We start from the raw sequence: 43,353 nt of genomic DNA on the forward strand, positions 1-43,353 counted from the left end.
GGTGAGATGAAAGGCGCGGCTATGAAGGTGGGCCAGATTGCTTCCCAGACCCAGGATTTCCTGCCCCGAGAGTTTTCTGATGCGCTCCAAAAGCTGCAGAAAGAAGCGCCTCCCATGCCGTTCGAAATCATTCTTGAACAGATAGAGATGGAACTGGGAAAGCCGGTAGGCGAGCTGTTCGAGTATCTGCAGGAGACCCCCTATGCCGCTGCATCGATCGGCCAGGTGCACCGCGCCCGGTTACACGACGGCACCGATGTCATCGTAAAGGTGCAGTATCCGGGTGTGGATGAATCGTGCGATTCCGACCTGAAACAGCTACGCCTGGCTCTGAAGCTGGGCGGCCTCCTGAAAATGCCGAAAGAGTCGGTAGATCAGCTGTTCACGGAGATTCGGGAGCGCCTTCAGGAAGAGCTGGATTACGAGAATGAAGCCCGCAATATTGACCTGTTCCGGGAGTTTCACAAGAAAGATTCCTGGGTCGTTATTCCTTCCGTGATCCTCAGCCACTCGACCCGTCATGTGCTGACGCTGGGGCTGGAGGAAGGCGATCACGTTAACGAGGTTACGCCGGAGCGCTACGATCAGGCCACGATCAATCTGATTGGTCATCGTATGTTTACCACCATGGCAGATCAGCTATTCCGGTTCCAATGCATCCATGGCGACCCGCACGCGGGGAACTTTGCGTATCGGCCCGATGGCAGCATCGTTATGTATGACTTTGGCTGTGTTAAAAAACTGAAGCCGGAGATTGTTGAGGCGTATCGCAATGCCATCATCGCGGCGCTGGATCAGGATTATAAAGCTCTTGATGCGTACTTGATTGATCTGGGCGCCCGAGTGGGGAGCCAACCTGCTATTGATGAGGCGTATTACGCTATGTGGCGGGATATTCTTGTGGTGCCGTTCAATTCCGAGCAACCCTATGACTTTGGCGAGTCCAGTATTCACAAGCATGTGGCAGCCAAGACGAGCACGGTGTTCAAGTATCTGGATTCGTTCAAGCCGCCGGTTGAGAGTATTTTTATCGACCGGATGATTGCGGGGCATTACTGGATGCTGAAGCGGCTGGGGGTTCAGGCGGCGTTTGGCGAGGAGCTTCGTGGGTATCTTGGCGGGCCTGACTGATTTTCTGGCTTTAGTGGTAACGGCATCGACAGGGTGTAGCGTTCAAAACACGCTGTGAATACGTCCCTGTGCGCTTGGCTCCGCCATTCATGGCTACGCACAGTTTTGAGCGCTACACCCTGTCGGTGCCTATCTTGCTAAGGCGTTTTTTAGCACACTTTGTACGTTTGCATCAGTCGAAGATCTTGCCGGGGTTGATGATGCCGTTGGGGTCAAATACCTGTTTGATGCCTCTCAGATAGGCAATTTCTGCTTCGCTGCGGGTGTAATGCAAGTAGGGCTTTTTGGTCATGCCTACGCCGTGTTCGGCGGAGACGCTGCCCTGGTACTTTTCGACGATTTCAAACACCCACTTGTTGACCTGCTGGCACTTTTCGAAGAAGTCTTCCTTTGCCATGTCTTCCGGTTTGAGGATGTTGAGGTGCAGGTTGCCATCGCCAATGTGGCCGAACCAGATGATTTCAAAATCCGGGTACTGTGCAGTCACCAACTCGTCAATTTCCTGCAGAAATCCCGGCACTTTAGAAACCACAACGGAAATGTCGTTCTTGTATGGGGTGCGGGGGGCGATGGATTCCGAGATGCGCTCGCGCAGCTGCCACAGGTTCCGGGCCTGAGTTTCGCTCTGGCTGATCACGCCGTCCAGCACCCAGCCGTTTTCCATGCACTGCTCGAACAGGCCCATGGCGTCGTCCATTACCTGATCAGACGTCGATTCAAACTCCAACAAGGCATAATACGGCGCTTCGGTTTCAAACGGCGCCGGCACCTGTCCGTGGGCCAGGACATGCCCCATAGCCTGGTGCGAGAAGAATTCGTAGGCGGTCAGGTCCAGGCCACTCTGGAAGGTTTTGAGCACGTCCATGGTGTTGCCAAGATCGTTCAGCCCGAGCACCAGTACCGTCAGGTTATCTGGCTGGCGCGTGAGCTTCATGGTGACTTCGGTAATAAAGCCCAGGGTTCCTTCGGCGCCGATAAACAGATGGCGCAGGTCGTAGCCGGTGTTGTTTTTCGCAAGGTCTTTATTCAGATCAAGAATGTCGCCCTTGCCGGTTACCACTTTGAGGCCGGCGACCCAGTCGCGGCTCATGCCGTAGCGGATCACCTTGATACCGCCCGCGTTGGTGGAGAGATTACCCCCAAGCTGGCTGGAGCCGGCGGAGGCAAAATCGACCGGGTAGTAAAGGTTGTTCTCTTCGGCAAAACTCTGCAGTTGCTGGGTCACAACGCCGGCCTGGCAGTGAACCAATCGGTCACTGGCGCTGAAATCCAGAATCTGGTTCATGTTGTCGAATGCAACAACCACCTCGCCGTTAGCGGCCACAGCGCCCGCACTCAGGCCCGTTCGGCCACCGGAGGGCACCAGTGCCACACGGTTTTCGTTGGCAAACTTCACCAGTGCCTGAACCTGCTCAGTGGTTTTCGGGAGCACGATGGCCAGTGGGTTTGGCTCATAAATTCGCGTCCAATCCTTGCCGTAAGTGTCGAGATCCGCTGGGTCCGTCAGCACCTTTGCGGGCGCGTCGCCGGCGGCTACAAGCTCTTTCAGGGCAACAATGATCTGTTCAGAGTTCATGAAGTCATCAGTCTCGTCAGGGTCGGGCGGTGGCTCTGGATTAAAAGTTCCAGGTTCGCTTGATTCAGGCGAACCGGGACACTGTGAAAAGTTGCTTTTATGGTATCATACTGCCCCTGTTCTGCGAGCCAGCCCCAACGACCACTGGCCGCAGGTCACTTCATGCGACGAAAGGTTCGGAAGCAAAGCCCATGTCAACGACGTCTCTCGAAAAGAGCAAAATCCGCATTCTACTGCTGGAAGGCGTGCATCAGACCGCACTGGATACTCTGAATGCTGCAGGCTACACCAACATTGAGTCCCTCAGTCACTCGCTGTCCGAGGAAGACCTTATAGAGAAGATTGCCGATGCGCATTTTATAGGCCTTCGCTCTCGCACTCAGTTGACTGCCAAGGTGTTCGAGGCTGCCAAAAAGCTGGTTGCAGTGGGCTGTTTCTGCATTGGCACTAATCAGGTTGATCTGCACGCAGCGACACGTCGCGGCATCGCGGTGTTCAATGCGCCTTTTTCTAACACCCGCAGTGTTGCGGAACTGGTTTTGGCGCAGGCTATCCTGCTACTGCGCGGCGTTCCGGAAAAAAATGCCAGTGCCCACCGTGGCGATTGGCAGAAATCGGCCAAAAACAGCTACGAGATTCGCGGCAAAAAGCTGGGCATCATCGGTTACGGCAACATAGGCACCCAGTTCAGCGTTCTGGCCGAAAGCCTGGGCATGGACGTGTACTTCTACGACGTAGTGTCCAAGCTGCCGATCGGCAATGCAACCCAGGTAGGAACCCTGCAGGAACTGCTCAACATTGCCGATGTTGTGAGTTTGCACGTTCCCGAAACACCGGCCACCAAGTACATGTTCAAGGCCGAGCAGTTGGCCCAGATGAAGCCTGATTCTATCCTGATGAATGCATCACGAGGCTCCGTCGTGGATATCGAGGCACTTGCAGAATCCCTGAGAAGCGGCAAGCTGCTGGGCGCTGCGATTGACGTTTTCCCGGTCGAGCCCAAGTCCAATAACGAAGAATTCGTTTCTCCACTGCGTGAGTTCGACAACGTTATTCTGACGCCACACGTAGGCGGCTCCACCATCGAAGCCCAAGAAAACATCGGGCGCGAAGTAGCTGAGAAGCTCGCTATGTATAGCGACAACGGCACCTCGGTGTCGTCGGTGAACTTTCCGGAAGTGGCTCTGCCCTCACACCCGAACCAGCACCGTTTGCTGCACATTCATGAGAACGTGCCGGGCGTGATGTCGGAAATAAACCAGGTGTTCTCCGAGAACGGCATCAACGTTTGCGGCCAATATCTGCAAACCAAACAAGACATTGGCTACGTGGTGATTGATGTAGACAAGGCCTACGGCGAACTTGCTCTGGAGAAACTGCTCCAGGTAAAAGGCACCATTCGCGGTCGGGTGCTGTTCTAGGCGGCGCTCGGTATAAACGCCGGTCAGAGAAAGCAAAAAAGCTCCGCCACCAAAAGGTCGCGGAGCTTTTTTTGCCCGGCCAGGCCGGACCGGAGTAGTCGCGTTACTGCATAGGAACCAGCGTCAGCTCGACGCGACGGTTCTGTTCACGCCCTGCGGCGTTATCGTTGGACGCGATAGGTTTACGCTCACCGTAACCCGTCGCGCGAGTGCGCCTGGACTCGATACCCTGATTCAGGAGGAAGTCCCGCACGGAGCCCGCGCGACGCTCACTGAGCAACTGGTTGTAGCTGTCTGAACCCGAGCTGTCGGTATGACCGTCGATCTGAATGATTGTTTTGTTGAACTCTTTCAGCACCAGAACAACCGATTCCAGCGTGTTTGTGAACCCGCCCCGGATGGCGGTCTGATTCAACTCAAAGGTGATGTTGCCCGGCATGATGAGTTCAATCTGATCACCGTTGCGAACAACACGAACGCCGCTGCCTTCCAGCCTCTGCCGCAACATGGCTTCTTGCCTGTCCATGTAATAGCCAATGCCGCCGCCAACGGCCGCACCACTCGCTGCACCAATCAGCGCGCCCTTGCCACGGTCACTTTTACTGGAGGTTGCAGCGCCAACGGCTGCGCCACCAATCGCACCAATGATACTGCCTTTGGTGGCATCTGAAGTTTTCTGCTCGCCTGTGTATGGGTCATACGTCATACAACCGGCGAGGCCCATGGTCGTTACTGCTAGTGCAAGCATTGTTTTCTTCACAGCATTCTCCTGTGGCTGGGTTTATTACTGGTTTTGTTGCAGGGGTCTTTCGAGCCCTTTAGCGCTCTCGTTGTGGCGTCGAGAATGGTCAAGACTCATCTGGAGTGATCAATAGTCGTCAGGGTCATCTGCCAATGAATGATCAAAGGTATCTATAATGGTGTTGAACACAGTTGCCTGCAGATCCTTGGCTTCGTTCACCAAGTGATGGCGGCCGTCGGCAATCCTCACTTCCTCTACCGATGCAAACTTGTTGCGGATAATTCTCAGATTGTGTTGCCAATCTACTGTCTGGTCTTTTTCGCCCTGAACCACCGTAACGGGGAAGTTGACCGGTCGCGCAGATTCAATGTGTGGAATCCAGGTACGCAACGCGCCCACCCAGTCAACGTGAACGGCTCTTGCCTGCAGTGGATCATTTTCTCGCAGGAAGCGCAAAAAACGAGTATTGCCACTGTTCGCTGAAAACGCACGCTGCCACCGTGAAATAAACGGCTTTACCATCGTGTGGAGCATTTTTGCGCCGAGCCAGCCTGCAGGCCGTACCAACGGTGCCAACAACACAACATTACGGAACTCCGATGTTTCCACGGAGTGGTGGTTCGAGAGCAGGTAGTCAATCAGTATGGCGCCCCCCGTACTCTGGCCCACCGCAAACCATGGCCCACGGGTTTTCTCACGAGCACAAGCCATAACATCTGACAACACCGCCTGATATTCCAGGAAATTGCCGATAGCCGCCGGTGTCCCGCTGGAGAGCCCGTGGCCAGGTTGATCATACGTCAACACGTCGAAACCCGCGCTGAGACAACGCTCAATCAATTGGCTGTATAAACCCACATGATCAAAGTAACCGTGCAGGATAAACACAGTGCCACGCCCGGGACGGGATTCCGGCAATCGGAAATAATGCACCATAATCTGGTGCCGATCCGCCGTTATATAGCCCTGATGATAGGCAATACCCGGGTGTTCCACCCAGAGATCAAGGCCATAAAATCGGCAATATGCCACCATCTCTTCGCTCAGATCTTCCCGTCCTTCCGGGTCGAACGGCTCAAGCCTTTCAAGCAGGGATTCACGATTCCAGTCCGGTATTTCTATGGTATCTGTTTTCCAGTACACGTAGAGTTAAACGCCTGTCGTGGATAGATAATACGAATTACGATGCACAATCCTAACCCATAGCGGGGGCATAACACAGATGTTGCAACATCTTCTTGAAACCGGGCTGCGACAAACCATGAATTGCCTGGTCAAGCCGGCTCTTCACCCAACCGTCCCAATTGCCGTTCAACGCACGCTTACACGCCAGGCCTACCGGAGCTCCGTGGCGCCCCGTGGCTGTCGCTTCCAGGCCGACACACTGGCGGGCATACCGGTAATCAGAAGCTCTTTTGGCCAGGCCACGCGCGGCGCCGTGCTGTATTTGCACGGCGGTGGTTACATCATCGGCTCTGCGGCTACCCACAAAGGGCTTGCCGGGCACCTTGCCAAAGCCTGCGGTTGCATGGTGGTGACGCCGGATTACCGCCTTGCACCGGAGCATCCTTTCCCGGCCGCACTGGACGACGCAGAGGCCGCCTGGCGGGCGTTGATTGAGGAAGGATTTGCACCCGGGCACATTGCCATCGCCGGTGATTCGGCCGGCGGTGGATTGGCTATTGCGTTGGCCATGCGCTTGCGTGATATGCAACACCCCCTGCCCGCGTCCCTTACGGTTTTTTCGCCCTGGGTAGACCTGACCCAGGAAACGCTTTACTCGCCTGAATGCGAACCGGTTCTGCAAGCGCGCTGGACAGCAAACGCTGCGAAACTCTACGCTGGCGAGGAATCTCTGCGTAACCCCCTGCTTTCACCGGTTTTTGGAAATCTTGAAGGCTTGCCTCCCCTGTTGATCCAGGTCGGAAGCCAGGAAATTCTGCTTAACGATGCCGAGCGACTCGCCCGTGCGGCCAGCACAGCCGGGGTGAACACCCAGCTTGAGGTGTTCAACAGCCTTTGGCACGTTTTTCAGGTACACAGCAGCCAGTTGGACAGAGCCGCCGCCGCAGTGCACACGGCGGGCGCGCACATCAGAGGGCATCTGGCAGACTGATTTCACCGAGTAAAAGCGCCTCTTTGCGTTGCCTTGGCCACTGTTTGATGTGCCATTCCAACTTTGACGCCCGGCTGCGATCTCCCGCCACTGCGCTGAACACCAATTCCAGCGGGCACTTGCCCCTCAGGCTCCGGGCTCCTTTGGGCGCGCCCGCCTGATGTTCGGCAAAGCGCCGGGAAACATCCGTGCTAATGCCGGTATAGAGCGCACCACCGGCGGTACGAACCATATAGATAAACCAGTCACTGGCCATCTTTCAGCCCCTGTTCCCTTACCTTCACCTTTTTCTGTTGTACCCAAAGGCCCACCATGATCAGCACCAGGCCGATGTAAGTCGATGGGAGAATCTGCTCACCCAGAATGAAGTAAATGAAAACAAGCGACAGAAACGGCGAGATGAAGATGAGATTGCTCACTCTGGAGGTGTTTTCTGCCTTTTTCATGGCGTAAGACCAGAGCACAAAGGCAATGCCCATCTCAAATGTGCCTACGTAGACAGCTGCGATCAGCGAGCCGGTCACCGGCAAAACCAGGCCTTCGGTCCACCAGCAGATCAGCGCAATTACCGGGAGGCCAAACAGAAAGTTCAGGAACAATCCCACTACCGGGTCCCGAGTGTCACGTGTCGCAAGAATCCAGTAAGAGGCCCACACAAGCGTACTGCCGATTGCCAGGGAAACACCCAGCGGATCGGAGAAATTCAGCGTGGTCACGTTGCCGCGCGTGGCAATAACCACTACCCCCGCGTAGCACACCAGCCCCGCAAGGACATCGAGCCTGCGCAGACGATGCCCCAAAAAAGGCACCGACAGATACGCAAGAACCAGCGCCCAGGTATAGTTCAACGGCTGGGCCTCTTGGGCAGGAAGCCGGTCAAAAGCGCCAAATAAGAGAAAGTAATACAGGCAGGGGTTAATCAGGCCCATGCCAAACGACTGCACGTATTGTTTTTTTCTCAGTGAGAACACCAGATGCCAGCGCTTTTGCAACACAAGGATGACACCCATAACCAGCACCGATGAGGCGCAGGCAACCAGCAGCATTTGCACAGGCGCCAAATCCGCAAGCGCCAGCTTGAAGGCCGTCGCAACGGTAGACCACAGCAGAACGGTACCCAGCCCGTACAACATGGCTGTTTTCTGATCCTTCATTACAACTCTCCCTGCGGGTCTGGTAACCGAGTGCTTTGCGGGTTTTGATTGCCTCCAGCATCTACAGCTTCACTGGCCGACTCGTTTGCGGCCAGCCACCGGTACAAGGTGCGCCGGTTAATGCCCAAAATTTGCGCCGCTCGGCGTTTATTGCTGTTGACCGCCTGCATCACTTTGCGTACGTAATCCTGCTGCAGATTTTCCAGCGTCGGCCATTCAGAGATGTTGTCACCGAGGGGTTTGGCTTGTGGGTTTACCGCAACGCCCTGGCGCTTGCGAACCCGTTCCGGCAGATGATCTGGCTGAACGGTGTCGCCCTCGCAGAAGGTAACGGCCCTCTCGATGGCGCTGGCAAGCTCACGAACATTCCCCGGAAACGGATAGTCCATCAACGTGCGGGAGCTTACGTCACTAAGCTTCAGGAATCCGCGCTGATGCCTCCGCGCCGCCTCTCGTAAAAAATGCATGGCGAGCAGATCAACGTCGTCACCCCGCTCCCGCAGCGCCGGAACCCGCAGGCTAAGGGTTTCCAGCCGATAGTAGAGATCTTCCCGAAAGCTACCCTCGCGAACGGCTTTGAGCAAATCCATATGGGTGGCGGCAAGAATTCGTACGTTCACAGGTTCTTCCTGATCCGATCCAACGGGCTTGACCATGCCTTCTTGCAACACCCGCAGCAGCTTCGCCTGCAAGCCCTGGGGCATCTCCCCGATTTCATCCAGTAGCAAAGTGCCTCCGTCGGCTTCGGCGAACAGGCCTTTGCGGGCCTGACGGGCGCCCGTGAACGAACCTGCTTCATGACCAAAGAATTCGCTCTCCATGAGCTCCCCCGGAATGCCCGCGCAGTTAACCGCCACGAAGGGCCCGGAGCCCCGCTCGCTGGCCCGGTGAATCGCTCTGGCGACCAACTCTTTCCCGGTGCCGCTTTCGCCACAAATCAATACCGCAGCTTCACTGCGGGCAATCTGGCGAATGTCAGACCGAAGCCGAACCATGCTCTCATGTTCACCAATCAGACCAAGAGATTCATCCGCGCCCTTGTGCGCGAGATACTGCTGCAGTTGGCGGCTGAGATCGGCTTGGGTCAGCAATCGGCGTATTTTCAGGCGTAGATGATCGGTAGACAGCGGCTTGGTCAGAAAATCATCCGCGCCAGCTTTCAATGCCTCGACGGCCTGATCGACGGTTCCAAACGCGGTAATAACAATAAAAGGCAGGCTGTGTCCGTCAGCCTGAGCCGCTTTGAGAAGCTCAAGCCCGTCCCCGTCCGGCAAGCGGAGATCTGAAACAACCAGATCTGGCGTTTGTTCGACAAGCAGTCGACAGCCTTCGCTTACCGTAGCTGCGCAGGTTACCCGATAACCCTCCAGCTCAAGTTCTTCACTTAACAACTGGCTCAAACTGGCGTCGTCCTCCAGCAGCAGGATCGTGGCTTTGAATTCGTTCATGCTGAGGTCTCCACTGGCCAGAACAGGCTCATTTTGCACCCACCCGATTCGTTGGTTCCGATTTCAATCCGGCCGCCGTGCTCTTTGAGTACGCTGCTGACCACCGCCAGCCCCAGCCCTGTGCCCTCCCCGGCGGGGCGGGTACTGTAAAAGGGCTCAAGCACAGCTTCCCGGTGTTCTGGCACTATGCCTGGGCCATCGTCATCTACCCGTACTTCCCATTCCGTCGCGTCACGATGCAGCGACAAAATCACCTCCGAGACAGCCGCCTGGCAGGCGTTGCGAACCACGTTCAGGCAGGCCATCCATAATACTGAGCAGCCGGCTAACGTGGCGGCCCACGGTGCCGTAGTGACCAAGCACCACCACGAGAATGATTGTGATCGCCAGCGCCGACCAGATAGACACGGCCCACATACGGCTCGATGCGAGCAACTCATGGAAATCACTGCGTTTGCGGGTTATCTGCAACAGGCCGTGAATCCGGCCATCATCGGCCACCAGGGGCGTAAAGTGCGAGAATACGGATTGCCCGTCCACCCATCGAAAAGCACCCCCAAGTTCGCCGCTGTTGATGACCTGTTCGGCGCTGGCACTATTACCCACATCGGTATCCGCGAGACCCAGGCTGGCTATACGGGTTCCGTTCTTGTCAAACACCGATGCGCCGGACACCCGGCCAATCCGGAAAATCGATTTCAGGGAATCCCCCATCACCAGCCCGTCGTTTTCCTGCATTGCCCGCGACAGTGGCCCACTGGCAGCGCGCGCTACCAGTTCCAGATCTTCTTGCAAGCGATCATTCAAAGCCCTTTCTACTGCCCCAAACCCCAGATAAATGGCCAGCCCGCTCATAACCAGCAAAGGCACAACAATGCTCAATACGAGGGATAACTGTATCGACCCGATTAACCGCCCGGCATTTCTGAAAGAAGGCTTCATTTTGTCTCCATCGACATAATTGCCACAACCTTTTGCCACATGTGGCATTTCGCCACAACCTCCATTACTTCAGATTAACGATTAATATTGTCCAAATTATTGATTGTTATAGATAAATATATAATTCAAACAAGTGGCACGGCGCTTGACTAGTATCTGGTGATCGCAAATAACACAGGAGAAGTTGATTATGAATATGAATAAACTACTCGTATCCGTTACTGCATCCATTGCCCTGCTTGCGACTGCACCCGCCATGGCAGAGCAGAACCAGCAAAGCCCGGCATCCACCGGGGATTCAGGCAGCTACTCAAATCCGGCTGCGGCAGGTACTCAAAAAACCAACTACACCGATGCTGAACTGAAAAAATTCATCGAGGCGCAAGGGGGCATTACCGGTGTACGGGAAGAGTACATCGAGAAAATTGAGAGCGCAGATTCCCAGGAAAAAGCCCAGAAACTGCAGATGAAAGCCAACGATGAGATGGTCTCCGTCATCGAAGACTCAGGCATGGATATCCCAACGTATAACGCCATTGCCACCGCGTACAGCAGCGAGCCGAAGGTACGTAATCGCATTGAAGCCTTGATGTAAGCACTGGCTGAGCCAGACGCGTTTCACGTCAGGAAAGCCCCGCACGGGGCTTTTTTCGTTCGACAGTCAAGTTTCGTTCGATCGTCAACCGCGCTCGTGGATCAATCAACCGCAACCGGCACTGACACAAACTTTACGCCCTGGCGTGCCAGCTCCGCTGAGCCGCGCGCTGTGAGTTCGGAAATAAACTGAAACTGTTCCCTGGGATTAAACGGGTAAGCCTTGAGCCGGTAATGCATTCCCCAGGGTTTGTTGAAAACGATCACCGATACCGGGTGCCAGGTTTTTGTACGGGGGCTCGTGAAGGCTATATCACGGAGTAGGTCCCTCACCTTGCCGACATCATGATTTGCCTCCAGATGGAAATCTGCCACACACATGAGGTTATCGGTGCCGTCATTGCCGTTGGCAATCAGGGAGTTCCACAATTTATTGTGGGGGATGATCACCACCGTGTCGTCGGGCGTGACAATCTCGGCAGCACGGGTATTGATGGCTCGCACTTCACCGTACTGTCCATCCACTTCAATCCAGTCGCCTGGCCGGTAGGGCATCTCGTAAAGCGTAACGATCCCGGCAATCAGACTGTTGGCGTAATCTTTGAAAGCAAAACCAAGTGCCAGCGCCAGAGCGCCAAAAATGGCCACCATATTCTGGAATGACGGTTCCACCAGAATCGGAACGACGATCATCACAGTGGCCAGAATGATCACGAGGCGAAGTAGGGGTACAGAAGCCAGCAGGTACAAACGTGGCCTACCGCCCAGCTTGTGCGCAATGCGGGGAAGCACCTTCTGAATGGCTACCGTCACCAACGAAGCGATCACAATAACGAGCAATGCCTTCAACATCGCCTGCCCGGTTATAGAGGCAAAGGCATCCTTGATTCCAAGATCATCTATCATAATGGCTCCTAGAATTGATCAACCGGGAATCCCCAGCTTTGCAAGTGGCGCCTGGCAGTAGGGTAACCGATGGCTGTTACTCGCCAGCATTGGCATGCCTGATCGAACGCCACCAGTTCAGCGCGCTTCAAGCGGGACAACACCATGCTCAGTTCGTGGGCAGACACACCGGTAACCGATTCCAGCGAAGGCGCATCAAGACCGTTATGCAACAGCAGCCCGTGCAGCACAAAGCCGGTGACGCTTTCCTTGCTCTGAGGCATTAATGGCAGGCTGAGCCGATTCAAAGGTACCACCCAACAGTCTGCATTCAGGTTCTGCGCTTGTGACTTTTGATCTGCATCGTCCAGCCTGGCGTCCTCATCCGGGCGGGCCCGCAACGATCTCTGCCAGATGGCCAAAGCCACGCCTGGATTGCCACGAGAGGTTGCAGACAGGTCTCGCAAAAACGTACTGTATTTGCGTTTGTTGCTCTCTTTATGTTCGTTACTGTCTTTACCTGACGGAACCTCTTCAGGTTCGACGAGCGGCAGCACATACAGGCCATTATCGGTCATCTTCGCGGTGATGGATGATTTGCTGCCGCCGGCCGCCAAGTGCGAAAACCAGACCCCTAGCCGCTCGGAGTTCATTGGCGCCGTCGTCCAGGGTGACATATGCGCATTCTCGATATAATGTCCCCAATATTGCCAGCACCAACTTGAGCTTCCCACAATACCGGCACCTGCGTCGCCATTCGCGATGCGGCGGAACAACTCCTTGACCAAAGCCAAACCGGAAAGGCACCGAAGCCAGAAATCTGCAAGTTCCGGGATCACCCAGGGGCGTGATAAATCCTGATTGTCCCACCATTCACGGGCGGCCTGATCATCAAGCAACAACGTGTCTGGCGGTGAAATTACCCGCAACGCATCAACACTGTTTTCGCGGTTGTCAGACCGGAAAGGTTCTGAAAAGTGGGCAAGGGCCTGCTGCAAACCGGAAAACGGCGGTGCCACAAGGCAAATAACCTCCCGGCTGAGCGAACCCTCCGAACGCGCGCATTCAAGGGCACACGCAATAGCCAGAGCCTGATGTGAGTAATCAGGTTCTGGCGCCAGCCGTCTTTGCTGTGCGGTGGATAACTCCGGCAGTTGATCCATGTTTTCAAAGGATTCTTCTGCCTGGGACACGCCCGCTTGCAACTGCATCAGAGCGTGGCGTATCGCATCCTTGAGTGAACGCCGCACCGATGTCTCCGGCAGCGTCCACTGATCAGCGGGCATAAGCCCTCCAGGAAGACAGGGGTCAATCGTGTTCTCGTTGGCGTTATCCTTCAAAAAAACTCCTGCATGCCAAAACGGTGAGCCGGTTTATTCAGGTATCAGCCAGTTGTGTTCGTGTGAAAAACCCAGCGCCTGATCTCCGGCAATATCGTCAATCATGGCAGAAAAACGGTCATCAAACCCCCACGGCGGATTAACAACCAACAACCCCGAACCCGTCATGCCCCGCTCCGGAGGCGTTTTCAGATGAATTTCACTGCACCACACTTTACGCAACGGGCTCTCTTTTACAGCCTGTTTCAGCGCAGCATGCAAGCCGGTGGTAAGAATCGGAAACCAGACAAGATAAACCCCATGGCGGCACTTCTGCCAGGCTTTGAGCAGCGTCTTCGCAACATCAGCGTACTCGGATTTGACCTCATAAGAGGGATCGATCAGCACCATCAATCTGGGATGCACGGGGGGCAGTTGTTTCAACAATCCCTTCAGGCCATCTTCGTGCAGCACCCGCACTCTGCGACCTGTTGCCCAGTTGGCAAGCTGGCCACTTTCAGAGGGATGCAGCTCAAACGCCGTTAACGAATCGCCCCGGCGCAGAGATCGGCGAAACCAGGCCGGAGAGCCCGGATAAACACCCAACCGTTCCTTATCGACATTGAAACTCGACAACCCTTGCGTAATCGGTTGCCAGTCTTCCGAACGTAAACCACTCCGACAAGCCCAGAGCTTTTGCACTCCTGCATCTGCTTCTGCCGTTTTCCGGGCCCGTTCGCTGTCAAGATCGTAGATCGCACTGCCCGCGTGCGTGTCAAAGCAGGCGATAGCCGAGGCTTTCGCCTGCATCATGGACAAAACCAGCGTTAATGCTCCGTGCTTCTGAATATCCGCGAAATTGCCAGCGTGGAAGGCGTGAAGATAACTCAGCATAAATAAGCTCCTGTAAACAGTGGCTATTAGGCCCGAGCGCACGCCGTTCGTGCAAGGCCCTCCAAGGCTGGGGCCTCCTAAGCTGGGCCCTCCAAGGAAAGCCCCCGCACTCAAGGCAAACCCACCCTTGCGCTGTTGTGCCTATGGCAACATAGTTGTGAACGATAATGCATCCGATTACCATAACGGTTCCTCGACCCTCGGAGTTCTCAATGAAAACACTGTTTCGCCCGGCCCCGTTGGCACTCATTATTGCCGCTGCACTAAGCGCCAGCTGCGCTAATGCCGCCCTGTCGGATTCGACCGCCGCCCAATCTGCCACCAAGGCCTCGGTTGTAGAGCATTACGCTGATCTCGCCCACGCCGGTTATGAGGATGCGTTGATTACTGCCAGGGCCCTGGACAAGGCGACCGATAGGTTGATTGCCAACCCGACAGAAGCAAACATGAAAGCGGCCAAGGAAGCATGGCTTGCCGCTCGTGTGCCCTATCAACAAACAGAAGCGTTCCGTTTTGGTAACGCCATCGTCGACGACTGGGAAGGCCAACTGAACGCCTGGCCCCTGGATGAGGGCCTGATCGACTATGTAGAAGCCGACGATTACCAGTATGAACTGGGCAACGCAGGGGCGACGGCAAATATTATTGACAGCAAAAACATCAACATCGGCGGCGAAACCCTTGATGTACAAAACCTGACGCCTGAGCTTCTTGCCGGCCTGAATGAGATTGGGGGCTCGGAAGCCAACGTTGCCACCGGCTACCATGCCGTTGAGTTTTTACTTTGGGGCCAGGACTTGCACGGTTTTGAGCTTGGTAACGGCGACCGCCCGGTGTCCGACTATGCCACTGGTGCTGATTGCACCAACGGCCATTGCGATAGGCGCGGGGACTATATGGATGCCGTAACCGACCTTCTTGTTTCAGACCTGAAATGGATGGTTGCCCAATGGGCACCTGGTGCTTCTGATAACTATCGCAGCCAGCTCATGAACGCCGACGCCGGCGAAGGTGTGCAGAAGATGCTGTTTGGAATGGGCACTCTGTCGCTGGGCGAACTGGCGGGGCAGCGTATGAAGGTGGCTCTGGAAGCCAACTCCTACGAAGACGAGCACGATTGCTTCAGCGACAACACCCATAACTCCCACTACTACAATGGCCTGGGCATCCAGAACGTATACACCGGCAACTATCGCCGAATAAACGGCGACCTGGTATCCGGCCCGTCCCTCTCTGACCTGGTAGAACAGAGCAACCCGGAACTGAACGCCCGCCTGAGTTCTCAGCTGAGCGCCTCCATGAAAGCGCTGAGCGCGTTGAAAGCCATGGCCGAGTCAAGTCAGAACCCCATGCCGTTTGACATGATGATTGCACCAGGCAACGCCAAAGGCGCCAGCATTGTAAACAGAGCGATCATGGCCCTGGTTGAACAAACCGGTTCCATTGAGCAGGCAACCCGCCAACTGGGCCTTGAAACCCTGTCGCCGGACGAAGCCGGGGATTCTTTCTGACATGCCGCGAGAAGCAATGACCCGAACACAACGAATGATGGCACTGCTGCCGCTGCTGTTCTGCATCGGCCTGCCGGTTTACGCCGGCACGCACGCAGGTTTTCCGCTGCAGAATACGCCCAAAACCGGCGGCGACGGCACGGTAGACCAGTTCGACACCAATGCTTACTCCCTGCCCCAGGGCAATCTTTCCATGACCAAGAGTCTGGATTTCAGCGTGGGTAACAGTTTTTTTCGCAACCCCTGGGTTGAGGCGCCCGCCAGCACCACTGCGCGGGATGGACTGGGGCCTTTGTTCAATACCAACTCGTGTCAGGGCTGCCATATAAAAGATGGTCGCGGTCATCCGCCCGGAAGCAATGAGCGGCCAGTATCGCTGTTTTTGCGCCTGTCCGTTCCTGCAGACCCGGATATTGACGCAGAGATTCTGCGCACTCACGGCATCAAACCGGCACCGGTTTACGGCAGCCAGCTACAAACGGCTGCCCTGCCCGCCGCCAAGCCTGAAGCCGACTTGGTGCTGACCTGGAATACGGTAACCAGAACGCTGTCTGACGGCACACGGGTGGAACTGCGCGAACCCGAATACCGGATCGAGAATCCGAACTACGGGCCTCTGCCAGACGATCTTTTGATGTCTCCCAGAATCGCACCACCCATGATTGGCATGGGATTGCTGGAAGCCATCCCGATTGCGCAGATCGAGGCAATGAGTGATCCGCAGGATGCAAACGGTGATGGCATTTCCGGAAGACTTAACCAGGTATGGGATCTTGCAACCGAGCAGACCGTGCCCGGTCGTTTCGGCTGGAAAGCCGGCGAACCCGGTGTGCGCCAGCAAAGCATGAACGCGTTTGCCGGAGACATGGGCCTGACCTCCAGCCTGAGACCCACAACTGACTGCACACCGGAACAGGCCTGCGATCGCTTTCCCGACGGTGACCATCCAGAGGTGAGTGACAAAATCGCAAACTTTGTTACCTTTTACGCCAAGAGCCTGGCCGTGCCAGCGCGACGGAATATGGAAACACCCTCTGTTCAGCAAGGCGCGCGACTGTTTAACGAAACCGGGTGCGCAAGATGCCATACGCCCCGGCACACGACCGGAACAGACGCCGACCGCCCGGATTTGAGCAACCAGACGATCTGGCCTTACACCGATATGTTGCTGCACGACATGGGACCGGCCCTCGCCGATGGGCGCAGGGAATTTCTTGCAGACGGCAACGAGTGGCGCACACCGCCCCTTTGGGGCGTTGGCCTGGCGCAAACAGTCAATACGCAAGCGGGCTTTTTACACGATGGTCGGGCGCGAACTCTGGAGGAAGCCATACTCTGGCACGGCGGCGAGGCCGAGCCGGCCAGCGCACGTTTCAGCCAGTTCAGCGTGAATCAACGGCAGGCTTTGCTCGACTTCCTCAAATCACTCTAACGGAACCCGACATGAAGCAACTGACAATCTCTGTGTGCCTTGCCTCAACGCTGGCAGCGGCCCCGTTGATGGCCGCTGACGCCAATAACCCGGAGGCCCAACCCGCCGATTACCGGGCACAGTGGCACAGCGATATTCTCACGGGTTATCAAAACCTGGAGGCGCGAAGCCAGACTCTGGCCGCTCAGGCTGAAACCTATTGCAAAACACCCTCATCCGAGGGGTTTGAGCAAACACAACGCGCCTGGCGTGATGCGTTTCTCGCCTGGCAGCGGGTTAGGTTTGTGAATTTCGGACCGGTAAAACGGGGCAATCTCGATTGGCAATTTCAGTTCTGGCCAGACTCCAAGAACCTCGTAGCTCGCAAAGCTAAGTTTCTGCTCAAAGGTAATACTGCAATCACTCCCGAAACAATCACTGAGTCCGGGGTGGCGGTTCAGGGCTTTCCCATGGCGGAGTATTTGCTGTACGACCAGGACTTCAACAAAAGTGACAAGGCCCTTCCGGCGGAACACGCCTGTCAGTTGCTGATCAGGGTAACCGATCATATCGCCAACAACGGCGAAACCGTGGCGAACGCCTGGGGCGATTTTCAAAAAAACTACGTAGAAAACGATCAGTACACAGACCTCACGATTCGCGCGGCCATGGCCGGCATTGAACTTCTTGAAGAACGCCGGCTCGCGCAACCCATGGGCCTTCGGGGCACCGGCAAACGCTCTGTCTATAGTGCCGACGCCTGGCGCAGCGGCGCCAGCCTGATCGCCGCAGATGCGACGATACAAGGCTTACAGCAACAATTTATGCCCGCCTTTTCCAGACTCCTCAAGGATCACGAGCAGGCCGACCTTGCAAGGCGAATTGCCGAGCAGCTTGACGAAGCGCACGCCAAATTCCCCGAGCTCGACCGCCCAATGGGGCCTTTGTTGACGAACGACGAGGAGTTCCGGGCAATGCAAAGCCTCTATGTGCATGTTTCGCAGGCAAATGTTCTGCTGAGCGATCAGGCAGCCGCGGCGCTTGGCATCGTGCGAGGCTTCAATTCCACCGACGGAGATTGAGGACAACTCTGCCATGCCTGAACTGACCCGTAGACGCCTAATGAAAGCTGCCCTTGCGGGTAGCGCAGCGATCACATTTTCCGGCTGCAGTGTATTACCCGGCAGGGCCAACCCTCACGGCCCGCAGCATTACACGGGCGCCATCGGCCTGCCAGACGGCCGTTTTGCGGTGGGTGCTGTCGCCCCGGACGGCAGCCTGCTCTGGCAATCTCCCGTAAGCACCCGCTGCCACAGTGGCTGCAACCGCCCGAAAACAGCCGAGGTGGTGTTCTTTGAACGCCGGCCCGGCTGGGCATTCTATGTGCTCAACAGCAAAACCGGCGTGCGGTTGCATCGCATTGAAGCCGCTGAAGGTGAGCATTTCGTGGGCCATGGCATATTTTCGCCAGATGGTCGTTTTCTGTATGCCCCGGCTAACCGCTACGAACCCGGAGAGGGCATCGTGGCGGTGTATGACAGCCAACGGAGCTATCAACGGGTGAATACGTTTGAACTAAACGGTATAGGCGCGCACCAGATCATCCTGCATCCTGACGGCCAAACGCTGATTGTCGGGCTGGGCGGCATTCTGACTCACCCGGACTACGGCCGAATCAAGCTCAATCTCGACACGATGGAGCCGGCATTGGTTCTGATGGACCGCCACTCAGGCCAGATTCTCGGCCGGTTCCGCCCATCCCGCCACCAACTCAGTACCCGGCATGTGGATGTTGCGCCAGACGGCAGCATTTACGCAGCGTATCAATATCAAGGGCCGGCGCATCATTTGCCGCCACTGGTTGCACGCTATCGCAACGGTCATTACGAAGAAATTGATCTGGGCGTTTCAGTGCATCAGGAACTGGGTAATTATATTGCCAGCATTGTCGCGCACCCGGAGAACGACCTGGTTGCGATCGCATCGCCCGTCGGCGGCACCGCACTGATATTCAACAGCCGCACGGGCGAGGTGGCTGAAAAAGCCTCCATAGAGGACTGCGCAGGAGTGGAAGCTCTGGCCGGTGGAGACTTCATGGTTTCCTCCGGCCGTGGTAAGTTGATCAGAATGGGCAAGGGCCGACCCGCCATTGAGATTGCCACTCTGCCGGTAAGCTGGGACCATCATCTTGTCTGAGCAAAAATACTTTCAAACGACACCACCTCTTTAAAAGACGGCGCCAACGTGTTGACCAAACTGGGTGACCTTCTTACCAGCCCCAAAACGGTGTTGGCATGGCGGCATGTGTCTGGTTTCTTGAGGGCTGTGCTGCCGGGGCTGGCATTATCGCGGCGTTGATCGTGTTTTCTCTGGCGCGGCAGGCTCTCAGGCCTTGCGGCCACTCTTGGCGGCACAGCAACGGTTATCCTGACCGTTTTGTTGTTCCGGGAACAAAACGACCCATCTCTCGCATTTTATAGCGTGTTTCTCCTGTTGGCCGCCGGGCTCTGGATTATTGCCGGCTTCCTGCTCGCGAGCGTGGAGGAATACAAAGCTGAAACCGGTGGTGGTGGCAACGCCATGTCAGAAGCCTTCAAAAACTTGTCATTACTGCGTGACGACGCTCTGTTTCGTCACTTTGTTATCACCCGTGCGCTACTGTTGTGCTCGGCCTTGGCGTTTTTTGCGCTGAGCATTGCCCATGCAGGCGTATGACCGGGCCGGAAAACCTGTCTGGTGGACATGGCGGGGGGCATTTCTGTCGCCGAGCGGATACGTCAGCCCGGGTGTGTTGCGGGCTCGTCTACTCGTCAATGCTTATCCGGACGGTATCCAAGCCGGAAGCCGCCCCAATGCCGGCCGTTTACGTAAATCGGCACAGAGAGATCGTGCATAACCTCGCCTGTGTCGCGGCGATAGGTTTGTAGCAGCATGTTCTCTTTATGACTGCCACAGCGAATACCCGTGCGATCGTTAAACAGGCGCTTGCTTCGGCTACGGACAAGATCAACCTTGGGATCGCCAGTAAAGGCATGGGCGAATTCACGGTTATGGGTGGGTATATACCCGTCCGGTGCGGCAACAATCGCAAACACCAGGGCCGGGTGCGAGCTCTTTACCTGTTCCTGCACCTCAGGCAAAACCTTGTCGGTAAACGAGTCAAAGCTGCTTGAGTACTTGGCAGGTTGAGTGCCCTGGATGGGCGTTCTGGTTTTATCAAACAATTGACCTTCTGTTTGCTTGCCATCGCGGATAGCCTGGGCAAAGACCTGGCCGATCTGCTCTGCGCCCGCCCGTGCCTGGTCGTAGAAGAACCTGTGGTAACTGGAACCACTGTTCAGCGCAAACGCTGCGTTGGCTACTTCCGCAAGCTCCATCAACATGGCGGCCTGTTCAGCCAGCGAAACTACGCTGTTGTCACTCTCGGAAATCTGGTCCCTAACGGTTTGAATAGCCGTCAGTACATGGGACAAACTGAGTTCGTTGTTCTGGTCAATCTCTGCGATGCGCGCAACCTGCCGCTGCACTTGATCTGACTGATCGCGTATCCGATCGAGCCGCTCACCGACGGTTTCCACCGAGGCAAGCCCCTCCTCGACGCTGCGAGCAAGGTCGCCAATACGGGTGACAATCAACGCCGTATCCGACCGGATCTCCTGCAGGGTTTCAGCCACCTCGCTCGTGGCCTGGGCGGTGCGACCCGCCAACTGACGGACTTCGTCGGCAACCACCGCAAAGCCGCGCCCCTGATCCCCGGCCCGGGCGGCCTCAATGGCCGCATTAAGAGCCAGCAGGTTGGTCTGCTCTGCAATACCCTGAATCGTGGTGGTTACGCCCTGAATCTTGTTGGATTTTTCATTGAGTTCCTGAATCAGGCGCAGGTTTTCGCCAGACTGCTGGTGCACAACCCGTATGCTGTCAATCGCCGACGTGATGGCCTGTCGCCCCTCGGTACTGGCCTGACTGTTCTGCATGGCCATGGTGGCCGCATCAGTCGCTTGTTGAGAAGACTCCCTTACGGTTTCAGTGATTTGGCCCGCGTAGTCTGCCATTTGCGCGGTTTCCTGAACCTGAAGATCAAGGCGCAGCTTGAGCTGATCCGCCGCATGGGAGACCTGGGCAGCGGATATGGCATTTTTATCGGCACTGCCCGCCAGCGTTTTTATCAGTTCCCGGCCAGAACGGGCATCCTCGAGTAACGGCCCACACCGGGTCCGCAGAGGATGGTTATCAGCGAGCGTTCCGTCATTCAACCCTGCCAGCCCGCGATTTACCGGCTCCAGCACCTTCACAATCAGCAATGCAGCCGCAGCAACAAGGCCGATAACCAGCCCGACTACCAGCGATGCCGGATGCAGACTCAAAAAAGGCGCTACCAAAAAGCTGACGACCGCGAGAACAACCGCGATCACACTCCCCCAAAATACCGTTGCACGATCAAGCAACCCCATAAAAACCTCGTCGTTGTTATTATTTCTGATGGGTGCACAGTTATATGATTATTTTTGAGTCTAAAAACTTGAAGTGGGTTAAGAACCCATACTTTAGCTGACTTAAACAGGTTATCGACCAAACAGCGAACTTCTTAAATAAAAATCGCCAAACCGCCTACGCCGACTGATCCGTGTTTTCATTACGGGGGCCTATGTACTCCATAATTCAGATCCTCGGGATGGGTGCGTGCCGAGCGGATGTCCTGGGTTCAGGAAATTAAAGCGGAAGGAATTCAACCATGGTGCAATTTCAGGATCAAAAAAACCCGTCAGAGCGGGTTTTTTGGGGTCAGGTGGCCGCGTTACCAGCCACCTGCTGAAGACACGACCAAGTTTACTTGGTTACTTCATCATAACCTTCTTCCATTGAATCGCCCGCTTCCTCGGCCGCATCATCCATTTCATCTCCGACGTTTTCGGCACCTTCTTTCATTTCGCCCATCACGCCTTTGTCTTGCCCTGTGGCCTCTTCATAGGTTTCTTCCATCGAGTTACCAGCATCGTCCGCCATTTCTTTAACGTTGTCTGCGGCTTTCCCGAAATCAGCTCCTTCATCGTCATCGGAGCTACAAGCTGCAAGGCCCAGAGTCAAAGACATAAGCAGTGCGCTGAGAGTGAGCTTGTTCATAACATATCCCTCTGTCGGTAAACGTTTATAACCGTGTATAGGGTAAGGCCAGGCAAGGCAGCACACAATTACTTGCTGATTACCCTTTGTTTAACCCGGTTACGCGGCTAGAAATAAGTTGTTGCATTGCCAGATTGTCCGACATAAATTAGATCCAGCGCACCGCGATGGAGAAACACCATGAATGCCAAAACCCATGACAGTCTGAATTCACACACGCCAACCTCCCCTTCAGCACTCAACTCCGGGGAGGCATGGCAAGACCCCAAACGGTATCTTTGGCTTTTAAGCCCCGTCCTGCCCGGTATTGGCTTGGCGGCATTGACCGGATACGCGCTGGCGCCAAAAAAGCTCAAAGCTCTTGCCTGGATTGGACCCGCACTGGTTCACGGCATTATCCCGGCGCTGGATCACGCCATCGGAGAAGATCAGAATAATCCGCCGGAATCGGCCCTTGGCACATTGGAACAGGATAAGTATTACAGCCGAATCGTGAAGGCGTTCATTCCTGCTCAATACGCGATGACGGTTATGGGCGCATGGCTGGCCAGCCGCAAGGACACGCCGATTGAGGACAGGATCGGCTTGGCGCTGACGGTTGGCGCCATCAATGGCGTTGGCATTAATACGGCCCACGAACTTGGCCATAAATCGACCAGGCTCAATAAATGGATGGCTATGGCGGCTCTGGCACCCACCGGGTACACCCACTTTGCAGTGGAGCACAACTTTGGCCACCACAAACGGGTAGCAACGCCGGAAGATCCTGCGAGCAGCCGCATGGGTGAGAGTTTCTGGAGGTTTTTACCGCGCACGGTGTTCGGCGGAATGAACTCTTCGGTGAAGATCGAGACGGCGCGCCTGGCCCGCAAGGGCAAGAGTTTCTGGAGCCGGGAAAACGAGCTGTTGCAAGGCTGTGCAATGAGTGCCGGGTTCTTTGGCGCGACGACACTCGTGTGCGGGCCAAGAGCATTGCCGTTCCTGGCCGCACAGGCCATTTACGGCGCCAGTCTACTGGAAAGTGTGAATTACATCGAACACTACGGGCTGCTGCGCCAGAAAGACAGCAATGGAAAATATCAACGTACACAGCCGGAACACAGCTGGAACAGCAATCAGATTGTATCCAACTTGTTCTTGTATCAATTGCAGCGTCATTCCGACCATCACGCCCATCCGCAGCGCAGTTATCAGGCTTTGCGCCACTTTGAGCAAGCGCCGCAGTTGCCCGGCGGTTACGCATCCATGTTGATACCAGCGTACGTGCCACAGTGGTGGTATGAGGCGATGGATAAGCGGGTGATTGATCACTACGAGGGAGACTTGAATAGAATCAACTGGGCCCCAAACCGAAAGGCGGAGCTAATGTCGAAGTACGCGCACTACGCCGCCGAGGTGGCGGCGAGGGCAGCATCAAAACCTAGAACCACTCCACCTTCATGTTAAGGCAAGTGTCATCCATATTCCGCAACAGCACCAGATCCTGAGCAACCGTCGGCAACTCCCAGTGGAAGAAATACTGGGCGGCCTGGAGCTTGCCCTGATAGAAGTTGCGCTCGTCGTCACTATTGGCGGAAACCAGCGCATTGGCAGCAGCGTTGGCCTGGCGCAACCACATCCAGGCGACGATGATGTGTCCAAACAGATGCAGATAGCAGGAGGCGTTAGCAAGGGTTTTGTCCACTTCGCCGCTCATCAGGGATTTGCCCAGGCTCTGGGTCACCTTGACGGCTTGCTGCAGTGTTTCACTCAAAGACAGCGCCCATTGCTGACAACGATCAGTGGTGGCGCCTTCCAGATCCACCTTCATTTCGCGCATCAGCAATTGCAACCCGTGGCTCTGGTCCTGCCACATTTTGCGCCCCAGCAAGTCCAGGCCCTGAATGCCGTTGGTGCCTTCGTGAATGGGATTCAGGCGGTTGTCTCTCCAGCATTGCTCCACCGGATACTCCCGGGTGTAGCCGGCGCCACCGTATACCTGAATGGCCAGGTCATTGGCTTTCGGGCCGTACTCGGACGGCCACGCTTTGATGACCGGCGTAAGCAGGTCGAGCAGCTTGCCCGCTTCGATGCGCATTTGTTCATCAGGATGGGTATGTTGATCGTCCATCAGGCGCGCGCCATACAAACAAAGGGCCAATCCGCCTTCGCTGTAGGCCTTCTGTGCCAGCAGCATACGACGCACATCCGCGTGATCGATGATCGGAACCTGCGGACTTTCAGGATTCTTTTCGGACGCCTTGCGGCCCTGCAAACGGTCTTTGGCGTATTCAAGGCTGTGCATATAGCCCCGATAACCAATCACCGCCGCACCGAAACCTACGCCTACCCGGGCTTCGTTCATCATCTGGAACATATACTTGAGGCCCTGATGGGGCTCGCCCACCAGATAGCCGTGGCAAGGCGCATCGTCGCCAAAACTGAGCGCTGTAGAGGTGGTGCCACGGTAACCCAGCTTGTGGATTAAACCGGCAAGACTAACGCCGTTGCGATCCAACGGCTGGCCATCTGCGCCTATCCGGAACTTGGGAACAATGAACAGGGAAATGCCTTTTGTTCCTGCCGGAGCGCCTTTGATTTTGGCAAGCACCATGTGAACGATGTTTTCGGTGATGCTCTGCTCGCCACCGGATATGTATATCTTTGCGCCTTTAATCAGGTAGTTATCGTCATCTGTTGGCGTGGCAGAGGTGCGAATGTCCGCCAGTGACGACCCGGCATGGGGCTCCGTAAGCGCCATGGTTCCGGAATAGCGGCCGCTGAGCATGTTAGGTAGAAATTCGGCTTTCTGTGATTCGTTGCCAAAAACGCGAATAAGGTTGGCGGCCGCCGCCGTCAGAAACGGATAGCCCGCTGTGCCGGGATTGGCCGCAGTGAAAAAGCCGTTGCACGCAGCCATAACAGACTCGGGAAGCTGCATACCACCCAGATCGTAATTGTAACGACCGGCAATGAAACCGGCCGCCGCGTAGGCATCGAAGGCCTCTTTTACTTCGGGTAGCATTTCAACCTGGCCGTTAACAAACCTGGGCTCGTCTTTATCAGCGGCGCTGTTGTGGCTGGCGAATTTCTCCCGGGCCATTTTGTCAGCGGTTTCGATGACGGCATCGAAGGTGTCGCGACTGTGCTCGCTAAAGCGGTCGCGACCGGTCAGGCTCTCGGTATCAAGAACGTCGTAGAGCTGGAACGCCAGATCACGGCGGTCTATCAAGGTATCGGTCATGTATACAGCTTCCTGGTAATTGGCTGGGGCCACTTGTTGGTTGCCTACAGGCTCTCATAACCGGGTTTTTCTGGGAACCTGCGTTATGGCATAATCGCGGCCTTTCGTTAACCACGAACATTGTCGCTTGGCCCGGCTTATGCCTTGAATTGGCTTAATGGCCAGTGGCCGAACGTTATCGTAAAGTATTCTGACAGATGTCATGTGGGAGAAATGTGCCATGAACGCACCCGCTCAACAAACCCGGGTTGAAGTTCTTAATCGACTGTACAGCATGAAACTTGAACAGATCGAGCAAGCTGCAAGGCAAGGCTACAGCTTGCGCAACCAAGTGCTGGAAGCCGAAGCCGAGGCCATTTTTAACGCGCTAAAATCCGTCCGGTGACAAGTTGACTTGACCTGAGGGCAAGGGCACGTATTATCAGCTTCCAGGTTTTACAAACGGAGCAACCATGACCGTAAGGTCCTCAGGCTGCATGAACACCTATAATGCCCCGATTACTGCCGATATCGCGCGGCACCGAGGGCGCTTACCTTACTTCCCGGACCCACCTGCCCCCCACTGAATCCTCTCCTGATGCATGCCATGGCCCGCCTTTGAGCAACTTGTGCAAAGTGGCCATCCGGCGACTAGACTCAGGCCAGTACGCCATTTTCATTCATAAGAAAAGAAAACCGTTAACGAGGTTGCGATGTCGCTACCCCTGGTTGTTTTACTGCCGTTTCTTGGGGCTATAGCCGCCCCTTTGTTTGCCCAGGGCGGGCGAACCGCCATTGCAATAGCGTCATCTGTTCCCGCACTGATCGCTTTGGCCGCGTTGTTTCCACACTGGTCTGTTCTTTCAGCGGGTGGCACGGTTCTGGAGAGTTACGAGTGGCTTCCAGCTCTCGGGCTTTCGTTCAGTTTTCGCCTTGATGGATTGGCATTGCTGTTTGCACTGCTGATTCTAGTCATTGGGCTTTTGGTCATACTCTATGCCCACTACTACCTTGAAGCAAAGGAGAACGTAGCCAAGTTTTACGCCCTGCTTCTGTGCTTCAAAGGCTCAATGCTCGGCATAGTGCTCTCTGGCAACCTTTTGTTAATGCTCATCTTCTGGGAACTCACCAGCTTGACGTCGTTCCTGCTGATCAGTTTCTGGACACACAAACAGGATGCTCGGCGTGGTGCCCGCCTGGCACTAACCGTTACCGGCGGCGGCGGTCTAGCCCTGCTTGCCGGCATTCTGCTGATCGGCAACATCGTTGGCAGCTTTGAACTGGAGGACGTGCTCGCCGCCGGCGATCAAATCAAAGCCCACGCCTTGTACCCGGTTGCACTGACGCTGGTTTTGCTCGGTGCCTTTACCAAGTCAGCCCAGTTCCCGTTTCACTTCTGGCTACCCCACGCCATGCAGGCACCGACACCCGTCTCTGCCTATCTGCATTCTGCCACCATGGTAAAAGCCGGCATATTCCTGATGGCGCGCCTGTACCCTGCTCTGGCGGGAACCGAACAATGGTTCTACATGGTGAGTTTCACCGGCCTGGTTACCCTGCTGTTCGGCGCTTATGTCGCGATGTTCAAGCATGACCTCAAAGGCCTGCTGGCCTATTCAACGGTCAGCCATCTGGGCCTGATCACCCTGCTGCTCGGTATGGGCACACAATTGGCCACCGTCGCAGCCGTATTCCACGTGATAAATCACGCCATCTTCAAGGCGTCACTGTTCATGGCCGCCGGCATTATTGAGCACGAAACCGGCACCCGTGACATGCGCCGAATCAATGGGCTCTGGCGCTATATGCCCCACACCGCCACGCTGGCGATGGTTGCCGCCGCCTCTATGGGGGGTGTCCCGTTGTTAAACGGTTTCCTCAGCAAGGAAATGTTTTTTGCGGAATCGCTCCAGCTTAACCTTCCTGGCCTGTGGTCGTGGGTGCCACCGATAGTCGCGACCCTGGCGGGCATCTTTGCCATAGCCTACTCGGCGCGCTTCATTCACGACGTTTTCTTCAACGGCAAGCCGGTTGACCTGCCCATATTTCCGCCCCATGAACCACCGCGTTACATGAAGATCCCGGTGGAAATTCTGGTGTTCGCGTGCATTATGGTTGGCATTTTCCCCACCTTCTCCGTTGGCCCTTTGCTTTATTCCGCGGCCTCAGCGACCCTCGGTTTTGACGCACCCGATTACCAACTCGCGGTGATTCATGGCCTGAACCTGCCTTTGCTGATGAGCTTCCTGGCACTCTTCGGGGGGTTGCTGATGTACAGCCAGCGCCAGCGCTTTTTCGACTTTCATGCTCGCTTCCCTGAAATCGACGAAAAGGCCGTGTTTGAAACGGTCATTTCAAAGTTCGTGAACCTTGCTCACCGTTTCACAAAACAGGTCGAAAATGGCTCTTTGCAGCGCTACGCCATGCTTCTGGTTTTAAGCGTGATCGCGGTGGTCGTTCTGCCCATTGCAGACAACGGCTTTCATATCGGTGAGAACGGTTTGAGCACGATTGACTGGCCCACGGCAATTGCCGCCGGCGTGCTCATGATCTCGGCACTTGCAACAGTGCTGTGGCATCGAGAGCGGTTTTACGCTTTGGTGCTTCTGAGCGTTGTCGGCCTGATTGTTTCTCTCGCATTCGCCCGCTTCTCGGCGCCTGACCTGGCCATGACACAGCTGTCGGTGGAGGTTGTGACCATCGTTCTGTTAATGCTGGCACTCTATTACATGCCATCCTGGACGCCCGTAGAGAGCTCTAAGGCGCAGCGTATTCGCGATGCGCTGATTGCCCTTGCGGCGGGTACCGGTATGACGCTGATCACGCTTGCAATGCTCACGCAGCCGTTCAGCTCGATTTCCGAGTTCTTTCTGGAGAACAGCAAGTCGGGAGGCGGTGGCACCAACGTGGTCAACGTGATCCTGGTCGACTTCCGCGGCTTCGATACCCTTGGCGAGATCACGGTACTGGCTATTGCAGCGCTGGGCATCTACTCCATGCTGAAAAATACCGCGCTGACGCCGCCACCCGGCGACGGCCTGGGGCACGCCTGGACTCGGGATCACTACCCGCTGATGCTACGACAGATTGCCCGGCCCATGCTGCCGCTGGCGTTGATGGTCTCGGCGTATATTTTCCTGCGCGGGCACAACTTGCCCGGGGGCGGTTTTATCGCTGGCTTGATTACCTCTGTGGCGCTGATTCTTCAGTACATCGCCAGCGGCATGATTTGGACTCAGGAGCGCATCCCGTTCCGGTATCATAATATTATCGGCCTCGGCCTGTTGTTTGCGACCATCACGGGCACCGGCAGTCTGGCCTTCGGCTACCCCTTCCTGACATCCACATTTGGTTATATTACCTGGCCCGTTGTGGGCAAATTCGAAGTTGCCTCGGCGATGGTGTTTGATCTGGGCGTTTACCTGGCGGTTATTGGTGCCACCCTGTTGGCGCTTGTGAGCATTGGCCGGCTGTCTCCCCACTCGGCCATAAAGAGCAATCAGGAGAGCGTGTAATGGAATTGTTATTTGCACTGGTGATCGGCACCCTGACCGCATCCGGTATCTATTTGCTACTACGCGCTCGCACGTTTCCCGTGATCATGGGGCTGACGCTGCTTTCCTACGGAGTAAACCTGTTCCTGTTTGCCACCGGGCGTCTCGCTACCGGCCAGCAACCCGTTATTGGAACCGCCGCGACCTACGCTGACCCTCTGCCGCAGGCTCTGGTGCTTACAGCGATCGTGATCGGATTTGCCATGACCGCGTTTCTCGTTGTTCTGTCGCTGCGCAGCCTGGCAGATAACCAAGACGACCACGTCAATGGCGAAGGACGTGAAATGTCCGCCTCCTCGAAACAGGAACGAGAGGTAGCAAGTAAATGACCCACTGGCTTATCGCTCCCATTCTGATACCGCTGCTTGGCGGTATTCTTCAGGTTTTGATGGGTTACGCGCCTATCAGTCTGCGCCGCACACTGGCACTGACCACCACGGTACTGATGCTGGCGTCTGCCATTGTGCTGTTGGTGTTTGCCAGTGATGGCAGCTACCGCATTTACGCGTTTGGCAACTGGCAACCGCCCTTCGGTATCGTTCTGGTTCTCGACCGTTTGGCGGGGTTGATGTTAGCGATCACGGCGATTCTCGCCCTGCTTTGTCATATCTACGCAACAGGCGGAGCCGACAAAGGCAACCGGCAGTTTCATGCGCTGTTTCTGTTTCAGCTGATGGGCTTGAACATTGCCTTTCTGACCGGCGACTTGTTCAACCTGTTTGTTGCCTTCGAGGTTCTTCTGATTGCCTCCTACGGGTTGCTCATGCACGGCGGGGGAACCGTGCGCACGATACCGGGACTGCACTATGTTGCCCTGAACCTGGTGGGCTCGGCCTTGTTCCTGATCGGCGTAGGCATGATCTACAGCGTTACCGGCACCTTGAACATGGCAGACCTTGCCGTAAAAGTTCCGCAAGTTTCCGGTAGCGACCTGAACCTTGTGAAGGCCGGTGGCATGATGCTGTTGGTCGTGTTCGGCCTGAAAGCCGCTGTGCTGCCACTGTGCTTCTGGCTACCAAAAGCCTACGCCAGCGCCACTGCGCCGGTTGCTGCGCTCTTTGCCGTTATGACCAAAGTGGGCATTTACGCCATCATGCGAATCTACCCGCTGATCTTTGGAGACGGCGCCGGTGAGCTGGCGAACCTGGGCATGGACTGGCTTTTCCCTATAGCTTTGATAACACTCAGCATGGGCGTTATCGGCGCACTGGGGGCCGATAACCTGAAAACACTGGTGGCCTGGCAGGTCATCATATCGGTAGGAACCTTGCTGGCCCCCATCGCGCTCGGATCCGTGGCCGGGCTGTCTGCTGCACTTTTTTATCTGGTGAGCACCACCTGGACGGTCGCCGGCCTTTTCCTGGTTTCCGAGCTGGTTGCAAGCCAGCGAGGCACCGCAGCCGACCGCATTGTGACCGCACCAAAAATGCGCCATCGGACATTCCTGAGCGTGCTGTTCCTTATCGGCGCTGTGTCCGCGGCCGGCATACCACCCCTGAGCGGATTCTTTGGCAAGCTGCTGATTCTGCAATCCGTTGAGCCAGGCGTTGAAATGGCCTGGTTATGGGGCGTACTGCTGACCGGCAGTTTTTTAATGCTGATTACCTACAGCCGCGCAGGCAGTATTGTTTTCTGGTGGACTGTCGACGGTGACCAGGAAGCTCCGGAACCCATAAACAGCCGGATTTCAATCGCCACCGTCATCCTGACCTGTCTTACGGTATTGATTGTTGTTCTGGCGTATCCGATCAGTGACTACACACGCGCCACAGCAGAGCAGTTGCACGACAACCGTGGCTATATCAATATCCTGCAAACCCCCATGCATGTTCCACCGAATTCTCTGGGCGAGGAGATACACTGATGCTTGATCGTCTGAATTTTCCTCAACCCGGGCTTAGCCTGACCCTGTTTGTTATCTGGCAAATACTGAGCGAAGGCGTATCCGGCGGCAGTATTGTGCTCGGTTTAATACTGGCGTGGCTGATTCCTCAGTTGACTCACGGCTTTTGGCCGGAACGTCCCGCGGTGGTGAAAATCTGGCGCATGCCGATTTATGTAATGCGAGTGCTGAAGGATATTGTGGTTGCCAGTTGTTCTGTGGCCTGGCTTATACTCAGCCTGCGCACCCCGCGACCGGCTTTTATCAACTATCCGCTAAAGCTTGAACATCCGCTGGCTATATCCATTTTAGCCAGCACCATCTCGCTCACGCCGGGAACCGTCAGCGCAGATATAAGCGATGACAACAAGACCCTGCTGATCCATGCGCTCGACGCCGCCAGCGATCAGGAGGTTATTGACGCCATTCACAATCGCTACGAAAAGCCGTTGATGGAGATGTTCCAATGATCACCATTGCCCTGTACCTGACCATCGCCATGGTCACCCTGGCCGCGTTGCTAAACGTCTATCGCCTGATAAAAGGGCCGGATGAACCAGACCGGGTTCTGGCGATTGATACGCTCAACGTCAATGCCATAGCCCTGATTATTCTGTTGGGCATTACGCTGGGGACCCGGATGTATCTTGAGTCGGCCCTGTTGATTGCGGTTATGGGTTTTGTCAGCACGGTTGCCATGGCCAAATATTTGAAGCGGGGCAGTGTCATTGAATAACTGCACTGCACAAAAAGGAGACAACTCATGAACCCGTTTGCGGAATACGCTATCTCGGCGCTGTTGCTGTTTGGTGGTGCTTTTACGCTGGTCGGCGCCATTGGTCTTGCCCGGCTACCGGACTTTTATACCCGCCTGCATGGGCCCACAAAGGCTACCACCGTGGGCGTGGGCGCTATCATGCTGAGCTCCGTTATCTATTTCAGCGCATCGGGCGAAAGCATTGATATTTCTGAGATCCTGATCACGGTCTTCTTGCTGATGACCGCGCCGGTGAGCGCCAACATGCTTGCCAAAGCCGCCATGCACATAGGCGTGAAAACCGTGGACAACACCGAAGGGCACCCCTGGGAACAGTAACGCCACTGCGGTGTCGTTTTTCTCCGGGCTGACGGAATGATCCCCCAAGCTTCCGGTTTTATTCCATTTATGTCAGATTGAGCCAACTTCTCAAGACAACACCAATAAACGGGAAAGAGGATTCCAGACATGGTACAGACACGAATTTTACCTGCGGCTGAAAATGCCCACCAGTACCCTCTGTTGATCAAACAGCTGCTGCTTTCGGGGCCGCGATATTCTCCGGATCAGGAAATTGTTTACGCCAACCGAAGCAAGTACACCTACACCGACCTGGTAGAGCGCATTCATCGCCTGGCTAACGCCCTTGCCGATGCGGGCGTAAAGCCAGGCGATACGGTCGCGGTTATGGACTGGGACACCCCCCGGTATCTGGAATGCTTTTTCGCGATCCCCATGATGGGCGCCGTGCTGCACACGATAAACGTACGCCTGTCACCGGAGCAGATTGTGTACACCATGAACCACGCCGAAGACGACGTGGTGCTGGTACACGATGATTTTCTGCCCATTCTGGACGCCGTTCGTGACGATATCAAAACCGTCAAAACCTACATCCAGCTTAGCGACAACAAAACGGCGAAAAGCACACAACTCAATACGGCCGGCGAATACGAAGCGCTTCTGGCCAGCGCAGGGGCCGCGTTCGACTTTCCGGATTTTGATGAGAACAGTGTGGCCACTACCTTCTACACCTCCGGCACTACCGGCAACCCGAAGGGCGTGTTTTTCAGCCATCGCCAGCTGGTGCTGCACACGCTGGCCATGACCGGCTCGCTTGCCGCCTACGATGAAATGCCATTGTTGCGATCGTCGTCGGTTTATATGCCGGTAACGCCGATGTTCCACGTGCATGCCTGGGGCGTGCCTTACGCGGCCACCATGATGGGCATCAAACAGGTTTACCCCGGCCGCTATGAGCCAGAGTTGCTGGTGGATCTGATCAAGGAACACAAGGTGTCTTTCTCGCACTGCGTTCCCACCATCATGCAGATGCTAATGGGCACAGAGTCCATCAAAACAGCAGACCTGAGTAACTGGCACGTATTGATTGGCGGCAGCGCGTTGACCAAAGGCCTGTGTGACGCGGGCGCCAAGCTCGGCATTCGCATGTACACGGGCTATGGCATGTCAGAAACCTGTCCGTTGCTCAGTGCAACCCATCTCAAACCCGAAGATCTTGAATTGCCGCTGCCGCAGCAAACCGCCAAGCGCGTCAAGACCGGCATCGCAATCCCCATGGTAGAACTGGACATTATGGACCCTGCCGGGAATATGGTGGCCCACGACGGCAAGGCCCAGGGCGAAGTGGTTGCCCGGGCCCCCTGGCTGACCCAGAGTTATTTCAAAGAGCCGGCCAAAGGCGAGGAGCTCTGGGAAGGCGGCTGGCTGCACACGGGCGACGTTGCCTCCATCGAGCCAGACCACACGCTCATCATCAAGGATCGCATCAAGGATGTGATCAAAACCGGCGGTGAGTGGCTGTCATCTCTTGATCTGGAAAATCTGATCAGCCAACACCCGGCCGTCGAAGGGGCTGCCGTTGTGGGTATTGCGGATGAGAAATGGGGCGAGCGGCCCTGTGCTCTGGTCACGCTCAAGCCGGGCGAACGCGCGACTAAGGAAGACATACAGGCCCACCTGCAGCACTATGTGGATAACGGTGAAATCAACAAATGGGCGATCCCTGCCCGGATCGATTTTGTTGACGATATTCCGAAAACAAGCGTCGGCAAAATTAACAAAAAGCTGATTCGTGACCAGTTGCAGTAAACCGTTCTGATGCCGCAACGGCCCGCCAGGTTTTCCTGCGGGCCATACTTGGTGCCCCAAACCCATCACATCCGGAGCGTTAGCCCCGGGTGGCGATCACGTCCAACTCAACCATTAGCTCCGGCAATGCCAGCGACTGAACGCCGACCGTCGTATCTGCCGGCCAGGGTTCAGAAAAGTAACGGTGGCGCATAGACATAATGTATTCGAAATGGGCCATATCCGTGAGATAAACGGTCACCTTGAAAATTCGTTCAATTCCGGAGCCTGCGGATTCCAGTGCCCGCTTGATGTTGAACATGGCCTGTTCGATCTGGGCGTTGATATCTCCCGCTCCGACAACCTCTCCCGAATCGTTTATCGCCGCCTGGCCGGAAAGAAAGATTAGGTCGCCGACGCAATGCCCCTGACCAATTGCGAACTCATTGAATACGTCGGGCTCTACCCGAACAGGTTCTGTTCCGATTGTCATTGTGCCTCCCTCATCGTGTCACCTTGCTCAGATTTGCACACTAACCCCCACCCGTTTGAGGTTTGAGCTGCTTTAACCTCCGCCACAGGGTTGTCTGGCTGATTCCCAGATATTCCGCGGCGCGGGTTTTGTTGCCATCAAACTGATCCAGCACCTTGAGGATTTCCTCCTGTTCCAGCGCCTGAAGGTGACCGCCTCCCACCGAATCCGTTAACGGCGTCACGGGCGCCTCAAACAACTCTGGAATGAGTGTGGGTAGATGCGCGGAAAACTGGCCGATGGAATCATAAAGAGTCGAGGATACCAACAGACGCTCGAGCAGGTTTTCAAGCTGGCGAACGTTACCGGGCCAGTGGTATCGATGAAAGTGAGGAATGAGAGTGGAGACCAGCGACGCCTCATCTGCATCAATCTGGTAGCGCTTACCCAGCAGCGTAATAAAGTGCCGGGTCAAGGGTTCGATATCTTCCGGGCGCTCTCTCAGAGGCGGCAAGCTGACAATGAACACGTTAAGCCGATAGTAGAGATCTTCCCGAAAACGACCCGCCCGAACTTCCTCGATAAGGTTGTGAGTGGTCGCTGCCACAAACTTGATATTCAGCGCAATAGACCTGCGCGATCCCACAGGCCGGACTTCCCTTTCCTGGAGAACTCTCAGCAATTTTGCCTGCTGAGGCATGGGCAGCGAATTGATCTCGTCCATAAAAAAGGTGCCGTTATTTGCAGACTCCAGCAAACCGGACTTACCCCCGCTACGGGAATTGGTGAAAGCGCCGTCAGCGTACCCGAACAGCTCAGACTCAAACAGTTCTCCGGGAATGGCTGCGCAATTAACGGCAACAAACGGTCCGTCCCGGTTGGAACTCGACTCGTGAACAATGCGCGCCGCAAGCTCCTTTCCCGTTCCGGTTTCGCCCCGCACCAGCACGGCTCCGGGCGTTGCGCCGTAAACCCTAAGGAAGTGCTTCACCTCTGCCATGGACAAGGATTGGGAAATGAGCCGTTCAGCCGATGAACCCGTCTCAACGCTTCTATGGGGCGCCGCCTTGATCGAATACAGATGGCCTACGCGCTTGCCGTCCATATCGAACGCAGCTTTGTCGACTCGACATAAGCGGTCATCAAGCAGTATGGCTTCGGCGACCGTATTCGGCGCCTGCAAAAAACGCCCGTCCAGAAAGCGATCAATCCGCTTGTTACAGACCAACCCGTTCACCAACTGCAAAGCCTGGCGATTGAAGCCAATTACCTGTTCATCACGATTGGTGATAATGGCGGCTACCGACGACTGATCCAGCAAAAACTGGCCAAACGCCCGCTGTTCGCCTTCACGCTTGTACTCACCCGCAACGGCAATAGCCTTTCGCACCATCTGCCGGCAAGCGTCTCGGGAATAAATCAAGATGTAGGGAATATCGGCCTGCTCTGCCAGATCGCAAACGTAGCTGGTTCCGATCACCACCCCGAACCCGCCTTTGTCGATCCCGTTGAAAATGTCTTTTGCCTCTTCCGCCGTTTGGTACGTGCGATGGACAATCTCGACTCCTTCAACGTAATCCAGAAACTCCGTCCAGGCGCCCTGATGTTCATGGGTCAATATCAGCATGGTACGGCTGACTTGCCGGGCCTTGAGCACCGCATTCACGAGATCTGACTGAAGGACTTTTAGCGCCACCACCGGCACCGGCAGCGTATCCTGCAGGTAGAAAGCGTTGGCACCTGCACTGACAAACACATCAACGGCATCGTGCTCCACCAGCCTTCGAGCCGACATCAGTGCGTCATTGAAAATACTGTCAATAATGATGACATCCGCAATCGATGCGAACTCGGGTATCAATGAATGAACCAGTTTGCTCAGCTTGGAGTTGCCAATAAGGCACACTCTTACCCGGCTGGTTTCGGCATTATTGAAGTCCAACGCAATTCTCCCCCGTGCTGGCTACTTAACGGAACATCCAGGGCTCAACGGAGCGACGCTGCGCCTCATATTCAAGAATGGTCTCACCCAAAGCCATGGTGCGGCCAATATCGTCCAGGCCACTCAGCAGATTGTCCCGGCGACCCGGCTCCACCACAAAAGACCAGACATTTTCACCCTGTACAATCTCGCAGCGTTCAAGATCAACTGTCAGTGACACTTCTCCCGGCTGACTTGCAAGTTCGAACAACCTGTCGATAACAGACTGCGCAAGAATGACCGGGAGCAGGCCATTGTTGAAACAGTTGTTAAAGAAGATATCACCGAAACTGGGCGCCAGCACCACGCGAACACCATAATCGTGCAACGCCCAGACAGCATGTTCTCTGGATGATCCGCATCCGAAGTTTGCACCCGCCAGCAGAACAGTCCCGCGATCAAAAGGGGGCTGGTTGAGAATGAAATCAGGATCCGGTCGTCGATCGCCCACGGGAATATCCACATCACCCGGGTCAAGGTAGCGTTCATCATCGAAAAGAAAATCACCGTAACCGGTTTTCCCCAGCATCTTCAAATACTGTTTGGGGAGAATGGCATCCGTATCAACATTGGCCCGATTGAAGGGAATAACCAGGCCTGCGTGTGCTGTGAAGGGCTCCATATCATAGCTCCCGAACATCGGTGAGTTTTCCGGTCAGCGCAGCCGCTGCGGCCATCAGGGGGCTCATGAGGTGGGTTTGGCCACCCTTGCCTTGCCGTCCTTCAAAATTACGATTGGAGGTTGAAGCACAGCGCTCACCCGGCTGCAAACGATCGTCGTTCATTCCGAGGCACATGGAACAGCCGGCGGCGCGCCACTCAAAGCCGGCTTTCTGGAATATCGTATCCAGGCCCTCTCGTTCAGCCTGAAGCCGAATCTGACCAGAGCCAGGAACAATCAGTGCCTGCGCGACAGACCGGCTTATTTTTCGACCCTTAACCAGGTTTGCGACGGCTCTGAGATCCTCTATACGCGCATTGGTACAGGAACCAATAAACACCTTGTCTATCGGCAAACCTTTCAGCGCCTGCCCGGGCTCAAGCCCCATGTAGTCCAGTGTGCGCTTCATTGAATTCTGCGCGGCTGCGTCAGGTCCCGCAGAGTCCGGCACACAACCGTCGATACCGACCACCATTTCCGGAGACGTACCCCAGGTCACCTGTGGCACCAACGCGGAGACCGGAAAATACTCCTCTCGATCAAACACAGCGTCTTCGTCGGAGCGCAGCGACTGCCAATAGCGACAGGCATTTGCATACTCTGTGCCTTCAGGCGCATGGGGCCGGCCTCGGACATAGGCCTCAGTAATGGCGTCATACGCAATCATGCCGGCCCGGGCGCCCGCCTCAATACTCATATTGCAGATGGTCATGCGCCCTTCCATGGACATAGTGCGTATCGCCTCTCCGGCATACTCAATGGCATAACCGGTTCCACCAGCGGTGCCGATGCGGCCGATTAACGCCAGAATCAAATCCTTGGGCGTAACGCCAAAACCCATCGCCCCGTCAAACACCACCCGCATGTTTTTTTGGCGCTGGGTGCGTAATGTCTGAGACGCCAGCACGTGTTCGACCTCGCTGGTGCCGATGCCCATGGCCAATGTGGCAAACGCACCGTGGGTTGCCGTGTGGGAATCACCGCAGACAATAGTCATGCCTGGCAGGGTGAGTCCCTGCTCGGGGCCCACCACGTGCACAATACCCTGGCGGGCGTCTTCCAGTTCAATAAGAGGGATACCAAACTCGTGGCAGTTCCGGGTCAGGGTTTCAACCTGAACCCGCGCCACCCGGTCGGCAATACCGGCAACCCCAAGCTCCCGGCGCCGGGTTGGTACGGCGTGATCGGGAACCGCCACGTTAGGGCCAATGCGCCAGGGCTTGCGGCCGGCTGCGCGCAAACCTGAAAACGCCTGGGGAGACGTCACTTCGTGGAGCAGGTGCCTGTCCACGTAAAGCAGGGCCGAGCCGTCTGGTAGCTCAGCCACCAGGTGCCGGTTCCAAAGCTTGTCGTAAAGCGTCTGTGACGCCATGCCGCTATCCTCGTTATGAACGCTTCATTGCAGCCTGAACCGTCTCCCAGTCAAGCCACTGATAAAGATCCTTACCTTCGTCGGCGTCGAGTCGGTAACCGCACCAGGTGTCCAACCGGCCATTCTGCAAAGGTTCAATAATGCAGTAAGGCCGCGCGCAATCCGCTTCTTCCAGACCGCTATCCGCCAGCGTTTGGCGACTGTTCGAAAGTTGTTGTTGCGCCCTGTTCTGAGCTCCCACGTTCTCGGCTGCCAGCGCTTTTACGTTGTCGCGAAAGCCACGCACATAGGCTTGCCGGTACGCCTGGCACGCCTCTGGAGTGTCTGCAAGCCGCTCGACGAACGCCGTTCGGTTTTCTCCTCCAGCCTTCAGCTCGGGTTGCACAGCACACCCGAAAAGGCTTATCAAAACCGCCAGAGCCGAAACTCTCCTAAGCCAGAAACCGGAGGGCCTCATCGAGAGGAAGCACGTCGACATATTTAATTCCCAAATCTCGCAGATTCGCCTCGTGCGCCGAGGCATCGCGGTCGCCTACCGCCTCCCTCGGAACCAGAGTGCGATAGTTGTATTGCAGGCTGTCCAGAGCGGTTGCACGAACGCAACCGCTGGTTGTGAGCCCGGTCACGACCGTGCCGTCCACGGCGGCGGCCTGAAGCCTCTCATGCAAATCCGTTGCAAAAAAGCCGCTGGCCCAGTGCTTGACCAACACCGGCTCATCCGAAAGAGGCGCGAGCCTTGCATCGATTTCTTCCAGCCCGGAGCCAACCTGAAGCACATTCAGCGCCGGCAGTTTTTCCCGAAACACCGTTGCCTGGGATTCATCAGAATAGGCAACGGTGGTAAAAAGCACCGGCCAGCCCCGCTCCCGAAAAAATGCGAGCAATTGCCGGTTGGCCTCCACAACGCTGTCGGCATTCGACGCCAGAGGGCTGAGCGCCGGGTTGGTAAACCCGACGCACATATCCACCAGGATCAGGGCGTAACGATTCCCACGCCGCAATACATTGGATTCCAGTTGCATCAGTGCGCTCCGGACGTTTTCCAGACGGGTGTTGCAGGGGCCGGTAATCCGGTTTCTGCCTCGCACCTGGCTTTGATTTCCTCAATGGTGCCCCCTCTGGAGAATAGATCGTTGCTGTTGCGGGAGAGCGCCATTTCGGCTCGTAATTCCGTGGTACCTCCAGCATCGACTTTGCCCATTCTGTCCAGTATCACGCCGTAGCGACGGGCACCGTCAACACTGACCAGCCCCTTGAGAACGTCCGTTGCAACCGTTGCAGGATCGCGTTCCAGAGGGTTTCCCCAACCGCCGCCACCCCAGGTATCAAAGATCACCAGATCCCCGGCTTCGACCTTTATGTGATCGCATTTGGACGGGAGAATCCGGCTCTCACCGTTTGCTTTGATCAGCTCCTTGCGGCTGCGCATGCCGGGGTCACCGCCAATAACGCCCCAGGGGTAAGTCAGCCAGCGATCATCGTGGATAGAGATCTCTCCGTCAGCCAGAAGCCGATACGCCATCCGTATGCCGTTACCACCACGGTGTTTGCCCGCACCACCCGAATCCGTAATCGTTTCATACGTCTCGATCCGGAGCGGGAAATAGGCTTCTACAAACTCGTTGGGCACGTTGGTGAAGTTAGGCCAGAGGCTGTGACCGTCTGGCCCATCGCCGATCGGACGACCGGGAATGCCGCCAAAACCAATCTGGAACAGCTGGAACCACTCGCCTTTTGCGTCATAGCCTGAATACATGAAGTGCGGTGAATCCGAGAAGCCGGCCGCGTTCATGGCGTCCGGTGTTCCCTGCCCCAACAAACCACCCATAACATCAAAGATGCGGCCCAGCAGGTGCGTGCGACAGGAAAGCGCCGCCGGGAAGTTTGGTTTCAGAATAGAGCCCTGCGGAATGCGCACGTCTACCAGGTCGTAGAACCCGTCGTTGAACAGAATCGAGGGATCAAACAGGTTGATGGTGAACGCGCCAAAGAACATCTTGAACATTTCCTCGTTGAGGAAGTAGTTCACAGATGAAGGCGCCTGAGGATCGGTTCCCTCGAAGTCAAAAATGGCTATATCACCCTCGCGCCACATGGTGCAGCGAATGGTGTAAGGGCCGAGGCCCGCGCCGTCATCACAGATGTAATCTTCAAAAGACCGCTTTTCTTCAGGCACAACGTTGCGAATGATTTCGCGCATAGCCACGTAGTTGCGCTGCAACATCATGCCCAGTGCGCTCGCGAAGACGTCATCGCCAAAACGGTCTGCCAATTCCACACAACGGCGCCCGGCCGTGCGGCAGGATGCCACTATGGCGTTGAAATCAGACCGGTTCCAGCTCGGCATCCGCACGTTGTGCAGGATCAGTTCCAGCACGTCGTGATTCAGCACGCCTTGCTTGTAGATCTTAACCGGCGGAATCCGGATGCCTTCTTCAAAAATCGTCTGGGCATCGGTTGGCAAACTGCCTGGAACCTTACCGCCAACGTCCGACATATGGCCAAACATGGCAGCCCAGTTGATCAGACGACCATCCTTGAACACCGGCACCAGCACCAGCCAGTCTGGCAAGTGACTCACGGCGCCATCGCACATGTAGGGGTCGTTGGTCAGGAAAATATCGCCTTCCTCAATATCGCCACCGTAGGACTGCATAAAGCCTGTGATGAACGAGCCAAACTGACCCACTACCATTTTGCCTTCGTGGTTGGCGATCATCGGGAATGCATCGCCCTGCTCCCGGATTCCCGGCGACATGGCGGTTCGGATCAATACCGCATCCATCTCGTTACGGGCGTTGGCCATGGCATTCTCGATAATATCGAGGGTAACGGTATCCACATCAATCCGCTTGAGCGCGGTCGTATTCGGTTGAATAATATTCGCAGGCATACGATTACTCCTTACCCTTAAGGCCAGCGGGCTCGATCAGCAGATTGCCGACTTTGTCCACGGTTGCCTGATGGTCAGGGAAGATAACGGTTGTAGAGTCCATCTCTGTAACAATCGCAGGGCCAGGCACAACGTGGCCGGGGAAGAGCTTTTCACGATCGTACAAGGTGGCCTGATAGTCTGAGCCCTGAAAGTAGATCGGACTGTCGCCTGTAACCGCGTCTGCAAGGGGTTCTGCCTTGGCCGCCCACTCGCGCTCGGCAATATTCGGCCTTGGTCCACGGGCGATGGCCCGGAGATTCACGAGCTCACGCTCCTCCTCCAGAGAGAAGCTGAACAACTGTTCGTGCTCAGCATCAAAAGCCGTCTGCAAAAGACCCAGCCCATCGTTGCGCAGTTCTTCGGGCGTTACATCCTGGGTGAGCAACAAGGCCTGGCCCTGGTATCGCACGTCGGCCTGCCAAATCACGGTTTGGTCACTGGAAGGTATATCCTGTTTTTCCAGCGAGTCGGTGACCTGTTTGGTCAAACTTTCAAGAATGCCTATCACTTCTTCGCTGGTAAGTGCCGAGAAATTTCGCACCAGTGAGCGCGAAGCCTCATCTTTAACTCGGGTAGTCGCATCACCGTAGGCACAGAGCACGCCTGGCGAGGGCGGAACAATCACGGGCCAGGCGCCCATAAGAATACCCAGCGCGTTGGCATGAAGGGGCCCGGCGCCCCCGAATCCACAGAGGGCAAACTCTCGCGGATCGTAGCCTTGTTCAACAGAAATAAGACGCAAAGCACCGAATATATGCTCATTGGCAATGCGCACAATGCCCTCCGCAGCCTCTTTTAGCGACACGCCCATAGCATCGGCAACTGTCTGAACGGCCGCTTCGGCAAGATCCGTGCGCAGTGCCATTTCGCCACCGAGCTTCTGATTCGCAGGCAGATAACCCAGCACAACATTGGCATCCGTTACTGTCGCCTTTTCACCACCCTTGTTGTAAGCAGCTGGTCCAGGCTCTGCGCCGGCACTGTCTGGCCCGACACGCAAAGCGCGGGTCAGCTCCGGCACGAAGGCGATGGATCCACCACCCGCGCCGACTGTTCGCACGTCTACCGAGGGCGCACGAACGGACACATCACCCACACGGGTTTCACGGCGCAACCTTGCGCTGTTGTGTTCGATCAGGGCCACGTCGGTGGATGTTCCACCGACGTCAAACGTCAGAACTTTTTCAAACCCGCCGCGGGAGCAGAACCAGATTGCGCCGGCCACTCCACCGGCGGGCCCGGAGAGCAACAGGTTCACCGGCGTGTAAGACGCCGACTCACAGGTGGCCAAGCCGCCGTCTGAGCGCAAAATCGAGAGCTCGACATCGGGCGCCAGTCTGGCGCGGATCTCGGTTTCAAGATGGTCCAGATAGTTGGACACTTCCGGGCGCACAAAGCTGTTCACCACGGTGGTTTCCGTGCGCTCGTACTCTTGCATTTCGGGCACAACCCGAGACGACAGAGACACGGGTATGCCCGGCATTACCTCAGCCGCGATTTCAGCAATCCGCTCCTCGTGAACCCCGCTCACATAAGCGTTGATGAGCGATACCGTCAGCGCTTCAATGCCCGCGTCTTTGAGAAATTCGAGTTGTTTGCGAATATCGGCCTCGTCCAGGGGCGTTACCACCTCTCCCCCTGCGCCCAGCCGTTCTATGGCTTCTACCGTATGCTCCAGAGGCGCAAGCAGTGGCTGTTTTTTGAACGTCACCCAGCCGCCCAGGCCGCCCGGTACAAACGAGCGCGCAATGTGCAGCACCTGCCTGTAACCACGGGTTGTAACAAGGCCGACCTTTGCACCTCGTTGGGTAAGAATGGCATTGGTTGCCACCGTGGTTCCGTGCATCACCGAGCGAATCTGCTTCGGATCAATGCCGGAGGTCCGGCAGATCTTTTCAATGCCGTTCAGTACCCCCACGGACGAATCCGCGGGGGTGGAGGGTACCTTGGCCGTGTAGGTGGCACCCGTGTCGTCGTTGATGAGGAGCAGGTCCGTAAAGGTTCCGCCCACATCAGCCCCAAGTCGAAAGCTCATACTTCTCTCCTGGCTCTGTAAGAGGGTTTGTGCCTGTTCAACGAACCGCTGCCTGTTCAAGCTGGCGCAAACTGATGTCGTTACCGTCAACACCCGGCGTGTTGAATTTTGGTATCGGGTTCAGAAAGATGGTGGCATGGCGCCGC

General features: G+C 56.0%; 39 protein-coding genes and 1 pseudogene (1 of these 40 cut by a window edge). 18 read left to right on the top strand and 22 right to left on the bottom strand.

Annotated elements, in window-relative coordinates; all coding sequences use genetic code 11:
* On the top strand, nt 1-1,131 hold the 3' portion of the coding sequence (locus tag ENI00_RS16860; RefSeq protein ID WP_304104914.1) for an ABC1 kinase family protein. The gene continues 180 nt to the left of window position 1, outside the view; the window shows 1,131 of its 1,311 coding nt (coding positions 181-1,311); the start codon falls outside the window, past its left edge; the stop codon is at nt 1,129-1,131.
* 172 nt (nt 1,132-1,303) lie between these two features.
* Here the strand turns inward: ENI00_RS16860 and ENI00_RS16865 are convergent, their stop codons facing one another.
* The gene (locus ENI00_RS16865; RefSeq protein ID WP_304104917.1) at nt 1,304-2,707 is read right to left on the bottom strand and encodes an FAD-binding oxidoreductase; all 1,404 of its coding nucleotides are present in this window, start codon (nt 2,705-2,707) and stop codon (nt 1,304-1,306) included.
* A 191-nt stretch (nt 2,708-2,898) separates the two neighbouring features.
* On the opposite strand from ENI00_RS16865, the gene serA reads away from it, so the two are divergent.
* Nucleotides 2,899-4,128 carry a phosphoglycerate dehydrogenase gene (serA, locus tag ENI00_RS16870; RefSeq protein ID WP_304104919.1) on the top strand — a complete coding sequence of 410 codons (1,230 nt, stop codon included), beginning with the start codon at nt 2,899-2,901 and terminating at the stop codon, nt 4,126-4,128.
* Between the two features lie 103 nt (nt 4,129-4,231).
* On the opposite strand, the gene ENI00_RS16875 is transcribed toward serA, so the two are convergent.
* Both ENI00_RS16875 and ENI00_RS16880 read right to left on the bottom strand, forming a co-directional pair.
* Complete coding sequence (locus ENI00_RS16875) at nt 4,232-4,888, bottom strand: OmpA family protein (protein ID WP_304104921.1); 657 nt, start codon at nt 4,886-4,888, stop codon at nt 4,232-4,234.
* Between the two features lie 108 nt (nt 4,889-4,996).
* Nucleotides 4,997-6,013 (bottom strand): alpha/beta hydrolase, encoded by a 1,017-nt coding sequence (locus ENI00_RS16880; RefSeq protein WP_304104923.1) that lies wholly within the window; start codon nt 6,011-6,013, stop codon nt 4,997-4,999.
* Nucleotides 6,014-6,092: 79 nt separating this feature from the next.
* Between ENI00_RS16880 and ENI00_RS16885 the strand changes: the two genes are divergently transcribed.
* The gene (locus ENI00_RS16885) at nt 6,093-6,986 is read left to right on the top strand and encodes an alpha/beta hydrolase (RefSeq protein ID WP_304104926.1); all 894 of its coding nucleotides are present in this window, start codon (nt 6,093-6,095) and stop codon (nt 6,984-6,986) included.
* On the opposite strand, the gene ENI00_RS16890 is transcribed toward ENI00_RS16885, so the two are convergent.
* Genes ENI00_RS16890 through ENI00_RS16910 form a run of 5 tightly spaced genes read right to left on the bottom strand, consistent with a single transcriptional unit; the run spans nt 6,964 to nt 10,530 of the window.
* Entirely contained in the window at nt 6,964-7,242 is a 279-nt protein-coding gene (locus tag ENI00_RS16890; RefSeq protein ID WP_304104929.1) for a GIY-YIG nuclease family protein, read from the bottom strand. The genes ENI00_RS16885 and ENI00_RS16890 overlap by 23 nt on opposite strands.
* The gene (locus ENI00_RS16895) at nt 7,232-8,140 is read right to left on the bottom strand and encodes a DMT family transporter (RefSeq protein WP_304104932.1); all 909 of its coding nucleotides are present in this window, start codon (nt 8,138-8,140) and stop codon (nt 7,232-7,234) included. The genes ENI00_RS16890 and ENI00_RS16895 overlap by 11 nt, the downstream gene beginning before the upstream one ends.
* Complete coding sequence (locus ENI00_RS16900) at nt 8,140-9,588, bottom strand: sigma-54-dependent transcriptional regulator (RefSeq protein WP_304104935.1); 1,449 nt, start codon at nt 9,586-9,588, stop codon at nt 8,140-8,142. The genes ENI00_RS16895 and ENI00_RS16900 overlap by 1 nt, the downstream gene beginning before the upstream one ends.
* A complete protein-coding gene (locus ENI00_RS16905; protein WP_304104938.1) occupies nt 9,585-9,836 on the bottom strand; it encodes an ATP-binding protein in 252 nt (83 codons plus the stop codon). Before ENI00_RS16905 ends, ENI00_RS16900 begins: the two co-directional genes overlap by 4 nt.
* On the bottom strand, nt 9,820-10,530 hold the full coding sequence (locus ENI00_RS16910; RefSeq protein ID WP_304104940.1) for a hypothetical protein: 711 nt from the start codon (nt 10,528-10,530) through the stop codon (nt 9,820-9,822). Before ENI00_RS16910 ends, ENI00_RS16905 begins: the two co-directional genes overlap by 17 nt.
* A gap of 190 nt (nt 10,531-10,720) precedes the next feature.
* On the opposite strand from ENI00_RS16910, the gene ENI00_RS16915 reads away from it, so the two are divergent.
* Nucleotides 10,721-11,125 (top strand): DUF4168 domain-containing protein, encoded by a 405-nt coding sequence (locus ENI00_RS16915; RefSeq protein WP_304104943.1) that lies wholly within the window; start codon nt 10,721-10,723, stop codon nt 11,123-11,125.
* A gap of 101 nt (nt 11,126-11,226) precedes the next feature.
* On the opposite strand, the gene ENI00_RS16920 is transcribed toward ENI00_RS16915, so the two are convergent.
* From ENI00_RS16920 to ENI00_RS16930, 3 genes are read right to left on the bottom strand one after another with little or no spacing between them, the layout of a single operon-like run.
* The gene (locus tag ENI00_RS16920) at nt 11,227-12,030 is read right to left on the bottom strand and encodes a mechanosensitive ion channel family protein (protein ID WP_304104946.1); all 804 of its coding nucleotides are present in this window, start codon (nt 12,028-12,030) and stop codon (nt 11,227-11,229) included.
* 8 nt (nt 12,031-12,038) lie between these two features.
* Nucleotides 12,039-13,349 carry a hypothetical protein gene (locus ENI00_RS16925; RefSeq protein ID WP_304104948.1) on the bottom strand — a complete coding sequence of 437 codons (1,311 nt, stop codon included), beginning with the start codon at nt 13,347-13,349 and terminating at the stop codon, nt 12,039-12,041.
* Nucleotides 13,350-13,382: 33 nt separating this feature from the next.
* Nucleotides 13,383-14,222: a 23S rRNA (adenine(2030)-N(6))-methyltransferase RlmJ gene (locus ENI00_RS16930; RefSeq protein ID WP_304104950.1), complete on the bottom strand. Its 840-nt coding sequence runs from the start codon at nt 14,220-14,222 to the stop codon at nt 13,383-13,385.
* 212 nt (nt 14,223-14,434) lie between these two features.
* Between ENI00_RS16930 and ENI00_RS16935 the strand changes: the two genes are divergently transcribed.
* The 5 genes and pseudogenes from ENI00_RS16935 to ENI00_RS18825 all read left to right on the top strand — a co-directional run.
* Complete coding sequence (locus ENI00_RS16935) at nt 14,435-15,733, top strand: imelysin family protein (protein ID WP_304104953.1); 1,299 nt, start codon at nt 14,435-14,437, stop codon at nt 15,731-15,733.
* A gap of 16 nt (nt 15,734-15,749) precedes the next feature.
* The gene (locus tag ENI00_RS16940; RefSeq protein WP_414674279.1) at nt 15,750-17,165 is read left to right on the top strand and encodes a di-heme oxidoredictase family protein; all 1,416 of its coding nucleotides are present in this window, start codon (nt 15,750-15,752) and stop codon (nt 17,163-17,165) included.
* 11 nt (nt 17,166-17,176) lie between these two features.
* Nucleotides 17,177-18,226, top strand: a complete 1,050-nt coding sequence (locus ENI00_RS16945; RefSeq protein ID WP_304104956.1) for an imelysin family protein — start codon at nt 17,177-17,179, stop codon at nt 18,224-18,226.
* 13 nt (nt 18,227-18,239) lie between these two features.
* Complete coding sequence (locus ENI00_RS16950; protein WP_304104958.1) at nt 18,240-19,340, top strand: DUF1513 domain-containing protein; 1,101 nt, start codon at nt 18,240-18,242, stop codon at nt 19,338-19,340.
* Between the two features lie 98 nt (nt 19,341-19,438).
* Nucleotides 19,439-19,823: pseudogene (locus tag ENI00_RS18825) on the top strand (MFS transporter); the annotation flags it as partial.
* Between the two features lie 131 nt (nt 19,824-19,954).
* On the opposite strand, the gene ENI00_RS16960 reads toward ENI00_RS18825, so the two are convergent.
* Both ENI00_RS16960 and ENI00_RS16965 read right to left on the bottom strand, forming a co-directional pair.
* Nucleotides 19,955-21,595: a methyl-accepting chemotaxis protein gene (locus tag ENI00_RS16960; protein ID WP_304104963.1), complete on the bottom strand. Its 1,641-nt coding sequence runs from the start codon at nt 21,593-21,595 to the stop codon at nt 19,955-19,957.
* A 376-nt stretch (nt 21,596-21,971) separates the two neighbouring features.
* Complete coding sequence (locus ENI00_RS16965) at nt 21,972-22,265, bottom strand: hypothetical protein (protein ID WP_304104966.1); 294 nt, start codon at nt 22,263-22,265, stop codon at nt 21,972-21,974.
* Nucleotides 22,266-22,445: 180 nt separating this feature from the next.
* Here ENI00_RS16965 and ENI00_RS16970 point away from each other — a divergent pair, with 180 nt between their 5' ends.
* Complete coding sequence (locus ENI00_RS16970) at nt 22,446-23,711, top strand: alkane 1-monooxygenase (RefSeq protein ID WP_304104969.1); 1,266 nt, start codon at nt 22,446-22,448, stop codon at nt 23,709-23,711.
* Here ENI00_RS16970 and ENI00_RS16975 read toward each other — a convergent pair.
* Entirely contained in the window at nt 23,686-25,488 is a 1,803-nt protein-coding gene (locus ENI00_RS16975; RefSeq protein WP_304104972.1) for an acyl-CoA dehydrogenase, read from the bottom strand. The two genes, ENI00_RS16970 and ENI00_RS16975, sit on opposite strands and share 26 nt — an antisense overlap.
* A 220-nt stretch (nt 25,489-25,708) precedes the next feature.
* On the opposite strand from ENI00_RS16975, the gene ENI00_RS16980 reads away from it, so the two are divergent.
* From ENI00_RS16980 to ENI00_RS17015, 8 genes are all read left to right on the top strand, one after another.
* On the top strand, nt 25,709-25,873 hold the full coding sequence (locus tag ENI00_RS16980; RefSeq protein ID WP_304104975.1) for a hypothetical protein: 165 nt from the start codon (nt 25,709-25,711) through the stop codon (nt 25,871-25,873).
* Nucleotides 25,874-26,180: 307 nt separating this feature from the next.
* Complete coding sequence (locus ENI00_RS16985) at nt 26,181-28,982, top strand: monovalent cation/H+ antiporter subunit A (RefSeq protein ID WP_304104977.1); 2,802 nt, start codon at nt 26,181-26,183, stop codon at nt 28,980-28,982.
* The gene (locus ENI00_RS16990; RefSeq protein WP_304104980.1) at nt 28,982-29,350 is read left to right on the top strand and encodes a Na+/H+ antiporter subunit C; all 369 of its coding nucleotides are present in this window, start codon (nt 28,982-28,984) and stop codon (nt 29,348-29,350) included. The genes ENI00_RS16985 and ENI00_RS16990 overlap by 1 nt, the downstream gene beginning before the upstream one ends.
* Nucleotides 29,347-30,885 (top strand): monovalent cation/H+ antiporter subunit D, encoded by a 1,539-nt coding sequence (locus ENI00_RS16995; protein ID WP_304104982.1) that lies wholly within the window; start codon nt 29,347-29,349, stop codon nt 30,883-30,885. Before ENI00_RS16990 ends, ENI00_RS16995 begins: the two co-directional genes overlap by 4 nt.
* Complete coding sequence (locus tag ENI00_RS17000; protein WP_304104985.1) at nt 30,885-31,373, top strand: Na+/H+ antiporter subunit E; 489 nt, start codon at nt 30,885-30,887, stop codon at nt 31,371-31,373. The genes ENI00_RS16995 and ENI00_RS17000 overlap by 1 nt, the downstream gene beginning before the upstream one ends.
* A complete protein-coding gene (locus ENI00_RS17005) occupies nt 31,370-31,639 on the top strand; it encodes a K+/H+ antiporter subunit F (protein WP_304104988.1) in 270 nt (89 codons plus the stop codon). Before ENI00_RS17000 ends, ENI00_RS17005 begins: the two co-directional genes overlap by 4 nt.
* A gap of 27 nt (nt 31,640-31,666) precedes the next feature.
* On the top strand, nt 31,667-31,999 hold the full coding sequence (locus tag ENI00_RS17010; protein WP_304104991.1) for a Na+/H+ antiporter subunit G: 333 nt from the start codon (nt 31,667-31,669) through the stop codon (nt 31,997-31,999).
* Nucleotides 32,000-32,128: 129 nt separating this feature from the next.
* A complete protein-coding gene (locus tag ENI00_RS17015) occupies nt 32,129-33,772 on the top strand; it encodes a fatty acid--CoA ligase (protein WP_304104993.1) in 1,644 nt (547 codons plus the stop codon).
* A 79-nt stretch (nt 33,773-33,851) separates the two neighbouring features.
* Here ENI00_RS17015 and ENI00_RS17020 read toward each other — a convergent pair whose 3' ends face one another.
* From ENI00_RS17020 to ENI00_RS17055, 8 genes are read right to left on the bottom strand one after another with little or no spacing between them, the layout of a single operon-like run.
* Nucleotides 33,852-34,244: a RidA family protein gene (locus tag ENI00_RS17020; RefSeq protein ID WP_304104996.1), complete on the bottom strand. Its 393-nt coding sequence runs from the start codon at nt 34,242-34,244 to the stop codon at nt 33,852-33,854.
* Between the two features lie 40 nt (nt 34,245-34,284).
* Nucleotides 34,285-36,165 (bottom strand): sigma 54-interacting transcriptional regulator, encoded by a 1,881-nt coding sequence (locus ENI00_RS17025; RefSeq protein ID WP_304104998.1) that lies wholly within the window; start codon nt 36,163-36,165, stop codon nt 34,285-34,287.
* Nucleotides 36,166-36,190: 25 nt separating this feature from the next.
* On the bottom strand, nt 36,191-36,826 hold the full coding sequence (gene leuD, locus ENI00_RS17030; protein ID WP_304105001.1) for a 3-isopropylmalate dehydratase small subunit: 636 nt from the start codon (nt 36,824-36,826) through the stop codon (nt 36,191-36,193).
* Between the two features lies 1 nt (nt 36,827).
* The gene (gene leuC, locus ENI00_RS17035) at nt 36,828-38,237 is read right to left on the bottom strand and encodes a 3-isopropylmalate dehydratase large subunit (protein ID WP_304105004.1); all 1,410 of its coding nucleotides are present in this window, start codon (nt 38,235-38,237) and stop codon (nt 36,828-36,830) included.
* Nucleotides 38,238-38,250: 13 nt separating this feature from the next.
* Nucleotides 38,251-38,622 (bottom strand): isopropylmalate isomerase, encoded by a 372-nt coding sequence (locus tag ENI00_RS17040; protein ID WP_304105007.1) that lies wholly within the window; start codon nt 38,620-38,622, stop codon nt 38,251-38,253.
* Nucleotides 38,623-38,668: 46 nt separating this feature from the next.
* Nucleotides 38,669-39,259: an isochorismatase family protein gene (locus ENI00_RS17045; protein WP_304105010.1), complete on the bottom strand. Its 591-nt coding sequence runs from the start codon at nt 39,257-39,259 to the stop codon at nt 38,669-38,671.
* Nucleotides 39,259-41,130: a hydantoinase B/oxoprolinase family protein gene (locus ENI00_RS17050; RefSeq protein ID WP_304105013.1), complete on the bottom strand. Its 1,872-nt coding sequence runs from the start codon at nt 41,128-41,130 to the stop codon at nt 39,259-39,261. The genes ENI00_RS17045 and ENI00_RS17050 overlap by 1 nt, the downstream gene beginning before the upstream one ends.
* A gap of 4 nt (nt 41,131-41,134) precedes the next feature.
* Nucleotides 41,135-43,207: a hydantoinase/oxoprolinase family protein gene (locus tag ENI00_RS17055; protein WP_304105016.1), complete on the bottom strand. Its 2,073-nt coding sequence runs from the start codon at nt 43,205-43,207 to the stop codon at nt 41,135-41,137.
* Nucleotides 43,208-43,353 lie beyond the last annotated feature (146 nt).

This window comes from Marinobacter antarcticus (assembly GCF_011049865.1).
In the GTDB taxonomy this organism is placed as follows: Bacteria; Pseudomonadota; Gammaproteobacteria; order Pseudomonadales; family Oleiphilaceae; genus Marinobacter; species Marinobacter antarcticus_A.

Coding starts and splice junctions, on each gene's coding strand:
- ENI00_RS16865 (WP_304104917.1), bottom strand. CDS start 2,707: ATGAACTCTGAACAGATCATTGTTGCCCTGAAAGAGCTTGTAGCCGCC.
- serA (WP_304104919.1), top strand. CDS start 2,899: ATGTCAACGACGTCTCTCGAAAAGAGCAAAATCCGCATTCTACTGCTG.
- ENI00_RS16885 (WP_304104926.1), top strand. CDS start 6,093: ATGTTGCAACATCTTCTTGAAACCGGGCTGCGACAAACCATGAATTGC.
- ENI00_RS16890 (WP_304104929.1), bottom strand. CDS start 7,242: ATGGCCAGTGACTGGTTTATCTATATGGTTCGTACCGCCGGTGGTGCG.
- ENI00_RS16895 (WP_304104932.1), bottom strand. CDS start 8,140: ATGAAGGATCAGAAAACAGCCATGTTGTACGGGCTGGGTACCGTTCTG.
- ENI00_RS16900 (WP_304104935.1), bottom strand. CDS start 9,588: ATGAACGAATTCAAAGCCACGATCCTGCTGCTGGAGGACGACGCCAGT.
- ENI00_RS16910 (WP_304104940.1), bottom strand. CDS start 10,530: ATGAAGCCTTCTTTCAGAAATGCCGGGCGGTTAATCGGGTCGATACAG.
- ENI00_RS16915 (WP_304104943.1), top strand. CDS start 10,721: ATGAATATGAATAAACTACTCGTATCCGTTACTGCATCCATTGCCCTG.
- ENI00_RS16920 (WP_304104946.1), bottom strand. CDS start 12,030: ATGATAGATGATCTTGGAATCAAGGATGCCTTTGCCTCTATAACCGGG.
- ENI00_RS16930 (WP_304104950.1), bottom strand. CDS start 14,222: ATGCTGAGTTATCTTCACGCCTTCCACGCTGGCAATTTCGCGGATATT.
- ENI00_RS16935 (WP_304104953.1), top strand. CDS start 14,435: ATGAAAACACTGTTTCGCCCGGCCCCGTTGGCACTCATTATTGCCGCT.
- ENI00_RS16940 (WP_414674279.1), top strand. CDS start 15,750: ATGACCCGAACACAACGAATGATGGCACTGCTGCCGCTGCTGTTCTGC.
- ENI00_RS16945 (WP_304104956.1), top strand. CDS start 17,177: ATGAAGCAACTGACAATCTCTGTGTGCCTTGCCTCAACGCTGGCAGCG.
- ENI00_RS16950 (WP_304104958.1), top strand. CDS start 18,240: ATGCCTGAACTGACCCGTAGACGCCTAATGAAAGCTGCCCTTGCGGGT.
- ENI00_RS16960 (WP_304104963.1), bottom strand. CDS start 21,595: ATGGGGTTGCTTGATCGTGCAACGGTATTTTGGGGGAGTGTGATCGCG.
- ENI00_RS16965 (WP_304104966.1), bottom strand. CDS start 22,265: ATGAACAAGCTCACTCTCAGCGCACTGCTTATGTCTTTGACTCTGGGC.
- ENI00_RS16970 (WP_304104969.1), top strand. CDS start 22,446: ATGAATGCCAAAACCCATGACAGTCTGAATTCACACACGCCAACCTCC.
- ENI00_RS16975 (WP_304104972.1), bottom strand. CDS start 25,488: ATGACCGATACCTTGATAGACCGCCGTGATCTGGCGTTCCAGCTCTAC.
- ENI00_RS16980 (WP_304104975.1), top strand. CDS start 25,709: ATGAACGCACCCGCTCAACAAACCCGGGTTGAAGTTCTTAATCGACTG.
- ENI00_RS16985 (WP_304104977.1), top strand. CDS start 26,181: ATGTCGCTACCCCTGGTTGTTTTACTGCCGTTTCTTGGGGCTATAGCC.
- ENI00_RS16990 (WP_304104980.1), top strand. CDS start 28,982: ATGGAATTGTTATTTGCACTGGTGATCGGCACCCTGACCGCATCCGGT.
- ENI00_RS16995 (WP_304104982.1), top strand. CDS start 29,347: ATGACCCACTGGCTTATCGCTCCCATTCTGATACCGCTGCTTGGCGGT.
- ENI00_RS17000 (WP_304104985.1), top strand. CDS start 30,885: ATGCTTGATCGTCTGAATTTTCCTCAACCCGGGCTTAGCCTGACCCTG.
- ENI00_RS17005 (WP_304104988.1), top strand. CDS start 31,370: ATGATCACCATTGCCCTGTACCTGACCATCGCCATGGTCACCCTGGCC.
- ENI00_RS17010 (WP_304104991.1), top strand. CDS start 31,667: ATGAACCCGTTTGCGGAATACGCTATCTCGGCGCTGTTGCTGTTTGGT.
- ENI00_RS17015 (WP_304104993.1), top strand. CDS start 32,129: ATGGTACAGACACGAATTTTACCTGCGGCTGAAAATGCCCACCAGTAC.
- ENI00_RS17020 (WP_304104996.1), bottom strand. CDS start 34,244: ATGACAATCGGAACAGAACCTGTTCGGGTAGAGCCCGACGTATTCAAT.
- leuD (WP_304105001.1), bottom strand. CDS start 36,826: ATGGAGCCCTTCACAGCACACGCAGGCCTGGTTATTCCCTTCAATCGG.
- leuC (WP_304105004.1), bottom strand. CDS start 38,237: ATGGCGTCACAGACGCTTTACGACAAGCTTTGGAACCGGCACCTGGTG.
- ENI00_RS17045 (WP_304105010.1), bottom strand. CDS start 39,259: ATGCAACTGGAATCCAATGTATTGCGGCGTGGGAATCGTTACGCCCTG.
- ENI00_RS17050 (WP_304105013.1), bottom strand. CDS start 41,130: ATGCCTGCGAATATTATTCAACCGAATACGACCGCGCTCAAGCGGATT.
- ENI00_RS17055 (WP_304105016.1), bottom strand. CDS start 43,207: ATGAGCTTTCGACTTGGGGCTGATGTGGGCGGAACCTTTACGGACCTG.